Origin of the sequence: Mycobacterium celatum (assembly GCF_002101595.1) — a bacterium.
Taxonomy (GTDB): domain Bacteria; phylum Actinomycetota; class Actinomycetes; order Mycobacteriales; family Mycobacteriaceae; genus Mycobacterium; species Mycobacterium celatum.
This window is the reverse complement of record NZ_LQOM01000046.1, coordinates 1-56671: the sequence shown is the minus strand read 5'-3', so window position 1 is coordinate 56671 and position 56671 is coordinate 1. Positions and strand designations below refer to the sequence as shown.

Below are 56671 nucleotides of genomic sequence, written 5' to 3'. Positions count from 1 at the left end.
TGACACGTTGCGTTCAACCGGCTTGGATGCCGAAGTCGTTGCCACCCAATGGATCCCGTTCGGCCCCGTTATGTCGGCGCGGGCCCGCTGGCTGGAGGACACCGGCCGCATCCCGCGCGGTTGCCGGCATGAGCAGCTGGTTGTGATAAGGGCGGACAAGCCATGACGCGCGTCCAGGTCATTCCCAACGGGCCGATCCTGATCGACGGGCCGGTGCGCATCGAGATGCCCGACGGCAGCGTCGTCGAATCCGACCGCTTCATGGTCGCCGTGTGTACCTGCCGGCGCAGCAAGAACTATCCGCTGTGCGACACCAGCCATCGGCGGTGCCGCGGACTAAAGCGGGCGTCGTAGCGAGGACTCACCGGCTTTCCACGCCGTCACCATCGCGTCGCCGAGCCGGTCTTCGATCATCGCGTGGGCGCGGATCCCGAACACCACGTCGCCGTTGAGCTGTGGTTCGCGGGCGACCAGGTCGCCTACCACGTCGCGGCGCACCACCTGCTCGTGCACCGCGTCGGCCTCGACGTGCTCGCTGTAGAACGCCACGCACTCCGCAGGCGCGCCCAGGCGCTGCAGCGCCTCTACCAGCCGGCGCGAACCCGGCGGCGAGGTGATCTCCGTCGCCGCGAAATGCCCGATCGCCGCGCCGCGCAACCAGCGGTGCAGGCCGAACATCGACATCAGGTTCACCACGGCCAGCGATTCCGCCGGGACCGCGTCGAGATAACCCAAGTACGTCGCATCCAGTCCGGCAGCGGTCAGCAGGTCGGCGAACAGCTGCTGGTGTACGCGCGCGCCGCGCCCGGCGCCGTACTCGTCGTATTCGACCGCGACGAACGACGCCTTGGCCTGGCCAACCAGCCGCGGAATCGCCCAGGCGTGTGGATCGCCCTCCTTGAGGTGATACAGCGACCGGTGCACGAAGTACTCGCGCATCTGCCCCCAGGTTCCGTTGTCGCGCAGCCAGTAGGACGGGCCCGTTCCGTCGACGGATTCGATTGAGAGCGCATCCATTTCGTCCGCAGCGGTGCGATCCGGATCGATAAGGCCGACGTCGCGGCGAACACCGGCCAAAAAGGCGCGCTCCAGCTGCCCGCGCAGGTGCAGCAACCCGGGATTCCATTCCCAGGTCGGGTCGACACCGGCGAAGCCGCGGTAGTGCAGCTCGTAGCACATGTACAGGGCCAGCTGCAGGTCCAGTCCGTAAGGATCCGACTCCCGCACGGAAGAACCGATGCGCGCCAGCTGGTCGCGCGGTGCGGGTTCGGTGAGGCTGCGGCGAACGGCCATCGACAACGGTCCATGCGCCGCCGGCAGCCGGGGTTCCAGCGTGATCTGTGTGTGGGTCACGCACGGGTGTACCCGCGATTAGCCACCCGTCAAACGGGTAAGGAGTTGGTATGCGTGCGCTGACGGTAGAGCCTGGCCAAAAGGGCTCGCTGAGGGTATCCGACGTGGCGGACCCCACCCCGGGGGACAACGAAATGCTGGTCGACGGTGTGGCGATGGGGGTGTGCGGCACCGACAAGGAGATCGTGTCCGGCGAATACGGCTGGGCCCCGCCCGGCTCGTCGCGCCTGGTGCTTGGTCACGAGTCGCTGGGGCGGGTGCGGCAGGCGCCGGCGTCGAGCAAGTTCAGCGACGGTGATCTGGTGGTCGGCGTGGTGCGCCGCCCCGACCCGGAACCGTGCGGGGCATGTGCGGCCGGCGAGTTCGACATGTGCCGTAACGGCCGCTACCGCGAGCGCGGCATCAAGGAGCTCGACGGCTACGGCAGCCAAACCTGGTGTGTGGAAACCGATTACGCGGTGCGACTGGACCCGTCGCTGGAACGCGTGGGGATGCTGCTGGAGCCCACCACTGTGGTGTGCAAAGCCTGGGAGCAGGTCGAGCGCATCGGTGCTCGCGGCTGGTTCGAACCCAAACGCGCGCTGATCACCGGTGCCGGGCCAATCGGGTTGCTGGCGGCGCTGATCGGGGTGCAGCGCGGGCTGGACACCCATGTGCTGGACCGGGTGACCGACGGTCCCAAGCCGGATCTGGTGAAATCACTGGGTGCCAACTACCACCATGAGGACATCGAGTCGGTGGCCAAGAAGTTGCGGCCCGACGTCGTCATCGAAGCCACCGGGGTGGGCAGCGTCGTGTTCGGCGCCCTGATGAACACCGACACCTACGGCATCACCTGCCTGACCGGGGTGTCGTCGGGCGGCCACACCATCAACGTCGACGCCGGCCTGGTGAACCGCGACATCGTGCTGGAGAACGACGTCGTCGTCGGCTCCGTCAACGCCAACTTGCGCCACTACCAGCAGGGGGCCGAGGTGCTGGCCCGCGCCGACAACGACTGGCTCGACGGCCTGATCACCCGACGGGTTGCGCTGGAGAAGGCAGGCGAGGCATTCCAGCCGGCCGACGGCGACGTCAAAGTGATCATCGAACTCTGATGGCGCGAATCGAGGATTACGCGCTGCTCGGCGACCTGCACACCGCGGCCCTCTTGGGACGCGACGGCAGCATCGACTGGTTGTGTCTGCCCCGGTTCGACTCGGGTTCGTGCTTTGCCGCGCTGCTGCACGACGAGTCCGCCGGCCATTGGCGCCTGGCGCCGGCCGCCGGCGGACCGTGCACCCGGCGCGGCTACCGCGGCGACACGCTGATCATGGACACCGAGTGGGACACCGACGACGGGTCGGTGCGGGTCACCGATTTCATGCCGCCGCGCGGAGAGGCGGCCGACGTGGTCCGGGTGGTCGAAGGGCTGTCCGGGCGAGTGCGCGTGCGCATGGACCTGGTGATCAGATTCGACTACGGCAGCGTGGTGCCGTGGATTCGCCGCAGCGAGGAAGGCCTAATCGCGATCGCCGGCCCGGACACCTTGTGTCTGACCACGCCCGTCGACCTGCACGGCGAGCACATGTCGACGGTCGCCGAATTCGACGTTGCCGCAGGCGAAAAGGTCCCGTTCGTGCTGACGCACGTGTCGTCGCACCGCCCCGACGCTGTCCGGGCCCAAGCCGATCGCGCGCTGCACGACACCGAGGAGTTCTGGACCGACTGGATCAGCCAGTGCACTTACCGGGGACCGTGGGAAGACGCAGTGCGTCGCGCGCTGATCACACTGAAAGCGCTCACCTACGACCCCACCGGCGGAATCACCGCTGCGGCCACCACGTCGTTGCCGGAATCCCTTGGCGGCATCCGTAATTGGGACTATCGATACTGCTGGCTTCGCGACGCCACTTTCACGTTGCAGGCGCTGCTGGGCACCGGCTACCTCGAAGAGGCTCAGGCATGGCGGGACTGGCTGGTGCGGGCGGTGGCCGGCGATCCGGCGAAGCTGCAAATCATGTACAGCGTCGATGGCACCCGCCGGTTGCCCGAATTGACCCTGGACTGGCTGTCCGGCTACGAGGACTCGGCGCCGGTGCGCATCGGCAACGAAGCCGCCGGCCAGTTCCAGCTCGACGTCTATGGCGAGGTCCTCGACGGGCTGCACCTGGCCCGCGAAACCGGGATGCAGGCGGTGGATGAGGCGTGGGACATTCAGCGGGCATTGCTGGATTTTCTCGAAAGCAATTGGGACCAACCCGATTCCAGCTTGTGGGAAGTCCGCGGCCCGCAACGCCATTTCGTGCATTCCAAGGTGATGGCCTGGGCCGGAGTCGATCGCGCTGTGCACACCGTGGAAACCCAAGGCCTGGACGGGCCGGTCGACAGATGGCGCGACTTGCGCGAGCGGATCCACGCCGACGTCTGCGAAAAGGGTTATGACGCCGATCGCCAGACCTTCACCCAGTCCTACGGCTCGCGTGGTCTCGATTCCGCACTGCTGCTGATTCCCCGCGTTGGTTTTCTGCCATGGACCGATCGCCGCATCGTCGGAACTGTGGAGGCCGTTCAACGCGAGCTGTCCAGTGACGGATTTTTGATGCGCTATGACCCCGAAGCCGACGGCGGCGGCGACGGCCTGCCCGGCACCGAGGGCACCTTCCTGGTGTGCACATTCTGGCTGGCCGACGCGCTGCACGGCATCGGGCGCCGCGACGAGGCACGCAAACTATTCGAGAAACTGCTGGGCCTGCGCAACGATGTCGGGTTGCTGTCCGAGGAGTACGACACTTCGGCCCAGCGGCTGGTGGGCAACACGCCGCAGGCATTCAGCATGGTCGGGCTGGTCAACACCGCGAGGCAACTCGGCGGGTCGTCGACCCAGACGGGTTAAGCGCTAAGGTCCGTCGTCTTGGTCGTCGTCGTCGCGGAGGAGTTTGTCGGGGTGGTGGTATCTGTTGGTGCGGGGTTGGCCGTGGTCGAGGTGTGGGGGTGGTATCCATTCGGTGTCGCCGCGCGCGTTCTTGCGGGTAGTCCAGCCTTGTTCGGCCAGCGGGTGATGCCCGCCGCAGCCCAGCGCTAGGTCGTTGACGTCGGTGGTGCGGCATTTCGCATACGGGGTGCAGTGGTGGGCTTCGCAGTGGTAGCCGGGCACCGGGCACGTTGGGGAAGGTGCAGCCGCGATCTTTGGCGTACAACACAATTCTTTGGGCGGGTGAGGCGAGGCGTTTGGTGTGATACAGCGCCAGCGCTGTGCCTTTATCGAAAATTGCCAAGTAGTGGTGGGCGTGGGAGGCGATCCGGATCACATCGGACATCGGTAGCAGGGTCCCGCCGGCGGTGAGCCCGTGACCGGTGCCGGCTTGGAGCTCTTTGAGGGTGGCGGTGACGATGATGGTGGCCGGTAGCCCGTTGTGCTGACCCAGGTTTCCGGATGCCAGCAGCGCCCGCAACGCGGCCAGCAGCGCGTCGTGGTTGCGCTGCGCGGGCCCGCGGGTGTCGCGCTGGGCCGTCTGCTCGGGGGGTGTCCCGTCGAGCACGGGGGCGGGGTCTTCGAGGTTGCACATGCCGGGGGCGGCCAGCTTGGCCCACACCGCTTCCATGGTGGCGCGCAGCTCGGGGGTTACCCAGCCGCTCAGTTGTGACATGCCGTCGGGCTGTTGGCGGCCCAGCGTCAGACCGCGTCGCCGGGCCCTGTCGTCGTCGCTGAAATCACCGTCGGGGTTGAGGCAGTCGGTGAGTTTGTCGGCCAGCTTGTCCAGGTCATCGGGGCGATGCTGCGCGGCGAGCCCGGCCAGGTGGGCTTCGGCGTGCTGGCGGGTTTCGGCGTCGACGAACCCGGGCAGGCGGTGCATGAAGCTGCGGATCACCGCCACACGACCGGGACCGATCTGCCCGGCGCGCTGGGCGGCGGCGGTCGCGGGCAACACCGGCTCTAACGGTTCGCCGGTGACCGCGCGGCGTGCGCCGAGGTCTTCGGCTTCGCGGATGCGCCGGGAGGCCTCGGCGGGGGTGATGCGCAGCCGCTGGGCCAGCGCGAAGCGCAGCGTGCCGCCCAGCTCGGCCTCCTCGGCCTGCGCACCGAGTTGGTTGATCAACGGATGCTCGACGGCGGGAAGGCGGCGGCGCAGCGTTTCGCAGCGGCCCAGCATGGCCAGAGCTTCCGGGGTGCTCAACACCTCGAAGGACAGGTCCAGGGCGCGTTTGAGACAGGCGTCGAGTTCGTCGAAGACCTCGACGATCTCTTCCCGGCTGTCCGAACGCATGTTCGAATAGTATCAGCCAACCCGGACAGGCGCCACCAGTAATCCACAGCCAAAACCACAGTGGCGCAAGTCAATTACAGTGGTTAGTGGGACTAAAGCTGAACCCGAGTCGGCGGGGTTCGGGAACCGATCCGCGGCGGCCATCATGACCGGTTTTCGTATCATCAGGGGACATCTCGTAGGGTCCGGTTATGTCGCTTGACGAACTGACCCGTCTTGTATCGCCCCCAAAGTCGGTACCTCGCTATGACTTTGGGGCGGTCGAGACCGCCGTGGGATTCGCGTTACCGGACGATTACAAGGAATTCATCAGTACCTACGGTGGGGGGTCGTTTGGTGGCTACCTGGGGGTGATGGCACCGACCCGCGACCACTTGATCGAAGGCGGGGCCTATTGCCGGCAGTCGTTGATCGATTTGCGCGACGCCTACGACGACCACAGCTGGATCTACCCGGACGGATCCAAAGCCCCGATGGTGATCGGGGATGTTGATCCGGTGCCGTACTACGGCTGGGGTGGTGCGCCGGGCGGCGAGACGGGCTACTGGTACATGAGCGGTGACAACCCAAACGACTGGGCGGTAGTTGTCATCGCTGATGGATGGACGAACGACTACCACCCCGGCGGACTGGTCGCCTATCTCACTGACCTCATCGCGGGTCGGTTTCCAACCGAGGTGTTCGGCGGCGAGGCGCTGGAGGAGATGCGCGGATCGTTCGTGCCCGGGCCGGCTTCGTAACTGTTTGCGTTCCTACTTGCGGCGGCGCGGAATGAACTCCTGCGCCTTGACTTTGATGCCCTCCTTCAGGATGCCGAACGCGTCCTCGTCGCCCTTGAGCACCGACGTCGCGGCGGCCTTCATCTGGTCGAACGTGGCGTGCGGCGGCACCGGCGGAATGTTGGGATCGCAGTGCACATCGAGCACCGTCGGCCGATCGGCGGCCAGCGCCTGATCCCACGCGGAGCCAATCTGCTCCGGATCGGTGAGCGTCGCCGAGCCCAGACCGAGACTGGCCGCGAAACCGGCGTAGTCCACAGTCGGAAGCGTTTGCGACTCAGGGAATTTCGGCGCACCGGCCATCGCCCGCATCTCCCACGTCACCTGGTTGAGGTCGTTGTTGTGCAGAACCGCGACGATCAACCGCGGATCGGCCCACTCCTTCCAGTAGTGCGCGATCGTGATCAGCTCGGCCATCCCGTTCATCTGCATGGCACCGTCACCGGCGAACGCGATCACCGGGCGCTCCGGGTTGGCGAACTTGCCGCCGATGCCGTAGGGCACGCCCGGACCCATCGTGGCCAGGTTGCCCGACAGCGAACCGCGCATGTTGCCGCGGAATTTCAGTTGGCGCGCATACCAATTCGCCGACGACCCGGAGTCGGCGGTGACGATCGCGTTGTCCGGCAATTTAGGTGACAACTCCGCGAACAGCCGCATCGGATTGATCGGATCCGCGGACACGTTGGCTTCCATTTCCATGGTTTCCCACCAGCGCTGCACGTTCTTCTCGATCTTCTCCCGCCAGGACCGGTCGGACTTGCGCTGAATGAGAGGTATGAGCTCCCGCAGCGTCGCCGCGGCGTCGCCCACCAAGTTCACCTCGTTGGGGTAGCGCATGCCGATCAACGCCGGGTCGATGTCGATCTGCACGCCGCGGGCGTCGCCGAACCCGGGCAGGAACTGTGTGTAGGGAAAACTCGAGCCGACGGTGAACAGCGTGTCGCAATCACGCATCAGCTCATAGCTGGGCCGGGTGCCGAGCAACCCGATCGAACCGGTCACCCAGGGCAGCTCGTCGGAGAGCACGTCCTTGCCCAGCAGCGGCTTGGCGACGCCCGCCCCGAGCAGATCCGCGATCTCGGTGACCTCCTTGACTGCTCCCTTCGCCCCGCAGCCGACCAGCATGGCGACGCGTTCGCCGGCGTTGAGCACCTCGGCGGCCTTCTGCAAGCCCTCCTTGGAGGCGCCGACCTCGGGCCACTCGAATCCCAGACTCGACGGCACCATCTTGAATGCGTGGCTCGGCGGCGAATATTCGAGCTCCTGCACGTCGGCCGGAATGATGACGGCTGTCACCGTGCGCCTGGTCAGCGCGGTGCGGATGGCCCGGTCGAGCACGTTGGGCAGCTGCTCGGGCACCGTCACCATCTGGATGTACTCGCTCGCCACGTCCTTGAAGAGGCTCATCAGGTCGACTTCTTGCTGATAAGAGCCGCCCATCGCGCTGCGGTTGGTCTGCCCGACGATCGCCAGCACCGGAACCCGGTCGAGTTTGGCGTCGTAGAGCCCATTGAGCAGGTGGATCGCGCCCGGTCCCGACGTCGCGGCGCACACTCCGAGCCGGCCCGAGAACTTCGCATAGCCGACAGCCTCGAACGCGGCCATTTCTTCGTGGCGGGCCTGCACGAACTTCGGCTTGTTGTCGGCGCGCCCCCAGGCTGCGAGCAGACCGTTGATGCCGTCACCGGCGTAGGCGAAAACCTTCTCGATCTCCCAATCGCGCAGCCGTTCCAACACGAAGTCGGCAACCAGAGCGCTTGCCATTGCACACCTCTTCCTGTCCGGGAGCAGATAACAGGAAGGTGGTTACCCAGGGAGTGCCCCGGTTAGACGCATAAAAATGTCGGGGTGGCGGGATTCGAACCCACGGCCTCTTCGTCCCGAACGAAGCGCGCTACCAAGCTGCGCCACACCCCGCGTGAAGCCACGACAGCGTATCGCACCGGCCCGCGGTGATCGCAAGCGCGGCGGAGTCGGGCGCAGTGGGTCGCCGCGCGACAGTGCGGCCACTCGCCAAAGCGGAATTGCGCGCGCCGTCGCCGGGTAGCCGAACAGCGAACCGGCGGGGTGCCGCGTGGATCACACCGCGGCAGGCCGCGCGACGTGCCTCACACTATGCAGCGGAATAGCCGGCGGTATCAGTACGGTTTATATGCACCGAATTCGGCAACGGAAGCGAGAGAATCATGACGGTCCTTGGCGCCGTGGTGTTCGGCGGACTCTTGGTCCTCGGTGTGCTGTGGCTACTGGTGACCGCTCCGGCCAACGAAGCGCAGGAAGCCTGGGATCACGCCCAGCTGCCTGACCGCTCGAACTCGGCCAGCGCCGCAGCCGACGGGGCTGGATCCAGCCCGTGGGCCTTGACCCACTCGTCGCAGAAATAGGTGTCGGCGTAGCGGTCGCCGCTGTCAGCGAGCAGCGTGACCACCGACCCGCTGCAACCATCTCGGCGATCAGGCCAAAGGCTCCCCATAGATTGGTCCCCGTCGACGCGCCGACCCGACGCCCCAGCACCGTGCTGGCGTGGCGGGCGGCCGCGATCGACGCCGCATCGGGAACCGAGACCATCCGGTCGACCACGTCGGGCAGAAACGACGGCTCCACTCGTGGCCGCCCGATTCCCTCGATGCGCGACGACGCGTTGACGACGACGTCGTCACGGCGCTCGGTGTAGGCGGCGAAAAACGCGGAGTTCTCCGGATCGACCACACACAACCGCGTGGAGTGGCGCCGGTAGCGGATGTAGCGGCCGATCGTCGCGCTGGTGCCGCCGGTGCCCGCCCCTACGACGATCCAGTCCGGGATCGGGTGTTTCTCCTCGCGCATCTGCACATAGATCGACTCGGCGATGTTGTTGTTGCCGCGCCAGTCGGTGGCTCGCTCGGCGTTGGTGAACTGATCCAGATAATGCCCGCCGGTCTCGCGGGCCACCCGCTCCGCCTCGGCGTACACGTCACCCGAATGCTGCACGAAATGGCAACGCCCGCCTTGTGATTCGATCAATGCGACCTTGGACGTGCTGGTCGATGCCGGCATCACCGCGACGAACGGCAGTCCCAGCAGCGCGGCGAAATACGCTTCCGACACCGCCGTCGACCCCGACGACGCCTCCACCACGGTGGTGTCCTCGCCGATCCAGCCGTTGCACAGCGCGTAGAGGAACAGCGAGCGGGCCAGCCGGTGTTTGAGGCTGCCGGTGATGTGGGTCGTCTCGTCCTTGAGATAGAGCTCGACGTCGGCGTCGGCGCTCCAGGCCGACGGCAGCGGGTAGCGCAGCAGATGAGTGTCGGCGCTGCGGCGCGCGTCGGCCTCGATCAGCCGAATCGCGTTGTCCGTCCAGCCGCGCGGCCTGCTGCGATCGGCGACCCGGGCGCCGTCGCTCAATGCACCGAATACGTCGGCTGCGAACGCCCCCGGTTGCGGTGCGGGTCGCGGCCGCCGGTCGGCGCGGCGATCAGCGTCAGCAGCGTCGCCTCCGGCCGGCAGCAGAACCGCACCGGCGCGAACGGCGACGTGCCGATCCCCGCCGAAACATGCAGACGCATCGTGGCACCCCAGCGCGAGGCGCCCTTGGCCCGCGAACGATCCAGGCCCGAATTCGTCACCAGCGCACCGTAGAACGGCAGGCACAGCTGACCGCCGTGGGTGTGGCCGGCCAGCACCAGCTGGTAGCCGTCGGCGGCGAAGCGGTCCAGCACCCGCGGCTCGGGCGAATGGGTCAGCCCCAGCCGCAGATCGGCGGCGGGGCTGGCCGGGCCGGCGATCGTCTCGTAGCGGTCGCGGGCGATGTGCGGGTCGTCCACGCCGGCCGCCGCGATGTGCAGACCGGCCACCTCGAGCTCACGACGGTTGTGGGTCAAATCCAGCCAGCCGCGCTCGGTGAACGCCGCCCGCAGATCCTGCCAGGGCAGTGGCTGGCCGTGCACCCGGTGCCCGGGATTGGTCAGGTAGTTCATCGGGTTCTTCAGCCGCGGACCGAAGTAGTCATTGCTGCCGAAGACGAAAACACCCGGCAGCGACAGCAGGTCGCCCAGGGTCTGCACCACCGCGGGCACCGCCTTCGGGTGGGCCAGGTTGTCGCCGGTGTTGACCACCAGATCGGGCTCCCAGCCGGCCAGTTCCCGCAGCCATGCCTGCTTTCGGCGCTGGCCCGGCCGCATGTGGATGTCGCTGATGTGCAGCACCCGCAACGGCGACGAGCCCGGCGCCAGCACCGGCATGGTCAGCTCTCGCACCACGAACGCGTTGCGTTCGATGATCGAGGCATAACCGATGCCAGCGACGGCCGAGCCGAGCGCGACGGCGCCGGTGGTTTTCAAAACTGCGGATGCGGGCATGCAGGCATGCTACTGCTCGAGACTAGGGCGGCGGCGGTGGCGGCTCGCCCGGCGGCGCCGGCGGCGGCAACAACGGGATCGTGATCGGCGGCAGCCCGGGAATCTCGATGACTTGCGAGCCGATCGGCGCACCTTCCGGCGGTGGCGGCGGGGCCGGCGGGACGCCGTTGCTGATCTGGATGGTGACGACGGCGCCCGGGATGGTCTGGCCGTTCGGCGTCGTTCCGACCACTTCCCCGTACCTGGCGCTGCTGTTGACCGACGTCGGTTGATCGGCGACTTGGAAACCGGCTTCCTTCAGACGCTGGCGTGCCCCGTCGACGTCCAACCCGACGACGCTGGGCACTCGCGAATTGGGGCCGCCGTCGACATAGCGCGGGTCGGTCGGCGGTAGCTTCACTTCGCCGAACTTGTCCGCGATCGGCTTCATCGCGGTGAACCAGGTGCGGGCCGGCTCGTTGCCGCCGTAGAGGTTGCCGTCGCCGCAGCGCCGCAGCGGTGAGGAGCACAGATCCGACGGCGAGCTGGAGTCGTCGTAGATGTAGTTGGCGGCCGCGTACTGGTTGGTGAAGCCGACGAAGCCCGACGAGCGGTGCGCCTCGGTAGTACCGGTCTTGCCGGACATCGGCAGAGTCCAGCCCGCCGCCGCGGCTGACCCCGACGCCGTGCCGCCGGGCTGCGAGTCTTTGCTCAGCGCGTTGGCCAGGGTGTTCGCCAAGCCCTCCGGCACCACCTGTTCGCACGCCTCGGTGCTGACGGCGACCTCATTGCCGTCGCGGTCGATCAGCTTGTCGATCGGGTTGGGCGGGCACCACTTTCCGCCGGAGGCCAGCGTCGCCGCGACGTTCGACAACTCCAGCGCGTTGACCTCGAACGGCCCCAGGGTGAACGAGCCGATGTTCTGCCGCTTGATGAAATCGGCCAGGCTCTCGTTGCTGTTCTCGTCGTAGTCGCGGGCGCTGCCCGGATCGGCGTAGGAACGCAGCCCGAGCCGGACCGCCATGTCCACCGCACGCGGCACCCCCACCATCTGGATCAACTTCGCGAACGCGGTGTTCGGGGAGGTGGCCAGCGCGTCTGTCACGTTCATCGACCCGCGGTAGTTGCCGGCGTTGACCACGCACCACGTCTCCTTGGGACAGCCCTTGGCGCCGCCGCTGCCCATGCCCTTGGCCTGGAAGCTGCCCGGCACCTCCAGCTGCATGTTGATGCCCATGCCCATCTCCAGCGCGGCGGCGGTGGTGAAGATCTTGAAGATCGACCCCGCGCCGTCGCCGACCAGAGAGAACGGCTGCGGCCGCATAGTCTCGCCCGCATCGGTGTTCAGGCCGTAGCGGCGGTTGCTCGCCATCGCGATCACCTTGTGCGAGTCCTTGCCGGGCCGGATCACGCTCATCACGCTGGCGATGCCGTTGAGGTCCGGGCTGGCGTACGCATCGATCGCCGACTTCACCGAAGCCTGCACGTCGGGGTCCAGGTTGGTCCGGATGGTGTAGCCGCCGCGGGCGACCTGCTCCTTGCTGATCCCGGCCCGCGCCAGATACGCCTGCACGTAGTCGCAGAAGAATGCGCGGTCGCCCGCCGCGATGCAGCCGCGCGGTAATTCGTTGGGCTGAGGCAGAATTCCCAGCGGCTCCGCCTTGGCAGCGCGCAACGCGTTGGCCTCCTGCGGCAGGTTCTCGATCATGGTGTCCAGCACCAGGTTTCGCCGTGCCAGGGCACCCTCGGGATTGGTGTACGGATTGAGCGCGGTGGTCGACTGCACCATCCCGGCCAGTAGCGCCGCCTGCTGCCAGTTCAGCTCGGATGCATTCACGCCAAAGTAGGTTTGTGCGGCGTCCTGGACACCAAAAGCGTTATTGCCGAACGAAACCAGGTTCAGGTAACGCGTCAAGATCTCCGGCTTGGAAAAGGTCTTGTCCAGGGTGAGCGCCATCCGGATTTCGCGCAGCTTGCGCGCCGGCGTGGTCTCGACGGCCGCGCGCTTCTCGGCGTCGGTCTGCGCGATCACCAGCAGTTGATAGTTCTTCACATACTGCTGCTCGATCGTCGAACCGCCGCGGGTATCGACGTCGCCGGACGCGTAGCCGGCCAGCCCGTGCAGCGTGCCCTGCCAGTCGACGCCGTTGTGTTCGGCAAACCGCTTGTCCTCGATCGAGACGATTGCCAGCTTCATGGTGTTGGCGATCTTGTCGCTGGGCACCTCGAAGCGGCGTTGCGAGTACAGCCAGGCGATCGTGTTGCCCTTCGCGTCGACCATCGTGGTGACGGCGGGGACGTCGCCCTCGAGTAGCTGAGCCGACCCGTTGGCGACGACTTCGGAGGCGCGGTTGGACATCAGCCCGATGCCGCCGACGGCAGGAAACAGTAGGGCCGCGACGATGACACTGGCCAGCAGGCAGCACCCGGCGAGCTTGGCGACCGTAATAGCGGTCTGGGGGTGCTCCGGCTCCGGCATGGCTACTAGACTAGCGGCGCCGCGACGGAAGTCATCTGGAGTCATCTCGAGTGGCTGATGAGCATATTTGCCCCAGCGTCACAGGTCAGGGCCTATTCGGTGGTTCTTCCGACCTGTCAGGCGGTCCCCATCATGATCGGACGGCACAGTTGTGCCAAAAAAGGGCTTATCAAACCGTTGCGCAATTGGCACCTGACCACCTAACTTAGACGCACAGTGAGATACAGGTAACACCGACGTGGATGATGTGGCGTAGATCGCATCGCCGATCTGCACCGCGAGTCGGGGCCGTCGTACTGGCGGTAGGAGCGAAGAGGGGACGCTGGTGTCAGGTACACGGACCGCGGCGCGGAGGGCGAGCACTGCACCGGCGGGAAACACCATTCATCGTGCTGACTCCGAGTCGCGGATCGCCTGGGTGTCCAAGGCGCTGTGCCGGGCGGCCGACCCCGACGAGCTCTTCGTCCGCGGCGCCGCGCAACGCAAGGCCGCGGTGATCTGCCGGCACTGTCCGGTGGTGCTGGAATGCGGCGCCGACGCGCTGGACAACCGGGTCGAGTTCGGGGTGTGGGGCGGCATGACCGAACGCCAGCGACGCGCACTGCTCAAGCAGCATCCCGAGGTGGAGTCCTGGGCGGAGTTCTTCGCTGCGCAGCGCAAGCACCGCAGCGCTGGCTAAGCCCTTACGCCGCGCCGTTAGTAGCCGTCATCTGGTCGGCGATCGCGCGCAGCGCCTCGAGGTCACAGACATCGAACGGCAGCGACGGCACCCCGACAATCGCGACGTGCGGATTGGCCCCGGTGAACCGGGACAACAGCCGGATCTCCCGCTTGGATGTCGCCGCCCGGTCGGCGTGAACCTGCAGGACCGCCCTGGCCAGGTCGCCGGAGTCGGATTCGCTCTCCAGCGTCTCGGCGCCGTCGATGGCCCGCTCCACCGGCAACGAGCACAGCATCGGATGGGTGCGGTTCAGGATGAGCCCTGCCAGTGGCATGCGCTCCTCGGAGAGCCTGTCGACAAAGAACGACGCCTCACGGAGTGCATCCGGCTCGGCCGCCGACACCACCACGAACTGCGTACCGCGGCGCTTCAGCAGTGCATAGGTGCGGTCCGCCTTCTCCCGAAACCCGCCGAAGGTGGCATCTAGCGACTGCACGAAACCTGCTGCATCGGAAAGCATTTGGGAGCCCAGGACGGTCGACAGCGCCTTCATCGCCAGGCCGACGGCGCCGGTGACCAATCGGCCGATGCCGCGTCCGGGCCCCAGCAGCAGCCGCCACAGCCGGCTATCCATGAAGCTGCCCAACCGTTTCGGCGCGTCCAGGAAGTCCAGCGCATTGCGTGAGGGCGGGGTGTCCACCACTACCAAATCCCAGCGATCCTGGCTCAGCAACTGGCCGAGCTTTTCCATCGCCATGTATTCCTGGGTGCCGGCCAGCGAGGTGGCGACCGTCTGATAGAACTGGTTGTCCAGGATCGCTTGTGCGCGTTCGGGTCCGGAGTACTGGATCACCATTTCGTCGAAAGTGCGGCGCATGTCGAGCATCATCGCGTAGAGCTGGCCGGGCACTTCGGGAGCCAGCGGTACCCGTTGCGGCGAGTTGCCAAGATCGTTGATTCCCAATGCTTGTGCCAGCCGCTTGGCGGGGTCGATGGTCAACACCACGACCGTGCGGCCGTTCTCGGCCGCGCGCAACGCCATCGCGGCGGCGGTAGTGGTCTTGCCGACGCCGCCGGCGCCGCAGCACACCACCACCCGATTGGTTTTGTCCGCCAGGATAGCGGCCACGTCCAGTCTCGGCGGGGTGGTACTCATCGAACTCCTTGCTGCGCAAGCACTTCGGAGAGCTCGTAGAGACTGCCGAGGTCGACACCGTCGGCGATCGTGGGGAGCTCCAGCCGCGGCACTTGCAACTCGTCGAGCTGCTCGGCGGTCTCGGCGCGGGCGGTGATCCGGGTGGCGTGCTGGATGGCCTCGGTCAGCAGGCCGGCGAAATCGGCGTCGTTCAGCGTGATCCCGGCTTTGGTCAGCCCGGCCCGCACCGCGTCGGCGTCGATATCGCCCTCGGCCGCCTTCGCCAGGTCGTCGGGCTGCAGGTAGGCCGGGATGTTGCGGTTGACGATCACGCTGCCGATCGGCAGATTAAGCTCCTGTAGTTCGTCGATGGCCTCCATGGTTTCCTGCATGGGCAGCGCTTCCAGCAGCGTCACCAGGTGGACGGCGGTCTGGTCGGAATGCAGCAGCTGCACCACGCCCTCGCTTTGCGAATACACCGGCCCACCCTTGGCCAGATCGGCCACCGCCCGGGTGACATCCAAAAAGCGCGCGATGCGACCGGTCGGCGGCGCGTCTACCACGACCGCGTCGTACACCGGTTGCCGGTCCTTGCCGACGCGGATCACCGACTCCTTGATCTTTCCGGTGAGCAACACGTCACGCAGGCCCGGCGCGATCGTCGTGGCGAATTCGATCGCGCCGATGCGCCGCATCGCCCGGCCGGCGATACCGAGGTTGTAGAACATGTCGAGGTATTCCAGGAACGCGGCCTCGATGTCGATGGCGAGGGCGTTGACCAGGCCGCCATGTTCGGCGGTCGCGATCTTGACCTCTTTGTAGGGCAGCGGCGGCACGTCGAAAAGCTGCGCAATCCCTTGGCGCCCTTCGACTTCCACCAGCAACACCTTGCGCCCGCCGGACGCCAAAGTCAGGGCGAGCGCGGCGGCGACCGTCGACTTGCCGGTGCCCCCCTTGCCGGTCACGAAATGCAAGCGGGCCTTCTCCAGTCGCGCTGGCCAGCCGATGGAAGTCCCGCCGCTCGGTGTGGTCGCCACCAATGCATGCTAACCAACGTGCGTTGTCACCCGACCGATAAGCTCGGACTATGACCCAACCGACCGCGTGGGAGTACGCCACCGTCCCGCTCTTGACGCACGCCACCAAACAGATCCTCGACCAGTGGGGTGCCGACGGCTGGGAGCTGGTTTCTGTGCTGCCCGGGCCGACGGGTGAGCAACACGTCGCGTATCTGAAACGCCCGAAGTGAGCGCGGGGTCTGCCAAGGCCCGGCTCTCTGAGCTCGGCATCGAGCTCCCGGCAGTGGTGACGCCGCTGGCCGCCTACGTTCCTGCGGTGCGCACCGGCAACCTGGTGTACACGGCAGGCCAGTTACCGATGCAGGACGGCAAGCTGGCCGGCACCGGCAAGGTCGGCGTCGAGGTGACCCCCGAAGAGGGCAAGGCGCTGGCCCGGGTCTGCGCGCTCAACGCGCTCGCGGCGGTGGATTCGCTGGTGGGCATCGATGCGGTGACCCAGGTGGTCAAGGTGGTCGGGTTCGTCGCCTCCGGGCCAGGGTTCACCGGTCAGCCGGGGATCGTCAACGGCGCGTCGGAGCTGCTCGCAGAGGTGTTCGGGGATCGCGGCGCGCATGCCCGTTCGGCGGTCGGGGTTGCCGAGTTGCCGCTGGGTGCGCCGGTGGAAGTCGAGCTGGTGGTGGAGGTCGGGCGCTGAAGCACCCGGCTTACGGACAGCTGCGACCGGTCACCGACAGCGCGTCGGTGCTGCTGGCCGACAACCCCGGCCTGATGACGCTGGAGGGCACCAACACCTGGGTGCTGCGCGGACCGCGCAGCGACGAGGCCGTGGTCGTCGACCCCGGACCCGACGACGACGAGCACATCGGCAGAGTCGCGGCCGTCGGCCGGATCGCGCTGGTACTGATCAGCCACCGGCACGGCGACCACACCGACGGCATCGACAAGCTGGTCGACGCGACCGGTGCGCCGGTGCGATCGGTGGGCAGCGGGTGGTTGCGCGGTCTCGGCGGTCATCTGGCCGACGGCGAAGTGATCGAGGCGGCGGGGCTGACGATCCGCGTGCTGGCCACGCCCGGGCACACCGCCGACTCGGTGTCGTTCGTTCTCGACGATGCCGTGCTCACCGCGGACACCGTGCTGGGGCGCGGCACGACGGTGATCGACAAGGAAGACGGCAGCCTGGCCGACTATCTGGAGTCGCTGCGCCGGCTGCGGGGTCTGGGGCCGCGGCGGGTGCTGCCAGGCCACGGGCCGGATCTGGCCGACTTGGCGGCGGTCGCCACCGGATACCTGGAGCACCGGGAACAGCGGCTCGAGCAGGTGCGTTCGGCGCTGCGCGATCTCGGCGACGACGCAAGCGTGCGCCAAGTCGTCGAGCACGTCTATACCGACGTCGACGAGAAGCTGTGGGACGTCGCCGAGTGGTCGGTGCAGGCGCAGCTGGATTACTTGCGTCGCTGACCTTCGCGAGCGTGCGTGTCGCCGGCAGACACGCCGGGCCGACTCCCGGGTTTGCGCACGCTCGCGGCGGAAGCCTTGCGGCGGAAGCCTTACCTCGCTCGCCGCGCCAGCCGCTCGGAGTCGGAGATCAGCACGCTCTTGCCCTCCAGGCGAATCCAGCCGCGGTGGGCGAAGTCGGCCAGCGCCTTGTTGACGGTTTCCCGCGACGCGCCGACCAGCTGTGCGATCTCCTCCTGGGTCAGGTCGTGGGTGACCCGCATCGCGCCGCCCTCCTGGGTGCCGAACCGCTGGGCCAGCTGCAGAAGCTGCTTGGCCACCCGGCCCGGCACGTCGGTGAAGATCAGGTCGGCCAGGTTGTTGTTGGTGCGCCGCAGCCGTCGGGCCAGCACCCGCAGCAACTGCTCGGCGATCTCCGGACGGTCGGCGATCCAGGCCCGCAGCGCGTCGCGGTCCATCGAGACCGCCCGCACCTCGGTGATGGTTGTGGCGCTCGAAGTCCGGGGCCCGGGGTCGAAGATCGACAATTCACCGAACATGTCGGACGGGCCCATGATCGTCAGCAGGTTCTCCCTGCCGTCGGGGGAACGCCGGCCGATCTTGACCTTGCCCGAAATGATGATGTACAGCCGGTCGCCTGGCTCCCCTTCCGCGAAAACAGTATGCCCGCGGGGGAAGTCGACGGGCTGCAATTGTTTGGTCAGCGCGGCGACGGCGCTGGGTTCGACCCCCTGGAAGATTCCGGCCCTCGCCAGGATCTCGTCCACGTTGGCCCCTTAGCTGCTTGAATAATGTGATGCGCGCACGGCCCACCTTTGCTTTGTGAGCTGAGTCTAAAGGTAGGCCGTTAACTCAACGTGCCAACGCTACACACGATTGGCGTGCCGAGGCGGCCCAAACTGCCGATTCGTCCGGGAATGCCGGTGCCGCGGCCTGGGCAAGCCCGGAGGCTTGACCGGCGGCGCGGGCTCCTCGATCACGTACTCGGCGCGACGGCGATGCAGGCAGTCCAGCGCCTCGGGCATGCCTTCGCGGGCCAGCGTGCTCATGTCGACGGCCTCGGCCTGTTCGAAGAACTCCGCGACGTCGCGGGCGGTGAGCGTGTCGTCGACCAAACCGGCTTCGAGGCGGCTGAGCCCGAACGTCGCCAACATCAGCAACCCCGGAATGAACGCCACCAGCAGCCACGACACAAGGAGGAAGTAAACACGGCCAAGGTCTCAGTGGGATTACAAAATAGTGGCTATCGCTGGCAAGTACGCTGTCGGACGTGACAACGGGCAAGGCCGAGGCCACTGTGGCCCGCCGATGGTCTGAAGAGACCCGCCTCGGATTGGTGCGACGAGCTCGTCGAATGAATCGCAAACTGGCACAAGCGTTTCCGCGTGTCTACTGCGAGCTGGACTTCACCAATCCGCTGGAGCTGACGGTGGCCACCATCCTGTCGGCGCAGAGCACCGACAAGCGCGTCAACCTGACCACGCCAGCATTGTTCGCCCGCTATCGCACGGCATTGGATTACGCCCAGGCCAACCGCGAAGAACTGGAAAACCTCATCCGCCCCACCGGTTTCTACCGAAACAAGGCGGCGTCGTTGATCGGTCTCGGGCAGGCATTGGTCGAGCGGTTCGACGGCGAGGTGCCCTCGACCATGGAGGAGCTGGTGACGCTGCCCGGCGTGGGGCGCAAGACGGCCAACGTCATTCTCGGGAACGCATTCGGCGTCCCGGGAATCACCGTCGACACTCATTTCAAACGGCTGGTTCGGCGATGGCGCTGGACGGCCGAGGACGACGCCGTCAAGATCGAGCACGCCGTCGGCGAACTCATCGAGCGCGAGGAGTGGACCGACCTGTCTCACCGAGTGATCTTCCACGGCCGCCGGGTCTGTCACGCCCGCAAACCCGCATGCGGCGTGTGCGTGCTCGCCAAGGACTGCCCGTCGTTCGGGACCGGCCCGACCGATCCGTTGATCGCCGCGCCGCTGGTTCAGGGCCCCGAAAAAGAGCACCTGCTGGCGCTGGCCGGGTTGTAGCGCGCCGGCCATGAGCGCCCGTACCGGTTGGACCATCGCGATCCTGGCCGTGGTCGCGGCCTTGCTGGGCGCGCTGCTGGTCGAGATGCGCGACACCTATCACTTGTCGGCGCCACCCTCGGTCAGCGGACCGGGCCGCGAACACCGCGACGCCGACACCCCCGAGGCGCTGGCCGGACCGCGCCGGCGCGCCGACTTGCCCCCATGTCCGGCCGCCGGCGCCGCCGCGGGGCCGCCGGTGCTGCGCGGCATCACGGTGGAGTGTGCGGCCGACGGCTCGACGGTCGAGGTGGCTCGTGCGCTCGCCGGACGCCGGGTGCTGCTGAACCTGTGGGCCTACTGGTGCAAGCCGTGCAAGGCCGAATTGCCCGCGATGGCCGAGTATCAGCGCCGTGCCGGACCGGCCGTGACGGTGGTGACCGTGCACCAGGACGAGAATGAAACGGCCGCCCTGCTGCAGCTGGCCCAACTGGGTGTCCGGCTGCCGACTCTGCAGGACGGTCGGCGGCGGATCGCGGCCGCATTGCGGGTACCCAATGTGATGCCCGCGACAGTGGTGCTGGCGCCGGACGGTAGCGTTGCGCAGACCCTGCCGCGGGCCTTCGCCACCGCCGACGAGATCGCGGCCGCGGTCGGAGGCCAGAGGTGAGACCAGGGAGGGCCGGTTGAGCGCTGCGGTTCCGCTGACACCGGAGCTCGGACCGTCCTGGCTGCGTCCATTGGTCGACAACGTGGGCCAGGTGCCGGAAGCCTTCCGCCGCCGACTGCCCCCCGACGTGCTGGCGATGGTGACCGCCGCCAAGGCGACGGCGTCGGCCCGCCGCAACGGCCGCGATGCCGCGGTGTTGGTGCTGTTCTCCGGTCCGGAGTCCGGCCCGCCCGACGGCGGCGTTCCCGACGACGCCGACCTGCTGGTCACCGTGCGCGCCTCCGCGTTGCGTCACCACGCCGGTCAGGCGGCGTTCCCCGGCGGGGCATGCGATCCCGATGACGACGGACCGGTGGCCACCGCTCTGCGCGAGGCGCGCGAAGAGACCGGCATCGACGTCGCTCGGCTGCATCCGCTGGCGACCATGGAGCGAACTTTCATCGCGCCGTCGGGTTTTCACGTGGTCCCGGTGCTCGCGTATTCGCCCGATCCCGGGCCGGTGGCCGTCGTCGACGAGGCAGAAACGGCGATCGTCGCGCGGGTTCCGGTGCGGGCCTTCATCAATCCCGCCAACCGGCTGATGGTTTATCGCCGCACCTTCAGTCGCCGCTTCGCCGGCCCGGCGTTCCTGTTGAATGAGATGCTGGTGTGGGGTTTCACAGGCCAGGTCATCTCCGCGATGCTCGACGTCGCGGGCTGGGCGCAGCCATGGGACACCACCGACGTCCGCGAACTCGACGAAGCGATGGCTCTGGTCGGCGATGAGGGTGGTGCATGATGACCTCGTCACAGTGGTTGGACATCGCGGTGCTCGCAGTCGCCTTCATCGCGGCCATATCAGGTTGGCGCTCAGGTGCATTGGGTTCGCTGCTGTCGTTTGTCGGGGTCTTGCTCGGCGCGGTCGCAGGGGTACTGCTGGCCCCGCACATCGTCACCCACATCACCGCCCCGCGAGCCAAGCTGTTCGCCGCGCTGTTTTTGATCTTGGGGTTGGTCGTCATCGGTGAGGTCGCCGGCGTCGTGCTGGGCCGGGCGGTGCGGGGCGCAATCCGCAGCCGCATCATCCGGTTCTTCGACTCGCTCATCGGGGTGGCGGTGCAGATGGCGGTGGTACTGATAGCGGCGTGGCTGCTGGCGACTCCGCTGACGTCGTCGTCCGGTCAGCCCAATCTGGCTGCGGCGGTGCGCGGTTCGCGGGTACTGGCCGAGGTGAACCAGGTCGCGCCGCCCTGGCTGAAAACGGTGCCCAAGCGGCTGTCCTCGCTGCTGGACACCTCGGGTCTGCCACAGGTGCTGGAGCCGTTCAGCCGCACACCGGTCGCCGCCGTCGCGACACCCGATGCTGCGCTGGCCAGCAACCCGGTGGTGGCGGCCACCCAGCCCAGTGTGGTCAAGATCCGCGCCATCGCGCCCAGCTGCCAGAAAGTGTTGGAAGGCAGCGGATTTGTGCTTTCACCCGACCGGGTGATGACCAATGCGCACGTGGTGGCCGGCGCGAACAACGTCACGGTCGAGGCCAACGGCAATCCCTACGACGCCAGCGTGGTGTCCTACGACCCGAACGTCGACATCGCCATTCTGGCGGTGCCCAACCTGCCGTCCGGACCGCTGGCTTTCGCCGACGCCCCGGTCAAGGGCGGCACCGACGCCCTGGTGCTGGGCTATCCCGGCGGGGGCGGGTTCGTCGCAACACCGGCGCGGGTGCGGGAGATCATCGAGCTGTCCGGTCCCGACATCTATCGCGACGCGACCGTCAACCGCGAGGTGTACACCATCAGAGCCACTGTGGAGCAAGGCAATTCGGGTGGTCCCCTGATCGACCTGAACGGCAAGGTGCTGGGCGTAGTGTTCGGTGCGGCGGTCGACGACAACGACACCGGTTTTGTGCTGACCGCGAAAGAGGTGGCCGGTCAGCTCGCGAAGATCGGCGACACCGCGCCGGTGGCCACCGGCGCCTGCGTCAGCTGATTTCGGGCCCGTACACCTGCCCGAAGAACTGCGTCAGGTGGCTGTTGACTTCCTGCGGTGCCTCTTCGTGGCTGAAATGCCCTGCGCCGGAGACCGTTACGTAATGTCCGTGCGGCGCGTAGCGCCGGGTGCGTTCGACCGGGTCGGCCAGCACGTAGGGGTCGGCGTCACCGCGGATGTGCAAAACAGGGATGCCTGCGCGACGATTCATAGACCTCATGAACCGCCGGCCCTCGTCGCGTAGCTGACTGCGCACCGCCCAGCGCTGGTACTCCAGCGCGGAATGTGCCGCCGACGGAATCTGGATGGCTTGGCGCAGATGGCCGATTGTTTCGGAGAAATCCTCGGACGCAACCCATTTGGCGCTGGCGCGGCTACGCACCAGCCGCTCGATTTCGTCGCCGTTGTGCCGGGTCAGCGCGCGCTCCGGCCAGATCGGCACCTGGTAGCGCAGCAGCGACGGCAACAGCGCACGCGCCTGGTCGCGACGGGTCAGCGCCGAAGCGCGCAACGCTGCCGGATGCGGTGAACTGATCACCGCGATCGCGCGCACCAGCCGGGAATGCAGCACCGACGTGGCCCAGCAGACCAGCCCGCCGTCGGCGTGGCCGACCAGAGTCGCCGACGAATGCCCGAGCGCGCGGATCAGCCCGGCGGTGTCGCCGGCGAGCGTCCAGCCGTCGTAGCCACGGGGTGGTTTGTCGCTGCCGCCATACCCGCGCAGATCCACGGCGACCGCGCGCACCCCGGCCAGGCCGCGCAGCTGGTGACGCCACGACCACCAGAACGAGCCGAAGCCGTGCAGCATGATCACCAGCGGACGGGCCGTCGGCGGCGTGCCCGCGTCATGGCCGGTCGGCGCCGCCTCGACGACGTGGAACCGAATACCGTTGGCGTGTATGTCCAGATGGCGCCATGGCCCGTCGATACGGGTCACCGACGGGTCTGGTGGCGCCATCTACCAACCCGAGGGGTCAGCGGGTGTTCCACCGGTGCCGAGCGCCTGCTGGCCGGCCTTGTCGTGACCCGGGGTGAAGGCGGTGCGGGTCTCCTTGACCGATTGGATGGTCTGCCGCGGTCCGCGGATGCGGCGAACCTTCAAGAATCCGAACAGCGCCAGCACCGCGGTGAACACCACCATGATCCCGAACACGATCGCAAACGCGACCCAGCGCCACAGCCAGGTGTCGAGCAGCTCGGCGAGGAAGAAGAAGAAAAAGAAGGTCGAGTAGAACAGCACGACCAGCGCCGAGATGAAAAAGACGCTGCCGGTCAGTCCCTTCTTGACGTCGCGGGTGATCTCGGCGCGGGCCAGTTCCACTTCCGCGCGTACCAGCGTCGACATCTGCGCCGTCGCATCCTTGACCAGGTCGCCGATCGACGGCTCGACGGGCAGCGCATGCGGGTCGGTCAACGGGATCGTGGTCAGTGTGCTGGGTACCCCGTTGCTCCCGGCCTTCTTGCGATCTGGCTTGCTCACAGACGGTCCTCCCGGCTGAACCTGATTGTCCGGCTCCTTTCCATCGCGCTTCGCGCTCTGCGTCGTCGCCGGACGTGTCGTCGCGGTTCATGTTGCCATGGGCACCGATTGCAGACGAGGCCAACCGAGGACCGGCGGTCACGTGAGATTCAGCGTCGACCCGCTGCACTCGGCTACGCCGAGGTCGCGATCGCCGCTAGACTGACCCAGCCGGGTCTCATAGCCGGAGTCGTTGACGGGAGTAACTCTTTGCAGACCACGCACTGCCGGCTGTTCCGTGTTGTTGCGGCATTAGCGATGGCCTCGCTGTTTGCCGTCGCTGGTCCGCGCATCACCGCCGCAGCCGACGACAGGGTTCCCATGGGCGGCGGCGCGGGCATCGTCATCGACGGCGACACGATGTGCACGTTGACCAGCATCGGCAACGACAACACCGGCGCACTGGTCGGCTTCACGTCCGCGCACTGCGGCGGACCGGGCGCTCAGGTGGCCGCCGAGGCGGCGCAGAACCGCGGCATCGTGGGCACGATGGTCGCCGGCAACGACAGCCTCGACTACGCGGTGATCCGGTTCGACCCGGCCAAGGTGACACCGGTGCCCAACTTCGACGGCTTCGCGATCGACGGGATCGGCCCTGATCCGGCCCCTGGTCAGATCGCCTGCAAGCAGGGCCGCACCACCGGCAACTCCTGCGGCGTCGTCTTCGGGCCGGGCCAAGATCCGGGCACCCTCGTGATGCAAGTGTGCGGCCAGCAGGGCGACTCGGGCGGGCCTGTCGTCGTCGACAACCTGCTGGTCGGGATGATCCACGGCGCGTGGAGCGAAAACCTGCCGACCTGCGTCACCAAATACATCCCGCTGCACACGCCGGCGACAGTGGTGTCGATCAACGCGGTGCTGGCCGACCTCGCCGCCAAGGGCCGCCCGGGCGCCGGGTTCGTCCCGGTCTCGGCCAACCCGGCTACTTGATCACTTAGCCGCGCGGATCGCGTCGAACACGCCTGGGTCCAGCAGCGTCGAGGTGTCGCCCAGTTCCCGGTTCTCGGCGATGTCGCGCAGCAGCCGGCGCATGATCTTGCCGCTGCGGGTCTTCGGCAGCTCGGGTACCACGTGCAGCTCTCGCGGCCGGGCGATCGGCGAGATCTCCTTGGCGACGTGCCCGCGCAGCTCGTCGATGATCTCCTCGCCGAGGGTCTCCGGCTGATCAGCCTGCAGCACGACGAAAGCGCAGATCGCCTGTCCGGTGGTCTCGTCGCTGGCCCCGACGACCGCGGCCTCGGCCACCCCGGAATGCCCGACGAGCGCCGACTCCACCTCGGCGGTGGAGATCCGATGCCCGGACACGTTCATCACGTCGTCGATGCGGCCGACCACCCAGATGTCGCCGTCGGGGTCGTAGCGGGCGCTGTCGCCGGCGAAATACCAGCCCTGCTTGGCGAATTTGGACCAGTACGTTTCGCGGTAGCGGTCCGGGTCGCCCCAGATGCCGCGCAGCATGGCCGGCCAGGGCTGATCGACGACCAGATAGCCGGTGGCATGCTCGCCTTCGTCGGTTTGCGGTGGCGTCAGTTGGTTGCCGTCGTCGTCGACGATCTTGGCGGAGATGCCGGGCAGCGGGGTCATCGCCGAACCGGGCTTGGCGGCGGCCACGCCGGGAAGCGGCGAGATCATCGCGGCGCCGGTCTCGGTCTGCCACCAGGTGTCCACCACCGGGGTCTTGCCGGCACCGAGGACGTCGCGATACCAGCGCCAGGCATGCGGATTGATCGGCTCGCCGACCGACCCCAGCAACCGCAGGCTGGACAGGTCGTGGGCGTCCGGAATCTCTCGGCCCCACTTCATGAACGTCCGGATCAACGTGGGCGCCGCGTAATAGATTGTGACGCCGTAGGATTCGATGACCTCGAAATGGCGGTGCTCACTGGGGGAGGCGGGCGTGCCCTCGTAAAGAATCTGGGTCACGCCGTTGGACAGCGGCCCGTAGACGCTGTAGGTGTGCCCGGTGACCCAGCCGATGTCGGCGGTGCACCAGAACACATCGGTCTGCGGCTTGATGTCGAAGATGCCGTAGTGGGTGAACGACGACTGGGTGAGGAAGCCGCCGCTGGTGTGCATGATGCCCTTGGGCTTGCCGGTGGTGCCCGACGTGTAGAGCAAAAACAGCGGGTGTTCGGCGTCGAAGGCTTCCGGGGTGTGTTCGGCCGGCGCCGGGTCGACGGTTTCGTGCCACCACAGGTCGCGGCCGTCGGTCCACGGCACGTCGATTCCGGTGCGCCGGACCACCAGGACATGCTCGACGGGGCTGTCGTCGCCGACTGCCTCGTCGGCCGCCTCCTTCAGCGGCATCGGCTTGCCGCGGCGGAACTGCCCGTCGGCGGTGATCAGTAATCTGGCCTCGGCGTCGGCGATTCGGGCGCGCAGCGCGTTGGCGGTGAAACCGGCGAACACGACGCTGTGCATGATGCCCAGCCGCGCACAGGCCAGCATCGCGATGAGCGCCTCGGGAATCATCGGCAGATAAATAGCGACTCGGTCGCCGGCGACCAGCCCCAGGCCGCTCAGCGCGTTGGCGGCCTTGCACACCTCGGTTTGCAGGTCGGCGTAGGTCAGGACACGGCTCTCGTCGACTGGCTCACCCTCCCAGTAGATGGCAGTGCGGTCGCCATGGCCGGCCTCGACGTGCCGGTCCACGCAGTTGTAGGCGACGTTGAGCCTGCCGCCGACGAACCACTTGGCGAACGGCGCATCCGACCAGTCCAGCACCTGCGCGAACGGCGTCGCCCAGGACAACCGGTTGGCCTGCTTGGCCCAGAACGCCAGCCGGTCCTGCTCAGCCTCGCGGTATGCCTCCTCGCTGACGTTCGCCTGCTTTACGAACTCCGGTGGCGGCGGGTATGCCGACGCTTCGCTCACGGTGTCGAGCCTAATCAGTACGGCGGTGGCCGCGCCGAGCCTGTAGTTAGCGTGGTCTCCACTTGGCATTCCGCGCGCCAACTACAGTCTCGGTGACCAGTTATGGGAGGAGGCCAGCTTGCGTCGGAGGCGGGTCATCGCGGCGGTGGCGGCCATCGTCGTGTCGCTGACCGGCTGCGCGGGGCCGGCCGTCAACCCGCACGTGGTGATCGTCAACGCCGGCGAGCCGCAAAACCCGCTGATCCCCACCAACACCAACGACACCAACGGCGGGCGCGTCATCGACCGGCTGTTCGCCGGGCTGACATCGTATGACGCCAAGGGCGCACCGTCGCTGGAAGTAGCGCAGTCGATCGAGACCACCGACAACGTCAACTACACGATCACGCTCAAACCGGGATGGACGTTTTCCGACGGCTCGCCGGTGACCGCGCACTCGTTCGTCGACGCCTGGAACTACGGGGCGCTGTCCACCAATGCTCAACTGCAGCAAAGCCTGTTCAGCCCTATCGCGGGCTTTGACGACGTCGCGGCCGCCGAGCCCGCCGCCCACACCATGTCCGGCCTGCGGGTTGTCGACGACCACCAGTTCACCGTCCGGCTCAACGAGCCGACCATCGACTTCGAACTGCGCCTTGGGTTTTCGCCCTTCTATCCGCTGCCGGCGGTGGCATTCAAGGACATGGCGGCGTTCGGGCAGCACCCGATCGGCAACGGCCCCTACCGGCTCGCCGACCGGGACGCCTGGCTGCACAATGTCAAAATCGAGTTGGAGCCCAACCCCGGATACCACGGCAACCGGGTGCCGCGGAACAAGGGGCTGCGTTTCGTCCTCTACGCCAACCTCGACACCGCCTACGCCGACCTGCTGTCGGCCAATCTCGATGTGCTGGACAGTATTCCGCCCAGTGTGCTGCCGGTCTACCGCAAAGACCTGGGCGATCGCGCGGTCTCCGCCCCCGCCGCGACCAACCGCACGCTTGACACCCCGCTGCGGCTGGCGCATTTCGGCGGAGAAGAGGGCCGGCTGCGCCGGCTCGCGCTGGCGGCGGCGATCAACCGCCCGCAGATCTGCCGGCAGATCTTCAACGGAACATGCGAGCCCGCCCGCGATTTCACCGCCAGCTCGCTGCCCGGCTACAACCCCGACATCGTCGGCAACGACGCGCTGAACTTCGACCCCGACCGGGCGCGGCGGCTGTGGGCACAGGCCGATGCCATCGCGCCGTGGAGCGGCCAGTACGCGATCGGCTACAACGCCGACGGCGGCCATCAGGAGTGGGTGGACGCGGTGGCCAACAGCATCAAGAACGTGCTGGGCATCGACGCGGTCGGCGCGCCGCAACCCACCTTCGCCGGCTTTCGCACCCAGATCACTAGCCGCAGCATCACCACGGCGTTTCGGGCCGGCTGGCAGGGCGACTACCCGTCGATGCTCAGCTTCTTGGAACCCCTGTTCGTCACCGGCGCCGGAGCCAACGACGTCGGCTACAGCAACCCGCGTTTCGACGCGGCGCTGGCGCGCGCCGCCGCCGCCCCCAACCTGGCGCAGTCCTACACGCTGACCAACGAGGCTCAGCGAATCCTGTTGCACGACATGCCCGTCGTACCGCTGTGGTACATCGTCTCCGTGGCCGGGCGATCGTCGGCGGTCAGCAACGTGGTGCTCACCTGGAACGGCCTGCCCGACTACGAACACATCGTGAAGGCCTGAGATGGGCTGGTATGTCGCGCGGCGCATCGCGGTCATGGTCCCGGTCTTCCTCGGCGCCACGCTGCTGATCTACGGGATGGTCTTCCTGTTGCCCGGCGACCCGATCGCCGCGCTGGGAGGGGACCGGCCACTGAGTCCCGCGGTGGCCGCACAACTGCGCGTGCAATACCACCTCGACGACCCGTTCTGGCTGCAGTACCTGCACTACCTGGGCGGCATCCTGCGCGGCGACCTGGGCCGCGCCTACTCCGGCCTGCCGGTGACAACCGTTCTGGCCCAAGCATTTCCGGTGACAATCCGGCTGGCGTTGATCGCGCTGGCGGTGGAGGCGGTGGCAGGCGTCGGGTTCGGGGTGATCGCCGGGCTGCGCCGGGGCGGCATTTTCGACGCCGGCGTGCTGATCGCCAGTCTTGCCATCATCGCTGTCCCGATCTTCGTGCTGGGGTTCTTGGCGCAGTTCGTCTTTGGGGTTCGGTTGGGCATCGCCGCGGTCACGGTCGGCGACCAGCCGACGTTCGGGCGGCTGCTGTTACCCGGCATCGTGCTGGGTTCGGTGTCGTTCGCCTACGTGGTGCGGTTGACCCGTTCCGCGGTGGCCGCTAACGCCCACGCCGACTACGTGCGCACCGCCACCGCCAAGGGATTGTCGCGGCCGCGGGTGGTGACGGTGCACATTCTGCGTAATTCGCTGATTCCAGTGGTGACCTTCCTGGGAGCGGACCTCGGCGCGCTGATGGGCGGAGCGATCGTCACCGAAGGGATCTTCAACATCCACGGCGTCGGCGGCGTGCTCTACCAGGCGGTCACCCGCCAGGAGGCGCCGACGGTGGTGTCGATCGTGACGGTACTTGTGGTCGTCTACCTGGTGACCAACCTGCTGGTGGATCTGCTGTATGCGGCGCTGGATCCCAGGATTCGTTATGGCTGAGCTGTGGCGCAGGCCGAAATTCCTTGTCGCAGCGGTGCTTATCGGGTTCATGCTCGTCGTCGCCGCATTCCCGGCGCTGTTCACCGGCGCCGATCCCGGCTACGCCGACCCCAACCAGAGCCTGCTTGCTCCCTCGTCGGCGCACTGGTTCGGCACCGACCTCCAGGGCCATGACATCTATGCGCGCACGGTGTACGGTGCGCGCGCATCGATCGTCGTCGGCCTGGGTGCCACCATGCTGGTGTTCGTCGTCGGCGGCGTGCTGGGGGCGCTGGCCGGCTTCTACGGTGGCTGGCTCGATACGTTGGTCTCCCGCGTGGCCGACGTCTTCTTCGCTATCCCGTTGCTGCTGGCCGCCATTGTGCTGATGCAGGTCGTGCACCACCGCACGGTGTGGACGGTGATCGCGATCCTGGCGGTATTCGGCTGGCCGCAGATCGCCCGGATCGCCCGCGGCGCGGTGCTCGAAGTGCGGGGCAGCGATTATGTCCTGGCGGCAAAAGCGTTGGGCCTGGGCAGGTTCGGCATCCTGGTGCGCCACGCGGTGCCCAACGCCATCGGCCCGGTGATCGCCGTGGCGACCATCGCATTGGGGGTGTTCATCGTCACCGAGGCGACGTTGTCGTACCTCGGTGTGGGGCTGCCGCCGTCGGTGGTGTCGTGGGGTGGCGACATCAACGTGGCGCAGACCCGGCTGCGGGCAGGCTCGCCGATCTTGTTCTATCCCGCTGGCGCACTAGCGATTACCGTGCTGGGGTTCATGATGATGGGCGACGTCCTGCGCGACGCCCTCGATCCGGGGTCGCGGGCGTGGCGGGCATGAACCCACCTTTGTTGAGTGTCGAAGGTCTCGAAGTCCGCTTCGGCGACGACGCCCCAGCGGTCCAGAGGGCGGACCTGACCGTGCACCGCGGCCAGACCGTCGCTGTCGTCGGCGAATCGGGCTCGGGGAAGTCCACGACGGCCGCAGCCGTTCTCGGGTTGCTGCCGCCCGGCGCGCGGATCACCGCGGGGCGGATCGTGTTCGACGGCGCCGACATCACCTCCGCGGACCAGCGCACGTTGCGTGCCATCCGCGGCTCGGGCATCGGCTACGTGCCCCAGGACCCGATGACCAACCTCAACCCGGTGTGGAAGGTGGGCTTTCAAGTTTGCGAAGCGTTGCGCGTCAACAACATCAGCGATGTCGATGTCGTCGACCTGCTCTCCCATGCCGGTATGCGTGATCCGGAAACGCAGGCCCGACGGTATCCACATCAGCTGTCCGGCGGCATGTGCCAGCGCGCGCTGATCGCGATCGGCCTGGCCGGCCGGCCGCGGCTGCTTATCGCCGATGAACCCACGTCCGCACTCGATGTCACCGTGCAACGTCAGGTGCTCGACCACCTGCAACGTCTCACTGCTGAACTGGACACCGCGCTGCTGCTGATCACCCACGATCTGGCGCTGGCCGCCGAACGGGCCGAGCGACTGGTCGTCATGCACAGCGGCGCGGTGGTGGAAACCGGTGCGGCACAAGCGGTTCTGAACGATCCGCAACACGACTACACCAAACGGCTGGTAGCCGCGGCACCGGCACTGCGCGCCCCCGCCGCACACATCGCAGCTTCCGGTGACGACGTGATAGTGGCCAGCGGGCTGACCAAAATCTATCGGCAGTCCCACGGTGTGCCGTGGCGGCGCACCGAGATGCGCGCCGTCGACGAGGTGTCGTTCCGGCTGCCGCGCGGCACCACGCTGGCGATCGCCGGCGAATCGGGTTCGGGCAAGTCCACGCTGGCCCGGATGGTGCTCGGCCTGCTGCAGCCGACCTCGGGCACCGTCGTTTTCGACGGCTTGATTATTTCAGACATCGCCGCGCTGGACCGCCGGGCGGTGTTCGCGTTTCGCCGGCGCGTACAGCCGGTGTTCCAGAACCCGTACGGCAGCCTGGACCCGATGTACTCGGTGTCGCGCGCCATCGAGGAACCGCTGCGCATCCATCGGATCGGTGACCGTCGGCAGCGCCAACGGTCGGTGCGTGAGCTGGCCGACCAGGTCGCGCTGCCGGCGTCGCTGCTGAGTCGGCGACCGGGGGAGCTGTCGGGCGGTCAACGCCAGCGGGTCGCGATAGCGCGGGCACTGGCGCTGCGCCCTGACGTCCTGGTGTGCGACGAGGCGGTGTCCGCGCTCGACGTCGTCGTGCAGGCGCAGATCCTCGACCTGCTCACCGAGCTGCAAGCCGCGCTCGGCCTGACCTATCTGTTCATCAGCCACGACCTGGCGGTGATTCGGCAGATCGCCGACGAGGTCCTGGTGATGCGCGACGGGGGGGTCGTCGAGCAGGCGCCCACCGAGCAGCTGTTCGCCGCGCCCCGCCACGAGTACACCCGCCGGCTGCTGGAGGCGATTCCGGCAACCCATAGGGTGACACGCCGTGCGCCCCGTGACGATGCAGAGCGAAGCGATGAGGAGGAGCGGGGCCTATGACCACTGACCCGCTGGCCCAGCTGACGGAGCTGCCCGGTGTGGCCGTCGCCGCCGAGGCTGCCCGCGACGCGCTGGGGCGGGCGCATCGGCATCGGGCCAACCTGCGTGGCTGGCCGGTGACCGCGGCCGAGGCCGCGCTGCGGGCGGCGCGGGCGTCGTCGGTGCTCGACGGCGGGCCGCTGCAACTGGACGAGTCGGCCACCAGCGACCCGGTCTTCGCCGGTGCGTTGCGGGTGGCGCAGGCGCTGGAAGGCGGCGAGACCAACCTCGTCGCGGTGTGGCAGCGGGCGCCGCTGCAGGCGCTGGCCCGACTGCACATGCTCGCCGCCGCCGACCAGGTCGACGAGGACCGGTTAGGCCGGCCCCGCGCCGACGCCGACGTCGGGCCGCGTCTCGAGCTGCTCGCGGACCTGGTGAGCGGCGGCACCCGGGCGCCCGCGCCGGTCGTGGCCGCGGTCGCGCACGGTGAGCTGTTGACGCTGGCGCCGTTCGGCAGCGCCGACGGCGTCGTGGCGCGCGCCGTGTCGCGGCTGGTGACCATCGCCAGCGGACTGGACCCGCACGGACTCGGCGTGCCGGAGGTGACCTGGATGCGCCGCGCCGCCGACTATCGCGACGCCGCACGCGGATTCGCGGCGGGCACTCCCGACGGGATCGCGGCCTGGCTGAAATTGTGCTGCAAGGCCATGCAGGACGGCGGGCGCGAAGCGCTGTCGATCGCCGAATCCCTCGGCCAATGACGTTGCCAGCGAGCGCTTTCGTGGACGGTTCCAGACATGCGAAGCGGGCGACGATCCGAGGTGTTCGGATCGCCGCCCGCTAGCACGGACCGCGGTTACCAAGCGTGCAACTTCTGGGCTGCGTGGGTGGCCTCGGCGATCTTGCGATGCGCTCGACCATAGCCCCACCCAAAGGGCCGTCCTGGCCGTCCGCTCTTCGCAATTACGCAGGCCCGCAACACTTCTGCCATCTTCGCGGCTGTGGCTCCGCGTGGGTGCCGGGTACCGTGCTGGGGGCCCGGGTCGGGAGATCGAACCTTCTCTTCCGGATCGACCTTGGCCTCACCGGGCTTCCGTGTCTCCTTTGTACTACGTGACCCCCATCACATCAAGGGCCAAATGTGTGAAAACCACGAAACGAGATTGCAACAGGGATGTCGAGATGTTTGCTGAGCGTCAGAACGCGAAGCGGCGCAACAGCGAGTAGGTGACCGCTCCGGCGGCCAGCGCGCTGACGCCCACCGCTGCCGTCGTCGCAACCGCCGCCCCCGACGGTGCCGGGATCCGGTCGCGCAGCGACACCGGCCGCGAGAAGCTGAGCACCGGCCAGCCGCGAGCGAGCGCCTCCCTGCGCAGGGCGCGGTCCGGGTTCACCACGCTCGGGTGCCCGACGGCCTCGAGCATCGGCAGGTCGGTGATCGAGTCGGAATAGGCGTAGCAGTGCTCGAGCGCATAGCCCTCGCGGTCGGCCAGCTCACGGATGGCCTGCACCTTGCCCTCGCCGTAGCAGTAGAACCCGATCTCCCCGGTGTACTTGCCGTCCTCGACGACCATGCGAGTCGCCATCGCATGGGTCGCCCCGAGCGCGCGGGCGATCGGCGCCACCAACTCCTCGCCGGAGGCCGACACCACCACGACGTCGCGGCCGCACAACTTGTGGCCGGCGATCAAGTCCGCGGCTTCGGCGAACACCAGCGGAGTGACGATGTCGTGCAGGGTCTCGTTGACGATCGAGCGGACCTGCTCCACGTCCCAACCGGTGCACATGTTGGTCAGGTGGATGCGCATCCGGTCCATCTGATCGTGGTCGGCGCCGGACAGTAAATAAAGAAACTGGGCGTAGCTGGATTTGAGCACCGCGCGGCGGTTGATCAGGCCCTGGTTGAAAAACGGTTTGCTGAAAGCCAGCGTGCTGGACTTGGCGATGATGGTCTTGTCGAGATCGAAGAACGCGGCGGTGCGGGCGTGCGGTCCGGCCGGGTCGGGTGCTTGCGGTGATGTTTGCTGATCGGCGGCCGAGTCGGAGGCGGTCACCGGCCAAGCATAGGGCGGTCAAGCGCCGCGCCGCGAGACTAATGGACAAAAGGGCCGGTCAGCCGCGGTTCGCCTGTCACAGATAGCATTACAGGGCCGCACCCACGTGGTTGGACGTCGTGCTTTCTATTGCAAGCGGCACTTGCGCTAGGTAGCGCTGTCATGTGTATAGTAAGCAGTACTCGGCTTTGAGCCGAGGGTGTATCAGCCCGACCCCCCGGGGCTGATACACGACGACCCTCGCCTCCTCCCCCCCTGGCGGGGGTCGTCCCTTTTGTCGGGCAAGTTCGCCGCCAGTAACACTTCTCCAGAATCGTCGCCCGGCGTTGTCCACAGATCCGGGTCCATCCACAGATACCGGTTCGGCCCTGGCCGCGCGCAGTCGCGGCCCGGCACGGTGAGTGGATGACGACCGCAACGGACGGCGCCGGCATCTTGGCAGTGCTGGCCGAACCCGCACTGCGTCCCGAGGTCGATCGTGTCGCCGCGGCCGTCGGTGTGCGAGTGGTTCACGCCGGTGCCGGCTCGCCGGTGAGCCGGAAAAGTTGGTCGGCCGCCGCGGCGGTGCTGCTGGACGAGGCGGCAGCCTTGCGCTGCGCGGGCAGCGCTCTGCCGCGCCGCTCTCACGTCGTCGTGCTGACCGCCGCCGACCCCTCGTCGACGACCTGGGCGGCCGCCACCCGCGTCGGTGCCCAGCAGGTCCTGACGTTGCCGGCTCAGGACGGCGAACTGGTCCGCGAGCTCGCCGATGCCGCCGAGTCGGCGCGCGACGGCAACGCTGCCGGTCAGGTCGTGGCGGTCGTCGGCGGACGTGGCGGAGCGGGCGCCTCTGTATTCGCGGCCGCGCTCGCGCAGACGGCTGGCGAGCCGCTGCTGGTCGATCTTGATCCGTGGGGCGGTGGCATCGATCTGCTGCTTGGCGGTGAAACCACGCCCGGAGTGCGGTGGCCCGATCTGACGCTGCAGGGCGGGCGGCTGAGCTGGTCGGCGATGCGCGACGCATTGCCCCGCTGCAGCGGGGTCAGCATGCTCTCGGGTACTCGGCGCGCACACGAGATCGACACCGCCGCCACCGATGCCATCATCGATGCCGGCCGCCGCGGCGGGGCAACCGTGGTGTGCGATGTGCCGCGCCGGTTGACCGACGCCAGCCAGTGCGCGCTGGACACGGCCGACCTCGTCGTCGTCATCACCTCTTGCGATGTGCAGGCATGCGCGGCCACCGCGACGGTCACTCCGCTGCTCGCCGGCATCAATCCCCACGTCGGACTGGTGGTGCGCGGGCCGTCTCCCGGCGGGTTGCGCGCCGCCGAGATCGCCGCCATCGCCGGGGTGCCGCTGCTGGCGTCGATGCGCCCGGAGCCCCGGTTGGCGGAGCAGCTCGAGCACGGCGGGCTGCGGTTGCGGCGGCGATCCGCGCTGGCGGCCGCGGCCCGCCGGGTACTTGCGGTGCTGCCGGCCCGTCGCGTGGCGGAGGCGGCATGACCGGTTCGCTGATCGACCGGGTGCGCGAGCGGCTGGCCGCGGAATCCGCGCCGCTGCGGCCGACCGTGGTGGCCGACGCGATCAGGGCCGAATCCGGCGGAGTGCTCGGCGACACCGAGGTACTGAGCAGCCTTCGGACACTGCAGACCGAGCTGACCGGCGCCGGCATCCTCGAGCCGTTGCTGTGCGCGGACGGCACCACCGACGTGCTGGTCACCGCCCCGGAGGCCGTCTGGGTCGACGACGGCAACGGCTTGCGGCGCAGCGATATCCGATTCGAGGACGACGCCGCGGTGCGACGGCTGGCGCAGCGGCTGGCGTTGGCGGCCGGTCGCCGCCTCGACGACGCGCAGCCGTGGGTGGACGGGCAACTGAGCGGCGTGGGTACCGGCGGATTCGCGGTACGGCTGCACGCCGTGCTGCCGCCGATCGCCGCCGGCGGCACCTGCCTGTCGCTGCGGGTGCTGCGGCCCGCCACCCAGGATCTGGCCGCGCTGACCACGGCCGGGGCCATCGCGCCGCAAGCCGCCGGCCTGCTCGGCGACATCCTCGCCGCCCGGCTGGCGTTCCTGGTCAGCGGGGGAACAGGCGCCGGCAAAACGACCCTGCTGGCCGCCATGCTGGGCGCGGTTCCGCCCGACGAGCGGATCGTCTGTGTGGAGGACGCCGCCGAGCTGGCGCCCCCGCACCCACATCTGGTCAAGCTGATCGCCCGCTGCGCCAACGTCGAGGGTGTCGGCGAGGTGACGGTGCGCCAACTGGTTCGGCAGGCGCTGCGGATGCGGCCCGACCGCATCGTGGTCGGCGAGGTCCGCGGCGCCGAAGTGGTGGATCTGCTGGCCGCGCTGAACACCGGTCACGACGGGGGCGCCGGCACCGTGCATGCCAACAATCCGGGCGAAGTGCCGGCCCGGTTGGAGGCGTTGGGCGCGCTGGGCGGGCTGGATCGGACGGCTCTGCACAGCCAGCTCGCCGCGGCGGTGCAGGTGCTGGTGCACGTCGCCCGGGACCGCGCCGGGCGCCGGCGGGTCAGCGAAATCGCCGTGCTGCGTGCCAGTCACGGGCAGGTCCGCCCGGTCACCGTGTGGCACGTCGATCGCGGGCACACCGACGAAATCGTCGAGCTACGCCGGCTGCTGCACGCGCGGAGCGCGACGTGACGGGCTTCTCGGTGGCTGCTCTGGCGTTGGCGGCGGCGCTGGTGGTGTTGCCGTCATCGCCGCGGCGACGGCTGGCGGGGCCCAGGGTGCCCGGCCCGCGCTTATCGCGGGCAGTCGTCGTGTGCCCGGTGGTGGGTGCCGCGGCTGTCGTCGCCGTGACGTTGCCTCCGACAACGGTTCTCGCCGCGGCGTTGCTGGCCGCGACGGTGGGGCTGCGCTACCGGCGCCACCGGCGCCGTCGTCGCGGCATCGAGGAGAGCCGGTCGCTGCAAACCGCGATCGACGTGCTAGTCGGTGAACTGCGGGTCGGTGCTCATCCGGTGCGCGCGTTCGAGGTCGCTGCGGCCGAAACCGTTGCGCCGGTGGCGGATTGCTGCCGCGCAGTGGCGGCGCGCGCCCGGCTGGGCGCCGACGTGGCCGCCGGTCTGCGCGGCGCAGCACAGACCTCGGTGCTGGCCGTGCAGTGGGAGCGGCTGGCGGTGTGCTGGCAGCTGGCGGGCGAGCATGGGCTGGCGATGTCCACCCTGATGCGGGCGGCGCAGCGCGACATCGCCGAGCGGCAGCGCTTTTCGGCAGGCGTGGCCGCGTCGATGGCCGGTGCCCGCGCCACCGCCGCGATTCTTGCGACCCTGCCGCTGCTGTCGGTGCTGCTGGGCCAGGCGATCGGCGCGCGACCGGTGGCCTTTCTGTTCGGCGGGCACGCGGGCGGCTGGCTGCTGGTCGCCGGGGTGACGCTGGCGTGTGCGGGCCTGTTGTGGTCGGACCGCATCACCGACCGGGTGACGTCATGAGCACCGCGGCGGTGCTGTTGGCCGCGGCGCTGCTCACCGGCGCCGGGCCGTCGATGGTGCGGAAGCGTGCCGGGACGGCGGTCTGCGCGGCACGGCCCCGACGGCAAGCGGCGCGGGGCCCCGATCCGCTGGCCGTGGCGTCGAGCCTCGATGTGCTGGCGGCATGTCTGGCGGGGGGCATGGCGGTCTCGACCGCCGCGGCCGCCACCGCCCCGTCCGCACCCCCGCGGCTGGCCGGGGTGCTGCGTCGCGCCGCCGACCTGCTGGCCCTGGGCGCCGACCCGGCGATCGCCTGGGCGGCGCCGCCAGACCTGCCACCAGCCGCCCTCGACCCGCACACCGACGCGCTGTTGCGACTGGCGCGGCGCTCCGCGTCCTCCGGCGCCGCGCTGGCCGACGGCGTGGCCGAGTTGGCCCGGCAATGCCGCCAGGAAGCCACCCACGCCGCGTCGGCGGCCGCCGAGCGCGCCGGGGTGCTGATCGCCGGCCCGCTGGGCCTCTGTTTCCTGCCGGCGTTCGTCTGCCTGGGCATCGTCCCGGTGGTGGCCGGGCTGGCTGGTGAGGTGCTGCAGTCGGGGCTGTGGTGATGAAGGAAGGGAAAGATGAAGCTAGTCAGCATGTTTCAGACGTTCAAGATGCGGGTCGCGCTGCTGGCGGTCGACGAGTCGGGTATGTCGACCGTCGAGTACGCGATCGGAACTCTCGCGGCGGCGGCGTTCGGCGCGATCCTCTACACGGTCGTCACCGGCGACTCGATCGTCACCGCGTTGACCAACATCATCGGCCGCGCGCTCAACACCAAGGTCTAGCCGATGACGCCGGCGCAAGCACCGTCGAGGCGGCGCTGGGGATCGCCGCGCTTCTCGCGGTGCTGGTGCAGTGTCTGGCCGGCATCACCGCGGTGTCGATGCAGGTGCGGTGCGTGGATGCCGCCCGCGAGGCCGCCCGGCTCGCCGCGCGCGGCGACGAACGCGCGGCGATCGCGGCGGCGCGCGGCGTTGCGCCCGACGGGGCGGTGGTGCAGGTGCGTCGGGACGGTGAGTTCATGGTCGCGACGGTCACCGCACGTTCACGTCTGCTGCCGGCGCTGGCGATCGCCGGCACCGGCGTCTCGGCAGTGGAGCCGCGATGAGCGCGGATCGGCCACGGTGGTCGCCGCCGCCATGGTCGCCGCGCTGCTGGCGGTCACCGTCGGCGGCGCCTATCTGGGCTCGGCCGTGGTGGCTCGCCACCGCGCTCAGGCGGCGGCCGATCTGGCCGCGCTGGCCGCCGCCGCGCGCCTGCCCGCGGGCGCCGACGCCGCCTGCAGGCGGGCAACGGCGGTGGCACGCGCGATGCGGGCCGACGACGTCGGCTGCACCGTGCGCGGGCTGGACGCCGTGGTCAGCGTCAAGGTCGCGGTCCCGCTGGCCGGCTGGGGCAGCGCGGGGGCCGCCGCCCGTGCGGGTCCCGCGGGCTAGGCTGTCGACAGCCCCGCTTCGGCGAGTTCGGCGCCGGTGGGCAGCCGCACCGAGACCAAGCCGGCGAACGTCTGCTCTTCGAGCTCCACCCGGATGACGGTCACGTGCACCGGAACCCAGGTGTCGCCGTCGCCGGGCATGCGCAGCACCGCGGTGGCGGCGGCGCCATCGGTGAACTCGGCGGACATCGCGGCCAGCCGCGGCTCGTCGTCGGGGTGCACCCGCGGCGCGTTTCTCGCGCTGCGCCGCCAGTCGTAGAACGGGCACGGCTCGTCGAGCCATTTGAGCAGCGTCCAGGTGTTGAGGTCGAGCAGAGCCCGGTGAACTCCCGGTTGTGCCAGCCCGTGCAGGATGCGCTGTGCCAGATGGTCGGTCGGCTCCGTCGGCTCGGCGCGCCAGTTCATGCCGCGCGCCACGATGTGGTCGCGGCCGTCGGGACCCGGTTCGATGGCATTACGCGCGACGAAACTGACCCGGATCGGATTGCCTTGCCAGTCGGTGGCATCCCAGGTGGTGCACAGGGTCTGACCCGGCTCGGGCTTGACCGCCAACGCCAGCACCTTGCTTTCGTTGGGTTTGAGCTCGCGCGACGGCCAGTTCTCCGCGAACGCGCGGCCGTCGGTGTCCTCGACCTCGGGATTCTTGCCGTTGTTGGCCAGCGACTGCGGGGTGTCGGTGGCCACCCCCAGGGTCAGGTCCCACTTGAGCGGGCCCGGAATCGGCCGATCGGGCGGTTCGACGTTCGGCGGTCCGCTCCAGACATGCACGCCGTGCATTCGGCCGTCGGACATCAGCACCGGCTCGGTGCGGATCACCCGGCCGTTTTTGGGGGTGATGCTGACCAGGCTCTGACCGGTCTGGGCGGACTCCGCGATCGCGGTGCGGATGGCGGCAAGGTGGGGGTTTCGTCGCAGAAAAGCGGTGATGGGTACCAGATTTCTGAGCTTACGACCGAGCGCCACCACCGCCGGTTCGTTGCCCAGCGTTTCCACCAGCAGCCAGTCGCGGGCCATGACCAGATTTTACCGACGGGCCCTGTGCGGATTAGCTCGTTCGCCCTCCGATCGAATCAAGCAAGGTTTGACTTCTGTCAATTCGTATGCGACGAGGACACGTTGGCCGGCGAGTTGCACACGACGGCTCCGGACGGGTATTTTGCTGCTGCGCCCCACCGGGATTGAGAACGGTTCGTGTTGTCCGGCCGTTTATCGCGCCGCCATGTCGACCGTCGAGGGGTCGGTCGTCATGCGAGTTCCGCGAGTACCAGGCGCAGCACGCGCACAGCGCCCGCCTTGTCCAGCGGTTGATTACCGCTGCCGCATTTCGGCGACTGCACGCACGACGGGCATCCCCATGTGCATTCGCACGACTCGATGGCCGCGGCGGTGGCACCCAGCCACGTGCCGGCCTGCCGGAAGCCGCGCTCGGCGAAGCCGGCCCCGCCCGGATAGCCGTCGTAGACGAACACGCTGGGCAGTCCTTCGGGCTCCGGGCCCACCGCGGTGGACAGCCCGCCGATGTCGCCGCGATCGCAGCTGGCCACCAGCGGCAGCAGCCCGATCGCGGCATGCTCGGCGGCGTGCAGCGATCCCGGGATTTGCGGCGCGTCGATCCCGTTGCGCTCCAAGGCTTCCGGCGTGACGGTGTACATGGCCGCGGTGGTGGCCAACGTTTGCGTCGGCATGTCCAGCTCGATGAAGTCGATCACCTCTCCGGACAGCCGCCGGCGCAGGTAGCCGACGACCCGGCTGGTGACGGTGACCGGCACCAGACCCAGCGTGACCGATCCGAACGCCGTGCGCTCACCGGGTCCGGTGACCGCGATGTCGGTGAGTTCCCGCGCAAACGTCGCGTAACCGGGATCTTCGGCGTGCACGAACGCCATCCCCGCGTCGAAGTCCAGCGAGTCGACGACGTAGCTCTCGCCCTGGTGCAGGTACACCGCTCCCTGGTGTACCGAAGCCGGTGCCTGACCGACGCCGGCCGTCCCCAGCAACCGGCCCGTCTCGGCTTCGACGATCGCGATCTGCCCGCCCGTCGGTCCCCGGATGTCCACCGCGGGGTGCGGATCCACGCCCGGCGCCGGGTAGTACTTGCCGGACCGCCGCCGCAGCAACCCGTCGTCTACCAGCGAGCCGGCGACCTTCTCGGCGCCCAACTCCCGGACCTCGGCCGCTTCGAGCGGTAATTCTGTTGCGGAGCAGAGCAATTGCGGCCCCAAGATGTACGGGTTGGCCGGATCGATCACCACCCGTTCGATTGGCTTGTCCAACAACGCCGCCGGGTGATGCACCAGATACGTGTCGAGTGGGTCGTCGCGGGCGATCAGCACGATCAGCGCTCCCTGGCCGCGTCGCCCCGACCGGCCCGCCTGCTGCCAGAACGAGGTGACTGTGCCGGGAAAACCGGCCAGCACCACCGCGTCCAGCCCGGCGATGTCCATGCCCAACTCCAGCGCGTTGGTGGTGGCCAGGCCGCGTAACCGCCCGTCGGCCAGAGCGTGTTCGAGCGCGCTGCGGTCCTCGGGCAGATAACCCGCGCGATACGACGCCACCTGCTCGCTCAGCTCCGGAGCAATGTCGTCCAGGCGTGCGCGAGCACCCAACGCGGTCAGCTCCGCGCCGCGGCGGGACCGCACGAACGTCAAAGTTCGTGCGCCCTCGGCGATCAGGTCGGCCATCACCCGCGCCGCCTCGGCGCCGGCAGAGCGCCGCACCGGCGCGCCGTTCTCGCCGGTCAGGTCGTCGCGCAGGGGCGGTTCCCACAACGCCACGGTGCGCCCGCCCTGCGGCGAGCTGTCCTCGGTGATTTCGGCCACCGGCTGACCGATCAGCTCGGCGGCCGTCGCACCGGGGGAGGCCGTCGTCGCACTGGCGAAGATCACCGTCGGCGCCCCGGAATAGCGGGCGCACAGGCGCAACAACCGGCGCAGCACCATCGCCACGTTGGAGCCGAAAACGCCTCGGTAGTAATGGCATTCGTCGACAACCAGATATCGAAGGTTGCGCAGGAATACCGCCCAGCGGGCATGGTTGCGCAGCATCGACAGGTGCACCATGTCCGGGTTGGAGAACAACCACCGAGAGCGTTGCCGCGCAAAGCGGCGCACCTCGGCGGGGCTGTCGCCGTCGTAGGCGGTCGGTGCGACGTCGGCCAGCCGCGGTGTCGCCGCGGTCAGCGCATGGGCGGCACGCAGCTGGTCGTGGCCCAGCGCCTTGGTGGGCGACAGGTACAGCGCCCGGGCCCGCGGATCGGTCGCCAGCGCGCACAGGATTGGAAGCTGGTAGGCCAGCGATTTGCCCGACGCGGTTCCGGTGCTGATCACCACGTGGCGGCCGTCGTGGGCGAGATCGGCGGCCTCGACCTGGTGCGACCACGGTGCGCCGATGCCGCGCTCGGTGAACGCGCGGACCACGTCGGGCTCGGCCCACGCGGGCCACGGACGTGTCCGGCCCGGGCGCGGCGGCAGTTCGGCGACGTGCCGCAGGGGCTGCTCGCCCGGTCCGCAGCCGGCGACCGCAACGGCAAGCAGCTCGCTGCCGAACGTCACCTGGCACCCCTCCATATCCACCTCGTAACGCAATTGTTCACTGAATTGATCACCGGAGGCTGTCGTCGACGCGACGAACATGGTTGACTGATGTGCGGTCGCAGCTTCTGTGTTCGTGTCAAACTTTCGCAGGATCAACGTTGCGACCGCGGTTCCTGCGAGTTCGAGCTCGGGTGAAGTTCCGGCGACTCCGCGAGGTATGGCGGTCACAGCGGGCCCGGGGCACCGAAAGGCGGTGCACCGCACCCAGTAGTAAAGGAAAGATCGAGAAATGCCACAGGGAACTGTGAAGTGGTTCAACGCGGAGAAGGGGTTTGGTTTTATCGCCCCCGAGGACGGTTCGGCCGACGTGTTTGTCCACTACACGGAAATCCAGGGATCGGGATTCCGCACCCTTGAGGAGAACCAGCGAGTGGAGTTCGAGGTCGGCCAAAGCCCCAAGGGGCCTCAGGCCACCGGCGTCCGCTCCATCTGAGCAACTTCTGGCGAAACCCCCCGCGCGGCTCCAATTCCAGGTTCCGTCGGGGGGTTTTCGTGTGCGGTGGCCACGCCGCGGCGTGCCTTGCCGCCGCGGCGGCTTACTGTCGGTGACGTGAGCCAGCTCTCCTTTTTCTCCGCTGAGTCGGTGCCGCCCGCGGTCACCGACCTCACCGGAATGCTGGCAGCCCCCGGGCAGATCGTGATTGTCGGCGGCGGCGCCCGGCTGTCGGTGGTCGTCGAGCAGCTCTGGCGGGCCGAGGCGCTGGCCGCGATGATCGAGGACGCCGGCCTGGTGGCGGAGATCACTCGCACCGACGAGGACACTCCGCTGGTGCGGACCGCGGTGGATCCCCGGCTGCGCGCAATCGCCGCCGACTGGACCCGCGGCGCGGTCAAGACGGTGCCGCCGCTGTGGCTGCCGGGGCCGCGGGAACTGCGGGCCTGGACGCTGGCCGCGGGGGTCCCGGAGGCCGACCGTTACGTGCTCGGGCTGGACCCGCACGCGCCGGACACCCATTCCCCGCTGGCGTCGGCGATGATGCGGGTCGGGATCGCGCCCACCCTGATCGGCACCCGCGGCGCCCGGCCGGCGTTGCGGATCAGCGGCCGGCGCCGGCTGTCGCGCCTGGTAGAAAATGTGGGAGAGCCACCTGACGCCGTCGAGGCGAAGGCGAATTGGCCGCACGTTTAGCGGTCATTGGGAGGGCAATCACCGGGGGGTCGGTTTGCGTCGGCCCGTCCCGGGTGCCACATTGTCAGTTGTCCACAGGGGGGCACCGGCGCGCGATGCGGCCGGAAACGGAAAGTGAGCGTAAGCGCAGTTGGCTGGTGACGACCGCGGTAACCGCGGCAATGGAAGCGCGCGACGACTCGTCATCGTCGAGTCGCCCACCAAGGCGCGCAAATTAGCCGGCTACCTGGGGTCCAACTACGTAGTCGAGTCCTCGCGGGGCCACATCCGCGACCTGCCCCGCAATGCCGCCGACGTGCCCGCCAAATACAAGTCCGAGCCGTGGGCGCGGCTCGGGGTCAACGTCGACGCCGACTTCGAACCGCTCTACATCATCAGCCCCGACAAGAAGAACACGGTCAGTGAGCTCAAAGGTCTGCTCAAGGACGCCGACGAGCTCTACCTGGCCACCGACGGCGACCGCGAGGGCGAGGCCATCGCCTGGCACCTGCTGGAGACCCTGAAACCCAAGATCCCGGTCAAGCGGATGGTGTTCCACGAGATCACCGAGTCGGCGATCCGCGCCGCCGCCGAGCACCCCCGCGACCTGGACATCGACCTGGTCGACGCGCAGGAGACCCGCCGCATCCTGGACCGGCTGTACGGCTACGAGGTCAGCCCGGTGCTGTGGAAGAAGGTGGCGCCCAAGCTGTCGGCGGGCCGGGTGCAGTCGGTGGCCACCCGGATCATCGTGCAGCGCGAACGCGACCGGATGGCGTTCCGCAGCGCCAGCTATTGGGACGTGGTGGCCGAACTGGACGCCAGTGTGTCCGACCCCAACGCCTCCCCGCCGACCTTCACCGCCCGGCTGACCAGCGTCGACGGCCTGCGCGTGGCGACCGGCCGGGACTTCGACTCGCTGGGCGCCGTGCGCAAGCCCGACGAGGTCGTGGTGCTCGACGAGGCTCGTGCGAACGAATTGGCCTCCGGGCTGCGCGGTGCCCAGCTGTCCGTGGCGTCGGTGGAGGAAAAGCCGTACACCCGCAAGCCCTACCCGCCGTTCATGACGTCGACGCTGCAGCAGGAGGCAGGCCGCAAGCTGCGGTTCTCCTCGGAGCGCACGATGAGCATCGCCCAGCGGCTCTACGAGAACGGCTACATCACCTACATGCGGACCGACTCGACGACGCTGTCGGAGTCGGCGATCAACGCCGCCCGCACCCAGGCCCGCCAGCTCTACGGCGAGGAGTACGTCTCGCCGTCGCCGCGCCAGTACACCCGCAAGGTGAAAAACGCGCAGGAAGCGCACGAGGCCATCAGGCCCGCCGGTGAGACGTTCGCCACCCCTGACGCGGTCCGTCGTGAACTCGACGGCGACGACTTCCGGCTCTACGAGCTGATCTGGCAGCGCACGGTGGCCTCGCAGATGGCCGACGCCCGGGGGACCACGCTGAGCCTGCGGATCAACGGCCAGTCCGGCGACGCGCAGGTGGTGTTTTCCGCCAGCGGGCGCACGCTCACCTTCCCCGGCTTCCTCAAGGCCTACGTGGAAACCGTCGACGAGCTGGCCGGCGGTGAGGCCGACGACGCCGAGCGGCGGCTGCCGCACCTGCACGAGGGTCAGCGGGTCGACGCCACCGAGCTGACACCCGACGGGCACTCCACCAACCCGCCGCCCCGCTACACGGAGGCCTCGCTGGTCAAGGCGCTCGAGGAGCTGGGCATCGGACGCCCGTCGACGTACTCGTCGATCATCAAGACCATCCAGGACCGCGGCTACGTGTACAAGAAGGGCAGCGCGCTGGTGCCGTCCTGGGTCGCGTTCGCGGTGATCGGCTTGCTGGAGCGGCATTTCGGCCGGCTGGTCGACTACGGTTTCACCGCCGCCATGGAAGACGAGCTCGACGCGATCGCGTCCGGCAACGAGCAGCGCACCACGTGGCTCAACCACTTCTACTTCGGCGGCGACCACGGCGTGCCGGACTCGGTGGCCCGCTCCGGTGGCCTCAAGAAGCTGGTCGGGGTAAACCTGGAAGGCATCGACGCGCGAGAAGTCAACTCCATCAAGGTGTTCGACGACGCCGAAGGACGGCCCATCTATGTGCGGGTCGGCAAGAACGGGCCTTACCTGGAACGCATGGTCGCCGGCGACGACGGCGAGCTAAAACCGCAACGGGCCAACCTCAACGACTCGCTGACTCCCGACGAGCTCACGCTCGAGGTGGCCGAACAGCTTTTCGCCACTCCGCAGGAGGGCCGGACGCTGGGTGTCGACCCGCAGACCGGTCACGAGATCGTTGCCAAGGACGGCCGTTACGGGCCGTACGTCACCGAGATCCTTCCCGAGCCGCCGGACGACGGCGACGGGACGGCCCCGGTGAAGAAGGGCAAGAAGCCGACCGGGCCCAAGCCGCGCACCGCGTCGCTGCTGCGCAGCATGGACCTGCAGACCGTGACGCTCGAGGATGCGCTGAAGCTGCTGACGCTGCCCCGGGTGGTGGGCGTCGACCCCGAGACCGGGGAAGAGATCACCGCCCAGAACGGGCGGTATGGTCCATACCTCAAGCGCGGCAAGGATTCTCGTTCGCTGTCGACCGAAGATCAGATCTTTGACATCACGCTGGACGAAGCACTGAAAATCTACGCCGAGCCGAAACGCCGTGGCCGGCAAGCCGCTTCGGCGCCGCCGCTGCGCGAGCTGGGCACCGATCCGGCGTCGGGCAAGCCAATGGTGATCAAGGACGGCCGATTCGGGCCGTATGTCACCGACGGCGAAACCAACGCCAGTCTGCGCAAAGGCGACGACGTGTTGTCGATCACCGACGAACGTGCCGCCGAATTGCTTGCCGACCGTCGCGCCCGGGGCCCGGTGAAGCGGACCGCCAAGAAGAGCACCCGCCGCGCGCCGGCCAAGAAGCGCTAGCCGCCAGGCAGAAGTCAGGGCTGTGATTTCAGGGGTTTGACGACCCTAGTTTCTGTTTCGCGGGGGCTTCGCTGGAAACCTCTTCCGCCGCAGCCAGATTCAGCGGCCGGGCCAGCTGGGTGGGGGCGGTGCGGCCGCGCAGCGAGACCACTTCGCCGACATCCCAGCACAGCGCTTCGGCGTCCAGCGCCCCGCTGACCGCGATCGCCGACGCCAGCACGTGACCCTCTTCGAGCTTGGCCAGCTCGGTCAGCCGGGCGGCCTCGTTGACCGGGTCGCCGATCACGGTGTATTCGAAGCGGGCCTGTGCGCCGATGTGGCCGGCGATGGCCCGCCCGGCCGACACCCCGATGCCGAACTCCAGCGAACGCAGCACCGGCAGCAGGGCGTCGTGCAACTCGCGGGCCGCCGCCAGCGCGCCGCCGGAGGCGTCGGGGTGCTCGATCGGCGCACCGAAAATCGCCAGCGCGGCGTCGCCCTGGAATTTGTTGACGAATCCGCCGTGCCGGCCGACGGTGTCGACGACCACCCGGAAGAACTCGTTGAGCAGGCTGACCACCTCGGCGGGCGGGCGGGTCGCCGCCAGCTGGGTCGAGCCGACCATGTCGACGAACAGCACCGCGACGTCGCGTTCCTGGCCGCCCAGCTCGGTGCCACGCTCCAGGGCGCGCCGCGCCACGTCTTCGCCCACGTAGCGGCCGAACAAATCGCGCAGCCGCTGCCGCTCGGCCAGGTCGCGCACCATGTCGTTGAAGCCGGCCTGCAGCAGCCCCAGCTCGCTGGCGTCGTAGATCTGCATGTGCGCGTTGTAGTTGCCGTGCTGCACCTCACCGAGCGCCCAGCGCAGCTGGCGCAGCGGGTCGGCGATCGACATGGCCACCAGCAAGGTGCTGATAAGCCCGATCACCAAGGCGATCAGCGCGATCAACAGGATCGGGTTGAACAGTCTCTCGGGGGGCGCGTGCAGAAACGACGCCTTGTCGGCCACCACGGCCAGCACGATGGCCAGCAGCGGCACACCCGTCGACAGCGCCCAGGTCAGCAGTTGGCGCAGGATCACGCCCGGCGCCTTGATGTTTTCCGGCAGCCCGCCGCGCAGCGCGGCGACGGCCACCGGCCGCAGGACCCGCTCGGACTGCAGGTAGCCGATGATCGCGGTGGCGGCGGCGCCCAGCGCGACGGCCACGGCGGCCACCGGCGCTAGGTGGCTGGTTTCTCGCCAGCTGGCGATGATGAAGACCGTCCCGCCGACGGACCAGTAGCCCATGCTGATCAGCACGCGGTAGAACGGCATCCGCAGGGCGCGGCTACGGGCCAGCTCCGTGGTGGCGGGGTCGGTGTCGGCGAACAGGCCGTCGCGGCGTTGCCACCGGAAGACGGGCACCAGCAGCCGCACGCTGATCGACGATCCGATGCCGAACAGCACGACCAGCGCCAGCCCGAAGATCGCAAGGTTGACGCCCGGCAGGTCCTGCAGCTCGATGCGGTCTTCGGACGGCAACCCGTAGCGCAGGAAACCGAACACGAACAGCGCGCCGATGATGTCGGCCTGGATCACGCTGAGCAAGAACACCGGCCACGGGGTGCGCACCACCCACTGGACGAATCCACTGATCCGCCCAGGGAGTTGCGCTGCCGTGCTCACGGACCCACCGTATCGGTCGGCGGGGACGAAGAAGTAGCCGAAAAGCGTGTCGGCGGCCCGCACTAGTGTTGCCGGTGATGTCCGGGGTATTTGGGCGCCTGGTTGGCCAGCATGTGGTCGAGGCCGAGCTGGTGGCCGCGGCCCAGGCGGCCCGCGGTGATTCGCCTCACAGCGCGGCCATGTCGCATGCCTGGCTGATCACGGGTCCACCCGGGTCGGGCCGATCGGTCGCGGCGTTGTGCTTCGCGGCGGCGCTGCAATGCACCTCCGATGGCGTCCCGGGCTGCGGGCAGTGCCGGGCGTGCACGACGACGATGGCCGGCACCCACGCCGACGTGCGGCGGGTGATCCCCGAGGGGCTCTCGATCGGCGTCGACGACATGCGGGCCATCGTGCAGATCGCGTCGCGACGGCCGAGCACCGGGCGCTGGCAGATCGTGGTGATCGAGGACGCCGACCGGCTGACCGAGGGCGCGGCGAACGCGTTGCTCAAGGTCGTCGAGGAACCGCCGCCGTCGACCGTGTTCCTGCTCTGCGCGCCCTCGGTGGACCCGGAGGACATCGCGATCACGTTGCGGTCCCGCTGCCGGCACGTCGCGCTGGTGACGCCGTCGGCGGCCGCGATAGCGCAGGTGCTGGTCGAGGCCGACGGGCTGGACGCCGACACGGCGAACTGGGCGGCATCGGTCAGCGGCGGCCATGTAGGGCGGGCGCGGCGGCTGGCCACCGACCCCGAGGCCCGGGAGCGACGGCAGCAGGCGTTGGGACTGGCGCGCGACGCGGCAACGCCGTCGCGGGCGTATGCCGCCGCCGAGGAGTTGGTGGCGGCGGCCGAGGCCGAGGCCATGGTGCTGACCGCCGGGCGCGACGAGGCCGAAACCGAAGAGCTGCGGACGGCGCTGGGTGCGGGCGGCACCGGCAAGGGCACCGCGAGCGCGTTGCGCGGCGCCACCGGCGCGATCAAAGACCTTGAGCGACGGCAGAAGTCGCGGCAGACCCGGGCGTCGCGGGATGCGCTGGACCGCGCGTTGATCGACCTGGCGACCTACTTCCGGGACGCGCTGCTGGTTTCTTCCGGGGCGCGCAGCGTGCAGGCCAACCATCCCGACATGGCCGAGCGGGTGGCCGCGATGGCGGCGCACGCCCCGCCCGAGCGGTTGTTGCGCTGCATCGAGGCTGTGCTGGAGTGCCGCGAAGCGCTGGCCATCAACGTCAAACCGAAGTTCGCCGTGGACGCGATGGTCGCCACCATCGGCCAGGAGTTGCGCGCCGGCCTGTAGACTCGTGCCGCCCGCAGGGCATGCCACCTTAGCTCAGTCGGCAGAGCGGCTCACTCGTAATGAGCAGGTCAGGAGTTCGATTCTCCTAGGTGGCTCTCACTTTCCGGCGCGAGCGTGCGTGTTCCCGGCCGACGCGCCGCACAGAAACCCGGTTCTGCGCACGCTCGTTATCTACTGCCGCACCACATATCCGACCGGTCCCGACGCGATGCACACCGACAGCGCGGCAGTGTCGGCCCGCACAGTGATCGCATTACCCGCTCCGGGCAGCCGGACGTAGACGCGGTTGAGCCCCGGATGGACCGGGACCTTGACGTGGCTGCCCTCGGACAACGACATCGTCATCGAGCCGTCGCTGTTGGCCAGGTAGTTGATTTCGGCCGTCCAATCCGAGGGCAGCAATGGCCCGTCGAGAGCAAGCGACGCTGGCATGTCGGGCTGCACGAAGTATCCGCACCGCGGCGCCGGGCCCGGCTCGATTGTGCGGATCCACGCCACCCGGGCGTCGACCAGCCTGCCCGAGCTGTCCAGCATCCGCAATTGCGTTGTGGCCGGGGCGAATTCGGGGCGGTGCCGCATTAGAGCGAACATGTGACTGGCCAGGTTCTCCGGCCAGGTCACCCGGCCCAACACCAGCGGGTCGACTTCCTGGTCAAGCAACGGCGGATTCGACGCCGCATGCGTCAAATCGCGCTGCGCGTTCTGTAGATAGGGCTGGGCCGGGTTGTCGCGCCACGACGCCAGAAACGTCGCCGTGGAATACAGGCTGCTGGCCATGAACAGCGCCGCCAACACGGTCGTCACGGCTGTGCGGGGCGTCGACGCGTCCAGCCACCGAGACAACGGACGGTTCGGCGCGCAGAATCCCACCGCGGCCAGCAGCGCCAGCACGATCACCAGGTCGGGGAAATACCGCAACGTCTGGGCCAACTCGAGCGCGGTGAACCGCGACGAGCGCATCAGATAAATAGGTACCTGGCAGGCGACCGCATAGCCGACCGCGGTCAACCACACCGGCATGATCCGCTGCTTGCGCAACAGCGTGACCGCGAGTGCGAGAGCCAGCACTGCCCAGCCGAGCAGCCTGATAACCGGCGGCGGTGTGGCCCACGGCGAGGCCGGTGCCCAGCGGTCCCACGCCCACGGCCCACCGGCCAGGCCCGGCACGATGCCGTGGGTCACCGAGCGGCGCAACAGATCCCACGTCATCGCCACATCGGTGCTCCACCGCTGCTGATCGACCACGACGAGGTACACCGCGATCCAGGCGGCGGTCAGCGCCAGCGACGCTGTCCACAACCGGACACCGCGGCGCCATACGGTCCCAATGGCGGACTCGCCCCGGACATGTGACAGCAGTGCCGTGACGGCGAACGCCACGAACGGAATCACCGCCGCCTTCTCGAAGAACAGCAGGCCGCCGAGGTAGACCAGCAGGCCCGTCACCGCGTAGCGCTGGTTGCCGGTACGCACCAGCAGCACGGCATCGCCGCAAACCCAGGCCAGCGCCGCCAGCATCGGCAGCGAGTTCAGCGCCGCCGCCCACCACGCGAAACCCGGAACACCCAGCGGGGTGAAGAGCGCGAACGTCAACGGAACCAGCAGTACCGGCCGCCAGCCCAGGATCACTTGCAGCGCGCGCAACAACGCCAGCGAGGCCAGCAGCTGCAACACCACCAGGCTGATCGCCGGACCGGTCCAGTCCAGCGGCGCCAACCGAGCTATCGCACCGGCAACCAGATACGCGGCCGGCATCAGATGACCGTCGTGGTCGTCGAACAGATACGGCGCCGACAGCAGGTTATGCGTGCCGGCCCTGCCGATCAGGATCAGGTCGTCCCAATAGAAGTAGCCCCGAAACGCCAGCACACCGCGGATCACCAGCTGCAGCGCAATGAGCGCGGCGGCGGCCACCGCGACCCCGGAAGCCCGTCTGTATGGTGGGCCGGTGCGCGCACTGGTCACCGGGGCAGCCGGATTCATCGGGTCGACGCTAGTCGACCGTTTGATAGCCGACGGCGGCTCAGTGGTGGGCCTGGACAACTTCGCGTCCGGGCGGGCCACCAACCTCGAGCACCTGGCCGACAATCCCGGGTTCGTCTTCGTCGAGGCCGACATCGTGACCGCGGACCTGCAGGCCATCCTCGAGGAGCACCGCCCGGAAGTGGTGTTCCATCTGGCCGCCCAGATCGACGTGCGGCATTCGGTGGCCGACCCCCAGTTCGACGCGTCCGTGAATGTCGTGGGCACCATCAGGCTGGCCGAGGCGGCCCGCTGCGCCGGGGTGCGCAAGGTCGTGCACACGTCCTCGGGTGGATCCATCTACGGTGTCCCGCCGACCTACCCCACCCCGGAGACGGTGCCCACCGATCCGGCGTCGCCGTATGCGGCGGGCAAAGTGGCGGGCGAGATCTATCTCAACACGTATCGGCATCTCTACGGCCTGGAGTGCTCACACATCGCGCCGGCCAACGTCTATGGCCCGCGCCAGGATCCGCACGGCGAAGCCGGTGTCGTGGCGATCTTCGCCCAGGCGCTGCTGTCCGGCAAGCCCACGAAGATCTTCGGCGACGGCACCAACACCCGCGACTACGTCTACGTCGACGACGTGGTGGACGCCTTCGTCAGGGCGGCCGGCCCGGTCGGTGGCGGGCAGCGGTTCAACATCGGCACCGGCGTGGAAACCTCGGACCGCCAACTGCATTCGGCGGTGGCCGCAGCGGTCGGCGCGCCCGACGACCCGGAGTTCCATCCGCCGCGGCTGGGCGACCTCAAACGCTCCTGCCTCGACATCGGTTTGGCCGCAAAGGTTTTGGATTGGCGCCCGCAGGTCTCGCTGGAGGAGGGCCTGCGTCGCACCGTGGAGTACTTTCGGCACGCCCACGAGGCTTAGCCCTGGTCGGGTTCCCGGGCGCTTTCCAGCGCGACGGCGCGGGCCAGCCGGGCGTATCGCAATTCGAGGTCCTTGAACCGCAAATAGGTGCTCAGCGTGGTGAAGCTGAACGCGACGATCAGCGCGTAGAGCATCAGGTCTGTCCCGCGCGCTACCCCGAGCCAGTGCGCCACCACCGTCGTGTCGTTGGGCCGCAAGACGGCGTATACCGCGGCGAACACGAACAACACGTAGCCGACCTTGACCCATGCCTTGGACTGCGCGCTGCGCCGCGAGCGCAACAGGTAGACCAGCAGCGCGATGACCGAGAAGATCAGCAGGACCTGTATCCAGTTCAACGCGGCATCCTTCCCCGCAGGAACCCATCGAAGATGATGTTGACGCCGTTGAGAAGTGGTTGCCCCTTGGACTTCGAGTAGTCGGTGTAGAGCACCTCGACAGGCTCTTCGGTTACCCGCCAACGGTTTTCGGCGATCAGCATGATGAACTCGGTGGCGTGGCTCATCCCGCTCATGGTGATGTCCAGTGCGTCGGCGACGGTCTTGTTGAACACTCGAAGGCCGTTGTTGGTGTCGGTCAACCCGAGCCGGCGACCGCGCGGGCTCAGCCAGGCCGCGGTGCGCAGCACCAGGCGCTTGGCCAGCGGCGGCCTGCTGACGCCCCGGCCGAACCGGGTGCCGATCACGATGTCGACGTCGCCGGCGGCCAGCCGGTCGACCATGGTGACGACGTCCTTCACCCGGTGCTGGCCGTCGCCGTCGAACGTCACGAAGACCTGCGCCCCCGGCTGGCGGCGGGCGTACTCGACACCGGTCTGAATGGCCGCGCCCTGGCCGAGGTTCACCGGGTGGCGCACCAGATGAGCGCCCGCCTTCAGCGCGATTTCCCCGGTGCCGTCACGGCTACCGTCGTCCACGCAGACGACGTTGTCGAAGACCGAGCGGACATCGGCGATGACGTCACCGATGACCGCGGCTTCGTTGAAGGCTGGAACGACGACCCACACGTCGGGATAACCCATGTCGATGCTCCAACTTACCTGGAGATAAACCAACCGGCTGGGCGTGCCAGCGCGGCCAGGTGAACGCCGATGCCGACCAGCGGACCGCACATCAGCGCGACGACGGTGCGGGTCTCCAGCGGAAGCGGCAACAGCAGCAGCAACGTCGACGCCACCGTTGCGCCGACCCAGCCCACCGCATAGGCGCGGTGCAACGCCGCGGCGACCGCGGCCGCGCCGGTCAGCGTCAGCATCGCGATCGCCACCGCCGCCGCGGTCAGCCACGCCAGCAACGCGCTGCCGGCGTCGTAGTCGGGCCCGAATGCGGCCCGCAGGATCCACGGGCCGATCAGCCCCGCCGCCAGCACGCCGATCCCGCCGATCCCGGCGACCAGCAGCGCCGGCGCGACCAGCGCCCGCAGCCGGTGGGTGCGCTCGTCGACGAAGTGGGCGATCAGGTTGCCCTGCATCGCGGTCAGCGGCACCAGCAGCGGCGCGCGGGTCAGAGTCACGGCCAGGATCACGACGCCGCCCGCGGCGCCCAGCTCGGCCGATGTCGCCTTCAGCAACACAGGAAAACCCATGACTAGGATCGCGCTGGCCCCCGCCGCGGTGATCGAATGCGCGGCGCCGCGCAGGAACGTCGCGGTCCCTCCGGGGGTGAGCAGCCGGGCCGCGCTCCGCGTCGCGGGCGAGACCGCGAGCATGATCAGCCAGGCCACCGCGCCCGCGACGGTGGCCCACAAGAACCCGACCAGGCCCCAGCCGATCAGGAAGGCGGCGGTCGCGACCGCCACCCGGATCACCGCGTCGGTCACCATCAGCGCGCCGTATTGAGTCCAGTTGTCGACGCCGGCCAGCATGCCCAGCAGGGTGGCGTGCAGGCAGAACCCGGCCAGCCCGACGCTGAGCAGCAGCACCGAAAGCCAGCGGGCGTCGGCGAACACCTGCCCGCTCCACAGCGGTGAGCTGCCGGCGATCACCACCGCGGCGGCCGCACCGAGCATCCCGGCCACCCGCAGCGGATGGGTTCGGCCGGCCGCGACGTCGGTGTAGCGCGCCGAGCGGACCTCGCGGGTGGTTTCCTGCAGCAGCCCGTTGGCGGCACCGGTGACCAGCCCGAACGCACCCCAGAACACCGCGAAGACGGAGAAGCCGGCCGGGGCCAGGTCGCGGGCCGCCAGGTAGACCACCGCGTAGCCGCACAGGGCGGTCAGGGCGGTCGCCGCGCCGACCCGGGCGACGCTGCTGCGCCCGACCGGCCCGGCGGAGGCCGCCGTACCGCCGACCTCGGTCACAGCGACGGCACTTCCACAGTTCGAAAATACTAACGGGCGAGGCCGGCACCGACCTGACATGCTGGACGGGAGAGGGGGTCTCCCGTTGCACGTGGCCGTGCTGGAATGGGTCGTCGCGCTGGGCGTGACAATGGCGGTCCTGCTGTTCGACGTGGTGGTGATCGCCCGGCGCCCCCGGGAACCGACAATGGGCGAGTGCGCGATTGCGCTGTCGGCCTATGTCGGATTCGCGGTGCTCTTCGGTATCTGGGTGTGGTGTTTCCACGGCCCGCGGTTCGGGCTGGAATTCTTCGCCGGCTGGCTTACCGAGTACAGCCTGTCCGTCGACAACCTGTTCATCTTCATCGTCATCATGGCGAGCTTCAATGTGCCCAAGCGCTATCAGCAGCAAGCATTGTTCGTAGGGATTGTGATTGCGTTGTTGTTCCGCGCTGTTTTTATTGCGCTCGGCGCAATTGCGATCCAGGAATTCGGGTGGGTGTTCTACGTCTTCGGCGCGTTCCTGGTCTACGCGGGCGTCAAGCTGGCTCGCGACGGGGGATCCGGCGGCGACGCGGACAACGCCGTCGTCCGGTTTGCTCGCAGCCACCTGAACACCACCGAGCGGTGGGACGGCCTCAAGCTCTACGTGAAGGAGGGGTCCGGGCGCGTGATGACGCCGATGTTTCTGGTCATCGTGGCGCTGGGTGCGACGGACCTGATGTTCGCCCTCGACTCCATCCCCGCCATCTACGGCCTCACCCGGGAGCCGTATTTGGTGTTGGCGGCCAACGTGTTCGCGTTGATGGGGCTGCGGCAGTTGTATTTTCTGTTCGGCGGCCTGTTGGAACGGCTGGTGTATCTGGGCCGGGGCCTTGCCGTCATCCTGGTGTTCATCGGGGTGAAGCTGGTGGTTCATGCGCTGCGGGAAAACGATGTGCCGTTCATCAACGGCGGCGAGCGCGTCGACGTGCCGGAGATCCCGACGTTGCTAAGCCTGGCCGTCATCGTGGTTACGCTGGGCATCACCGCGGCTGCCAGCCTGTACCGTACCCGCGTTCTCGACGCCGATTAGTTAACCGCCTGCCTCCCAACGGGTTTGGGCCTCATCAATGCCTGCGTGTAGCCGGCGACCGGACGGGGTAATCAACCTTTTCTGCTGTCACATGAGTAAGGGAGGAGCCATGGGCAACTTCGGCGAATACCAATATCAGTTCTACAAAGCCGGGGTTCTCAACAAAACGTCTCCGTTTCCATTCACGTTCGCCGAGTGGGAACACCGTGCCGAAGAAGACATGAACCCGCTGATCTACGGCTACGTGAAGGGCGGCGCCGGGGATGAGGAGACCCAGGACATCAACGTCACCGAGTTGCGCCGCTACGGCCTGACACCGCGCATGCTGCGGGACCGCAGCGACCGCGACATGTCGGTGACGTTCCTCGACCGCAAGCTGCCGTCGCCGGTGTTTCTGTGTCCGGTCGGAGTGCTCGGCAACATCCGCCCGGAGGGCGACTTGGAGGAAGCCCGGGTGTGCGCCGAACTCGACCTGGTCGGCATGTACTCGACGCTGTCGTCGGCAACCATCGAGGAAGTCGCCGAGGCCCGAGGCGAGTCGTTTGGGGTGTTTCAGCTTTATCCGACCGCGGACGAAAAGCTCACCGAGAGTTTCGTGAAGCGCGCCGAGAAGGCGGGGTTCGACGCCATCGCGGTGACGGTCGACTATGGCACCGTGGGCTGGCGTCCGCGCGATCTGTCGCACGGGTTCATGCCGATGCTGCGCGGCGACTGCATCGCCAACTACACTTCCGATCCGCGTTTTCGCGAATTAACCGGGGTCACAAGCGAAAAGGATCTCGAACCGGTGCACGCCGGGGCGGTATGGATGGACGTGTTCGCCAATCCGGCGTTCACCTGGGATGACCTCAGCTGGCTGCGGCAGATCACCGAATTGCCGTTGATCGTCAAGGGAATCTGCCTGCCCGACGACGCCGCGCACGCCAAACAGCTCGGCGTCGACGTGATCGCCTGCTCCAATCACGGTGGGCGCCAAGCCAATGGCGGTGTTCCCGCCATTTGTCATCTCGAACAGGTCGTCGAGGCGGCCGGCGGCCTGCCGGTGACCTTCGATTCGGGCATCCGCGACGGCGTGGACGTGCTGCGGGCCTGTGGGCTCGGCGCCGCACTGGTCGGCATCGGCCGCCCGTACGCCTATGGCCTTGCGGTCGGCGGGCGCGACGGGCTCCGGACCGTGGTGTCGCAGATTCTGGCCGAGGCCGACCTGACGATGGCCGTCGACTGCTACACCGAGCTGAGCGAGCTCGCCGTCGAAAGACTCGACTAAGTGGTCTGGGTCGGAATTTCGGTGACGTATTTGCGTGTGGCGTTTAGGCGGCTGGCGTCAGCTGAGCGTTCTCGTG

Annotated in this window: 52 protein-coding genes, 2 tRNA genes and 2 pseudogenes (1 of these 56 cut by a window edge); 34 read left to right on the top strand and 22 right to left on the bottom strand. The window is 68.3% G+C overall.

What is annotated here, in order from left to right; all coding sequences use genetic code 11:
- Both AWB95_RS19485 and AWB95_RS19480 read left to right on the top strand, forming a co-directional pair.
- Positions 1–166 carry the final stretch of a HemK2/MTQ2 family protein methyltransferase gene (locus AWB95_RS19485; protein ID WP_062541713.1) on the top strand. 533 nt of this gene lie to the left of the window's left edge, so 166 of the gene's 699 nt are visible here — the last part of the coding sequence; its start codon lies off the left edge, out of view; its stop codon occupies positions 164–166.
- Positions 163–354 (top strand): CDGSH iron-sulfur domain-containing protein, encoded by a 192-nt coding sequence (locus AWB95_RS19480; RefSeq protein ID WP_062541714.1) that lies wholly within the window; start codon positions 163–165, stop codon positions 352–354. The genes AWB95_RS19485 and AWB95_RS19480 overlap by 4 nt, the downstream gene beginning before the upstream one ends.
- Here AWB95_RS19480 and AWB95_RS19475 read toward each other — a convergent pair.
- Positions 337–1293 carry an iron-containing redox enzyme family protein gene (locus AWB95_RS19475; RefSeq protein WP_180276002.1) on the bottom strand — a complete coding sequence of 319 codons (957 nt, stop codon included), beginning with the start codon at positions 1291–1293 and terminating at the stop codon, positions 337–339. The two genes, AWB95_RS19480 and AWB95_RS19475, sit on opposite strands and share 18 nt — an antisense overlap.
- 110 nt (positions 1294–1403) lie before the next feature.
- Between AWB95_RS19475 and AWB95_RS19470 the strand changes: the two genes are divergently transcribed.
- On the top strand, positions 1404–2450 hold the full coding sequence (locus AWB95_RS19470) for a glucose 1-dehydrogenase (RefSeq protein WP_062541716.1): 1047 nt from the start codon (positions 1404–1406) through the stop codon (positions 2448–2450).
- Entirely contained in the window at positions 2450–4228 is a 1779-nt protein-coding gene (locus AWB95_RS19465) for a glycoside hydrolase family 15 protein (protein ID WP_062541717.1), read from the top strand. Before AWB95_RS19470 ends, AWB95_RS19465 begins: the two co-directional genes overlap by 1 nt.
- 3 nt (positions 4229–4231) lie before the next feature.
- Here AWB95_RS19465 and AWB95_RS19460 read toward each other — a convergent pair.
- Positions 4232–5600, bottom strand: a pseudogene (locus tag AWB95_RS19460) (13E12 repeat family protein).
- A 191-nt stretch (positions 5601–5791) separates the two neighbouring features.
- Here AWB95_RS19460 and AWB95_RS19455 point away from each other — a divergent pair.
- Complete coding sequence (locus AWB95_RS19455; protein ID WP_062541643.1) at positions 5792–6340, top strand: SMI1/KNR4 family protein; 549 nt, start codon at positions 5792–5794, stop codon at positions 6338–6340.
- A gap of 12 nt (positions 6341–6352) precedes the next feature.
- On the opposite strand, the gene AWB95_RS19450 is transcribed toward AWB95_RS19455, so the two are convergent.
- The 5 genes and pseudogenes from AWB95_RS19450 to ponA2 form a co-directional block, all read right to left on the bottom strand.
- Entirely contained in the window at positions 6353–8146 is a 1794-nt protein-coding gene (locus tag AWB95_RS19450; RefSeq protein WP_062541644.1) for a thiamine pyrophosphate-requiring protein, read from the bottom strand.
- A gap of 79 nt (positions 8147–8225) precedes the next feature.
- A tRNA-Pro gene (locus AWB95_RS19445) sits at positions 8226–8299 on the bottom strand.
- A gap of 370 nt (positions 8300–8669) precedes the next feature.
- Positions 8670–9766: pseudogene (cds1, locus tag AWB95_RS19435) on the bottom strand (L-cysteine desulfhydrase Cds1).
- Positions 9763–10719 carry a metallophosphoesterase gene (locus tag AWB95_RS19430; RefSeq protein WP_085168536.1) on the bottom strand — a complete coding sequence of 319 codons (957 nt, stop codon included), beginning with the start codon at positions 10717–10719 and terminating at the stop codon, positions 9763–9765. Before AWB95_RS19430 ends, cds1 begins: the two are co-directional and overlap by 4 nt.
- Before the next feature lie 22 nt (positions 10720–10741).
- Positions 10742–13177, bottom strand: a complete 2436-nt coding sequence (gene ponA2 / locus AWB95_RS19425) for a transglycosylase/D,D-transpeptidase PonA2 (protein WP_085168535.1) — start codon at positions 13175–13177, stop codon at positions 10742–10744.
- Between the two features lie 325 nt (positions 13178–13502).
- Between ponA2 and AWB95_RS19420 the strand changes: the two genes are divergently transcribed.
- Positions 13503–13856, top strand: coding sequence for a WhiB family transcriptional regulator (locus AWB95_RS19420; protein ID WP_062539460.1), 354 nt, complete (start codon positions 13503–13505; stop codon positions 13854–13856).
- A gap of 4 nt (positions 13857–13860) precedes the next feature.
- Here AWB95_RS19420 and bagB read toward each other — a convergent pair whose 3' ends face one another.
- Positions 13861–14994 carry an ATPase BagB gene (gene bagB, locus AWB95_RS19415; RefSeq protein WP_062539461.1) on the bottom strand — a complete coding sequence of 378 codons (1134 nt, stop codon included), beginning with the start codon at positions 14992–14994 and terminating at the stop codon, positions 13861–13863.
- Positions 14991–16013: an ATPase BagA gene (bagA, locus tag AWB95_RS19410; RefSeq protein ID WP_099539647.1), complete on the bottom strand. Its 1023-nt coding sequence runs from the start codon at positions 16011–16013 to the stop codon at positions 14991–14993. Before bagA ends, bagB begins: the two co-directional genes overlap by 4 nt.
- Positions 16014–16060: 47 nt before the next feature.
- Here bagA and sp36 point away from each other — a divergent pair, with 47 nt between their 5' ends.
- The 3 genes from sp36 to AWB95_RS19400 are packed head-to-tail and all read left to right on the top strand — an operon-like array spanning position 16061 to position 17453.
- On the top strand, positions 16061–16222 hold the full coding sequence (gene sp36, locus AWB95_RS23095; protein WP_099539648.1) for a Sp36 family protein: 162 nt from the start codon (positions 16061–16063) through the stop codon (positions 16220–16222).
- Complete coding sequence (locus AWB95_RS19405) at positions 16219–16686, top strand: RidA family protein (RefSeq protein ID WP_062539463.1); 468 nt, start codon at positions 16219–16221, stop codon at positions 16684–16686. Before sp36 ends, AWB95_RS19405 begins: the two co-directional genes overlap by 4 nt.
- Positions 16683–17453 carry an MBL fold metallo-hydrolase gene (locus tag AWB95_RS19400; RefSeq protein WP_062539464.1) on the top strand — a complete coding sequence of 257 codons (771 nt, stop codon included), beginning with the start codon at positions 16683–16685 and terminating at the stop codon, positions 17451–17453. Before AWB95_RS19405 ends, AWB95_RS19400 begins: the two co-directional genes overlap by 4 nt.
- An 89-nt stretch (positions 17454–17542) precedes the next feature.
- Here AWB95_RS19400 and crp read toward each other — a convergent pair whose 3' ends face one another.
- Together crp and AWB95_RS19390 are read right to left on the bottom strand one after the other, a co-directional pair.
- Entirely contained in the window at positions 17543–18217 is a 675-nt protein-coding gene (crp, locus tag AWB95_RS19395) for a cAMP-activated global transcriptional regulator CRP (protein ID WP_023368605.1), read from the bottom strand.
- Positions 18218–18316: 99 nt separating this feature from the next.
- On the bottom strand, positions 18317–18604 hold the full coding sequence (locus AWB95_RS19390; protein ID WP_085168569.1) for a hypothetical protein: 288 nt from the start codon (positions 18602–18604) through the stop codon (positions 18317–18319).
- 143 nt (positions 18605–18747) lie between these two features.
- On the opposite strand from AWB95_RS19390, the gene nth reads away from it, so the two are divergent.
- Genes nth through marP form a run of 4 tightly spaced genes read left to right on the top strand, consistent with a single transcriptional unit; the run spans position 18748 to position 22102 of the window.
- Positions 18748–19485, top strand: a complete 738-nt coding sequence (gene nth / locus AWB95_RS19385) for an endonuclease III (RefSeq protein ID WP_169714715.1) — start codon at positions 18748–18750, stop codon at positions 19483–19485.
- Between the two features lie 10 nt (positions 19486–19495).
- Positions 19496–20134, top strand: a complete 639-nt coding sequence (locus AWB95_RS19380; protein WP_085168534.1) for a TlpA family protein disulfide reductase — start codon at positions 19496–19498, stop codon at positions 20132–20134.
- Positions 20135–20150: 16 nt separating this feature from the next.
- A complete protein-coding gene (locus tag AWB95_RS19375) occupies positions 20151–20912 on the top strand; it encodes an NUDIX hydrolase (RefSeq protein WP_085168533.1) in 762 nt (253 codons plus the stop codon).
- Entirely contained in the window at positions 20912–22102 is a 1191-nt protein-coding gene (marP, locus tag AWB95_RS19370; RefSeq protein WP_099539649.1) for an acid resistance serine protease MarP, read from the top strand. The genes AWB95_RS19375 and marP overlap by 1 nt, the downstream gene beginning before the upstream one ends.
- Here marP and AWB95_RS19365 read toward each other — a convergent pair.
- Together AWB95_RS19365 and AWB95_RS19360 are read right to left on the bottom strand one after the other, a co-directional pair.
- Entirely contained in the window at positions 22095–23060 is a 966-nt protein-coding gene (locus AWB95_RS19365) for an alpha/beta fold hydrolase (RefSeq protein WP_062538414.1), read from the bottom strand. The two genes, marP and AWB95_RS19365, sit on opposite strands and share 8 nt — an antisense overlap.
- Positions 23061–23582 carry a phage holin family protein gene (locus tag AWB95_RS19360; protein ID WP_062538413.1) on the bottom strand — a complete coding sequence of 174 codons (522 nt, stop codon included), beginning with the start codon at positions 23580–23582 and terminating at the stop codon, positions 23061–23063.
- Between the two features lie 249 nt (positions 23583–23831).
- Between AWB95_RS19360 and AWB95_RS19355 the strand changes: the two genes are divergently transcribed.
- Positions 23832–24551, top strand: a complete 720-nt coding sequence (locus tag AWB95_RS19355; RefSeq protein ID WP_084706900.1) for a S1 family peptidase — start codon at positions 23832–23834, stop codon at positions 24549–24551.
- On the opposite strand, the gene acs is transcribed toward AWB95_RS19355, so the two are convergent.
- Positions 24552–26510, bottom strand: a complete 1959-nt coding sequence (gene acs, locus AWB95_RS19350; protein WP_062538416.1) for an acetate--CoA ligase — start codon at positions 26508–26510, stop codon at positions 24552–24554. It lies immediately after the preceding gene.
- A gap of 103 nt (positions 26511–26613) precedes the next feature.
- On the opposite strand from acs, the gene AWB95_RS19345 reads away from it, so the two are divergent.
- From AWB95_RS19345 to AWB95_RS19325, 5 genes are read left to right on the top strand one after another with little or no spacing between them, the layout of a single operon-like run.
- Positions 26614–28209, top strand: a complete 1596-nt coding sequence (locus AWB95_RS19345) for a peptide ABC transporter substrate-binding protein (RefSeq protein WP_062538411.1) — start codon at positions 26614–26616, stop codon at positions 28207–28209.
- A gap of 1 nt (position 28210) precedes the next feature.
- Positions 28211–29137, top strand: a complete 927-nt coding sequence (locus AWB95_RS19340) for an ABC transporter permease (protein ID WP_062538410.1) — start codon at positions 28211–28213, stop codon at positions 29135–29137.
- Positions 29103–29960 (top strand): ABC transporter permease, encoded by an 858-nt coding sequence (locus tag AWB95_RS19335; protein WP_062538409.1) that lies wholly within the window; start codon positions 29103–29105, stop codon positions 29958–29960. Before AWB95_RS19340 ends, AWB95_RS19335 begins: the two co-directional genes overlap by 35 nt.
- The gene (locus AWB95_RS19330) at positions 29957–31606 is read left to right on the top strand and encodes a dipeptide ABC transporter ATP-binding protein (protein WP_085168568.1); all 1650 of its coding nucleotides are present in this window, start codon (positions 29957–29959) and stop codon (positions 31604–31606) included. Before AWB95_RS19335 ends, AWB95_RS19330 begins: the two co-directional genes overlap by 4 nt.
- A complete protein-coding gene (locus tag AWB95_RS19325) occupies positions 31603–32346 on the top strand; it encodes an oxidoreductase (protein ID WP_085168532.1) in 744 nt (247 codons plus the stop codon). The genes AWB95_RS19330 and AWB95_RS19325 overlap by 4 nt, the downstream gene beginning before the upstream one ends.
- Positions 32347–32781: 435 nt before the next feature.
- Here AWB95_RS19325 and AWB95_RS19315 read toward each other — a convergent pair whose 3' ends face one another.
- Positions 32782–33639, bottom strand: a complete 858-nt coding sequence (locus tag AWB95_RS19315) for an HAD-IB family hydrolase (protein WP_062541389.1) — start codon at positions 33637–33639, stop codon at positions 32782–32784.
- Between the two features lie 405 nt (positions 33640–34044).
- Here AWB95_RS19315 and ssd point away from each other — a divergent pair, with 405 nt between their 5' ends.
- From ssd to AWB95_RS23870, 7 genes are read left to right on the top strand one after another with little or no spacing between them, the layout of a single operon-like run.
- Positions 34045–35124: a septum site-determining protein Ssd gene (gene ssd / locus AWB95_RS19310; protein WP_085168531.1), complete on the top strand. Its 1080-nt coding sequence runs from the start codon at positions 34045–34047 to the stop codon at positions 35122–35124.
- Positions 35121–36284 carry a TadA family conjugal transfer-associated ATPase gene (locus tag AWB95_RS19305; protein ID WP_085168530.1) on the top strand — a complete coding sequence of 388 codons (1164 nt, stop codon included), beginning with the start codon at positions 35121–35123 and terminating at the stop codon, positions 36282–36284. Before ssd ends, AWB95_RS19305 begins: the two co-directional genes overlap by 4 nt.
- Positions 36281–37075, top strand: coding sequence for a type II secretion system F family protein (locus AWB95_RS19300; RefSeq protein WP_085168529.1), 795 nt, complete (start codon positions 36281–36283; stop codon positions 37073–37075). Before AWB95_RS19305 ends, AWB95_RS19300 begins: the two co-directional genes overlap by 4 nt.
- Positions 37072–37662: a type II secretion system F family protein gene (locus AWB95_RS19295; protein ID WP_180276001.1), complete on the top strand. Its 591-nt coding sequence runs from the start codon at positions 37072–37074 to the stop codon at positions 37660–37662. The genes AWB95_RS19300 and AWB95_RS19295 overlap by 4 nt, the downstream gene beginning before the upstream one ends.
- 15 nt (positions 37663–37677) lie before the next feature.
- A complete protein-coding gene (locus AWB95_RS19290) occupies positions 37678–37884 on the top strand; it encodes a DUF4244 domain-containing protein (protein WP_062541539.1) in 207 nt (68 codons plus the stop codon).
- A 35-nt stretch (positions 37885–37919) separates the two neighbouring features.
- Positions 37920–38207 (top strand): TadE family type IV pilus minor pilin, encoded by a 288-nt coding sequence (locus AWB95_RS23875; protein WP_274520122.1) that lies wholly within the window; start codon positions 37920–37922, stop codon positions 38205–38207.
- Between the two features lie 16 nt (positions 38208–38223).
- Positions 38224–38535 carry an Rv3654c family TadE-like protein gene (locus AWB95_RS23870; RefSeq protein WP_238600920.1) on the top strand — a complete coding sequence of 104 codons (312 nt, stop codon included), beginning with the start codon at positions 38224–38226 and terminating at the stop codon, positions 38533–38535.
- Here the strand turns inward: AWB95_RS23870 and AWB95_RS19280 are convergent.
- Positions 38532–39548, bottom strand: coding sequence for a PAS domain-containing protein (locus AWB95_RS19280; RefSeq protein WP_085168527.1), 1017 nt, complete (start codon positions 39546–39548; stop codon positions 38532–38534). The genes AWB95_RS23870 and AWB95_RS19280 overlap by 4 nt on opposite strands.
- A 230-nt stretch (positions 39549–39778) precedes the next feature.
- Positions 39779–42100, bottom strand: a complete 2322-nt coding sequence (locus AWB95_RS19275; RefSeq protein WP_085168566.1) for a DEAD/DEAH box helicase — start codon at positions 42098–42100, stop codon at positions 39779–39781.
- Between the two features lie 256 nt (positions 42101–42356).
- Between AWB95_RS19275 and AWB95_RS19270 the strand changes: the two genes are divergently transcribed.
- From AWB95_RS19270 to topA, 3 genes are all read left to right on the top strand, one after another.
- A complete protein-coding gene (locus AWB95_RS19270; protein WP_003925183.1) occupies positions 42357–42560 on the top strand; it encodes a cold-shock protein in 204 nt (67 codons plus the stop codon).
- A 117-nt stretch (positions 42561–42677) separates the two neighbouring features.
- Entirely contained in the window at positions 42678–43256 is a 579-nt protein-coding gene (locus tag AWB95_RS19265) for a hypothetical protein (RefSeq protein WP_085168526.1), read from the top strand.
- A 130-nt stretch (positions 43257–43386) separates the two neighbouring features.
- Complete coding sequence (gene topA / locus AWB95_RS19260) at positions 43387–46158, top strand: type I DNA topoisomerase (RefSeq protein WP_062541537.1); 2772 nt, start codon at positions 43387–43389, stop codon at positions 46156–46158.
- Between the two features lie 28 nt (positions 46159–46186).
- Here topA and AWB95_RS19255 read toward each other — a convergent pair whose 3' ends face one another.
- Positions 46187–47866, bottom strand: a complete 1680-nt coding sequence (locus tag AWB95_RS19255) for an adenylate/guanylate cyclase domain-containing protein (protein ID WP_232315762.1) — start codon at positions 47864–47866, stop codon at positions 46187–46189.
- 14 nt (positions 47867–47880) lie between these two features.
- On the opposite strand from AWB95_RS19255, the gene AWB95_RS19250 reads away from it, so the two are divergent.
- Together AWB95_RS19250 and AWB95_RS19245 are read left to right on the top strand one after the other, a co-directional pair.
- Entirely contained in the window at positions 47881–49083 is a 1203-nt protein-coding gene (locus AWB95_RS19250; protein ID WP_085168565.1) for a DNA polymerase III subunit delta', read from the top strand.
- Between the two features lie 22 nt (positions 49084–49105).
- Positions 49106–49178 (top strand) — tRNA-Thr (locus AWB95_RS19245).
- A gap of 76 nt (positions 49179–49254) precedes the next feature.
- On the opposite strand, the gene AWB95_RS19240 is transcribed toward AWB95_RS19245, so the two are convergent.
- A complete protein-coding gene (locus tag AWB95_RS19240) occupies positions 49255–51066 on the bottom strand; it encodes a hypothetical protein (RefSeq protein WP_238600922.1) in 1812 nt (603 codons plus the stop codon).
- On the opposite strand from AWB95_RS19240, the gene AWB95_RS19235 reads away from it, so the two are divergent.
- Positions 51032–51976 (top strand): NAD-dependent epimerase/dehydratase family protein, encoded by a 945-nt coding sequence (locus AWB95_RS19235; RefSeq protein WP_062539363.1) that lies wholly within the window; start codon positions 51032–51034, stop codon positions 51974–51976. The two genes, AWB95_RS19240 and AWB95_RS19235, sit on opposite strands and share 35 nt — an antisense overlap.
- Here AWB95_RS19235 and AWB95_RS19230 read toward each other — a convergent pair.
- The 3 genes from AWB95_RS19230 to AWB95_RS19220 are packed head-to-tail and all read right to left on the bottom strand — an operon-like array spanning position 51973 to position 54334.
- Entirely contained in the window at positions 51973–52314 is a 342-nt protein-coding gene (locus AWB95_RS19230) for a DUF2304 domain-containing protein (protein WP_062539362.1), read from the bottom strand. The two genes, AWB95_RS19235 and AWB95_RS19230, sit on opposite strands and share 4 nt — an antisense overlap.
- On the bottom strand, positions 52311–52997 hold the full coding sequence (locus tag AWB95_RS19225; RefSeq protein ID WP_062539361.1) for a glycosyltransferase family 2 protein: 687 nt from the start codon (positions 52995–52997) through the stop codon (positions 52311–52313). Before AWB95_RS19225 ends, AWB95_RS19230 begins: the two co-directional genes overlap by 4 nt.
- A gap of 14 nt (positions 52998–53011) precedes the next feature.
- On the bottom strand, positions 53012–54334 hold the full coding sequence (locus AWB95_RS19220; RefSeq protein WP_169714710.1) for a hypothetical protein: 1323 nt from the start codon (positions 54332–54334) through the stop codon (positions 53012–53014).
- Positions 54335–54359: 25 nt separating this feature from the next.
- Between AWB95_RS19220 and AWB95_RS19215 the strand changes: the two genes are divergently transcribed.
- Together AWB95_RS19215 and AWB95_RS19210 are read left to right on the top strand one after the other, a co-directional pair.
- On the top strand, positions 54360–55328 hold the full coding sequence (locus AWB95_RS19215; protein WP_085168524.1) for a TerC family protein: 969 nt from the start codon (positions 54360–54362) through the stop codon (positions 55326–55328).
- A gap of 109 nt (positions 55329–55437) precedes the next feature.
- Positions 55438–56595 carry an alpha-hydroxy-acid oxidizing protein gene (locus AWB95_RS19210; protein ID WP_085168523.1) on the top strand — a complete coding sequence of 386 codons (1158 nt, stop codon included), beginning with the start codon at positions 55438–55440 and terminating at the stop codon, positions 56593–56595.
- The last annotated feature ends 76 nt before the right edge of the window (positions 56596–56671 follow it).

Excerpts from the sequence above, each read along its gene's own strand:
- AWB95_RS19455 (WP_062541643.1), top strand. The coding sequence starts at position 5,792 with ATGTCGCTTGACGAACTGACCCGTCTTGTATCGCCCCCAAAGTCGGTA.
- AWB95_RS19220 (WP_169714710.1), bottom strand. The coding sequence starts at position 54,334 with ATGTCAGGTCGGTGCCGGCCTCGCCCGTTAGTATTTTCGAACTGTGGA.
- AWB95_RS19210 (WP_085168523.1), top strand. The coding sequence starts at position 55,438 with ATGGGCAACTTCGGCGAATACCAATATCAGTTCTACAAAGCCGGGGTT.
- bagB (WP_062539461.1), bottom strand. The coding sequence starts at position 14,994 with ATGAGTACCACCCCGCCGAGACTGGACGTGGCCGCTATCCTGGCGGAC.
- AWB95_RS19430 (WP_085168536.1), bottom strand. The coding sequence starts at position 10,719 with ATGCCCGCATCCGCAGTTTTGAAAACCACCGGCGCCGTCGCGCTCGGC.
- AWB95_RS19295 (WP_180276001.1), top strand. The coding sequence starts at position 37,072 with ATGAGCACCGCGGCGGTGCTGTTGGCCGCGGCGCTGCTCACCGGCGCC.
- AWB95_RS19390 (WP_085168569.1), bottom strand. The coding sequence starts at position 18,604 with ATGTTGGCGACGTTCGGGCTCAGCCGCCTCGAAGCCGGTTTGGTCGAC.
- AWB95_RS19480 (WP_062541714.1), top strand. The coding sequence starts at position 163 with ATGACGCGCGTCCAGGTCATTCCCAACGGGCCGATCCTGATCGACGGG.
- AWB95_RS19325 (WP_085168532.1), top strand. The coding sequence starts at position 31,603 with ATGACCACTGACCCGCTGGCCCAGCTGACGGAGCTGCCCGGTGTGGCC.
- AWB95_RS19305 (WP_085168530.1), top strand. The coding sequence starts at position 35,121 with ATGACCGGTTCGCTGATCGACCGGGTGCGCGAGCGGCTGGCCGCGGAA.
- AWB95_RS19280 (WP_085168527.1), bottom strand. The coding sequence starts at position 39,548 with ATGGCCCGCGACTGGCTGCTGGTGGAAACGCTGGGCAACGAACCGGCG.
- AWB95_RS19330 (WP_085168568.1), top strand. The coding sequence starts at position 29,957 with ATGAACCCACCTTTGTTGAGTGTCGAAGGTCTCGAAGTCCGCTTCGGC.
- AWB95_RS19470 (WP_062541716.1), top strand. The coding sequence starts at position 1,404 with ATGCGTGCGCTGACGGTAGAGCCTGGCCAAAAGGGCTCGCTGAGGGTA.
- AWB95_RS19450 (WP_062541644.1), bottom strand. The coding sequence starts at position 8,146 with ATGGCAAGCGCTCTGGTTGCCGACTTCGTGTTGGAACGGCTGCGCGAT.
- ssd (WP_085168531.1), top strand. The coding sequence starts at position 34,045 with ATGACGACCGCAACGGACGGCGCCGGCATCTTGGCAGTGCTGGCCGAA.
- AWB95_RS19250 (WP_085168565.1), top strand. The coding sequence starts at position 47,881 with ATGTCCGGGGTATTTGGGCGCCTGGTTGGCCAGCATGTGGTCGAGGCC.
- ponA2 (WP_085168535.1), bottom strand. The coding sequence starts at position 13,177 with ATGCCGGAGCCGGAGCACCCCCAGACCGCTATTACGGTCGCCAAGCTC.
- AWB95_RS19240 (WP_238600922.1), bottom strand. The coding sequence starts at position 51,066 with ATGAATCCGGCTGCCCCGGTGACCAGTGCGCGCACCGGCCCACCATAC.
- marP (WP_099539649.1), top strand. The coding sequence starts at position 20,912 with ATGACCTCGTCACAGTGGTTGGACATCGCGGTGCTCGCAGTCGCCTTC.
- AWB95_RS19335 (WP_062538409.1), top strand. The coding sequence starts at position 29,103 with ATGCGGCGCTGGATCCCAGGATTCGTTATGGCTGAGCTGTGGCGCAGG.
- AWB95_RS19275 (WP_085168566.1), bottom strand. The coding sequence starts at position 42,100 with ATGGAGGGGTGCCAGGTGACGTTCGGCAGCGAGCTGCTTGCCGTTGCG.
- AWB95_RS19365 (WP_062538414.1), bottom strand. The coding sequence starts at position 23,060 with ATGGCGCCACCAGACCCGTCGGTGACCCGTATCGACGGGCCATGGCGC.
- AWB95_RS19380 (WP_085168534.1), top strand. The coding sequence starts at position 19,496 with ATGAGCGCCCGTACCGGTTGGACCATCGCGATCCTGGCCGTGGTCGCG.
- AWB95_RS19290 (WP_062541539.1), top strand. The coding sequence starts at position 37,678 with ATGAAGCTAGTCAGCATGTTTCAGACGTTCAAGATGCGGGTCGCGCTG.
- AWB95_RS19270 (WP_003925183.1), top strand. The coding sequence starts at position 42,357 with ATGCCACAGGGAACTGTGAAGTGGTTCAACGCGGAGAAGGGGTTTGGT.
- AWB95_RS19465 (WP_062541717.1), top strand. The coding sequence starts at position 2,450 with ATGGCGCGAATCGAGGATTACGCGCTGCTCGGCGACCTGCACACCGCG.
- AWB95_RS19475 (WP_180276002.1), bottom strand. The coding sequence starts at position 1,293 with ATGGCCGTTCGCCGCAGCCTCACCGAACCCGCACCGCGCGACCAGCTG.
- sp36 (WP_099539648.1), top strand. The coding sequence starts at position 16,061 with ATGACCCAACCGACCGCGTGGGAGTACGCCACCGTCCCGCTCTTGACG.
- AWB95_RS19225 (WP_062539361.1), bottom strand. The coding sequence starts at position 52,997 with ATGGGTTATCCCGACGTGTGGGTCGTCGTTCCAGCCTTCAACGAAGCC.
- AWB95_RS19340 (WP_062538410.1), top strand. The coding sequence starts at position 28,211 with ATGGGCTGGTATGTCGCGCGGCGCATCGCGGTCATGGTCCCGGTCTTC.